Origin of the sequence: Methyloceanibacter superfactus (assembly GCF_001723305.1) — a bacterium.
GTDB lineage: Bacteria > Pseudomonadota > Alphaproteobacteria > Rhizobiales > Methyloligellaceae > Methyloceanibacter > Methyloceanibacter superfactus.
Genome location: NZ_LPWF01000025.1, coordinates 56,500 through 114,170 on the forward strand (window position 1 = coordinate 56,500; position 57,671 = coordinate 114,170).

At 63.5% G+C, this 57,671-nt stretch carries 49 protein-coding genes and 7 pseudogenes (1 of these 56 running past the window's edge); 42 read left to right on the top strand and 14 right to left on the bottom strand.

The annotated features are described in order from the left end of the window. The 7 genes from AUC69_RS08180 to AUC69_RS08205 form a co-directional block, all read left to right on the top strand. On the top strand, window positions 1–113 hold the 3' portion of the coding sequence (locus AUC69_RS08180; RefSeq protein WP_069441721.1) for a PAS domain S-box protein. It extends 1,441 nt beyond the left edge of the window; only the last 113 of its 1,554 coding nucleotides appear in the window; its start codon lies beyond the left edge, outside the window; the stop codon is at window positions 111–113. After that, window positions 113–736: a response regulator FixJ gene (gene fixJ, locus AUC69_RS08185; RefSeq protein WP_069441722.1), complete on the top strand. Its 624-nt coding sequence runs from the start codon at window positions 113–115 to the stop codon at window positions 734–736. Before AUC69_RS08180 ends, fixJ begins: the two co-directional genes overlap by 1 nt. A gap of 97 nt (window positions 737–833) precedes the next feature. Then, window positions 834–1,280, top strand: a complete 447-nt coding sequence (locus AUC69_RS08190) for a hypothetical protein (protein WP_069441723.1) — start codon at window positions 834–836, stop codon at window positions 1,278–1,280. 78 nt (window positions 1,281–1,358) lie between these two features. Further along, entirely contained in the window at window positions 1,359–1,706 is a 348-nt protein-coding gene (locus AUC69_RS17660) for a cyclic nucleotide-binding domain-containing protein (RefSeq protein ID WP_083239231.1), read from the top strand. Next, window positions 1,703–2,038 carry a helix-turn-helix domain-containing protein gene (locus AUC69_RS17665; RefSeq protein ID WP_083239232.1) on the top strand — a complete coding sequence of 112 codons (336 nt, stop codon included), beginning with the start codon at window positions 1,703–1,705 and terminating at the stop codon, window positions 2,036–2,038. The genes AUC69_RS17660 and AUC69_RS17665 overlap by 4 nt, the downstream gene beginning before the upstream one ends. 114 nt (window positions 2,039–2,152) lie before the next feature. Next, window positions 2,153–2,512: a c-type cytochrome gene (locus AUC69_RS08200; protein ID WP_141700674.1), complete on the top strand. Its 360-nt coding sequence runs from the start codon at window positions 2,153–2,155 to the stop codon at window positions 2,510–2,512. 11 nt (window positions 2,513–2,523) lie between these two features. Further along, window positions 2,524–2,937, top strand: a complete 414-nt coding sequence (locus tag AUC69_RS08205; protein WP_069441725.1) for a host attachment protein — start codon at window positions 2,524–2,526, stop codon at window positions 2,935–2,937. Window positions 2,938–2,963: 26 nt separating this feature from the next. Here the strand turns inward: AUC69_RS08205 and AUC69_RS08210 are convergent, their stop codons facing one another. Next, window positions 2,964–5,669: a bifunctional acetate--CoA ligase family protein/GNAT family N-acetyltransferase gene (locus AUC69_RS08210; RefSeq protein ID WP_069441726.1), complete on the bottom strand. Its 2,706-nt coding sequence runs from the start codon at window positions 5,667–5,669 to the stop codon at window positions 2,964–2,966. A 67-nt stretch (window positions 5,670–5,736) separates the two neighbouring features. Then, entirely contained in the window at window positions 5,737–6,111 is a 375-nt protein-coding gene (locus tag AUC69_RS08215; RefSeq protein WP_069441727.1) for a hypothetical protein, read from the bottom strand. 180 nt (window positions 6,112–6,291) lie between these two features. Here AUC69_RS08215 and AUC69_RS08220 point away from each other — a divergent pair, with 180 nt between their 5' ends. From AUC69_RS08220 to AUC69_RS08315, 19 genes and pseudogenes are all read left to right on the top strand, one after another. Then, the gene (locus AUC69_RS08220; protein WP_069441728.1) at window positions 6,292–7,545 is read left to right on the top strand and encodes an MFS transporter; all 1,254 of its coding nucleotides are present in this window, start codon (window positions 6,292–6,294) and stop codon (window positions 7,543–7,545) included. Continuing rightward, window positions 7,542–7,793 carry a hypothetical protein gene (locus tag AUC69_RS08225; protein ID WP_069441729.1) on the top strand — a complete coding sequence of 84 codons (252 nt, stop codon included), beginning with the start codon at window positions 7,542–7,544 and terminating at the stop codon, window positions 7,791–7,793. The genes AUC69_RS08220 and AUC69_RS08225 overlap by 4 nt, the downstream gene beginning before the upstream one ends. Window positions 7,794–8,574: 781 nt before the next feature. Beyond that, window positions 8,575–8,955, top strand: a complete 381-nt coding sequence (locus tag AUC69_RS08235) for a hypothetical protein (protein WP_069441731.1) — start codon at window positions 8,575–8,577, stop codon at window positions 8,953–8,955. Window positions 8,956–9,287: 332 nt separating this feature from the next. Next, window positions 9,288–10,049: pseudogene (locus AUC69_RS18465) on the top strand (efflux RND transporter periplasmic adaptor subunit); the annotation flags it as partial. Between the two features lie 277 nt (window positions 10,050–10,326). Beyond that, window positions 10,327–13,491: an efflux RND transporter permease subunit gene (locus AUC69_RS08250; RefSeq protein ID WP_069441734.1), complete on the top strand. Its 3,165-nt coding sequence runs from the start codon at window positions 10,327–10,329 to the stop codon at window positions 13,489–13,491. Between the two features lie 411 nt (window positions 13,492–13,902). Further along, the gene (locus AUC69_RS08255) at window positions 13,903–15,336 is read left to right on the top strand and encodes an ATP-binding protein (RefSeq protein WP_069441735.1); all 1,434 of its coding nucleotides are present in this window, start codon (window positions 13,903–13,905) and stop codon (window positions 15,334–15,336) included. After that, window positions 15,333–15,983, top strand: coding sequence for a response regulator transcription factor (locus AUC69_RS08260; protein ID WP_069441736.1), 651 nt, complete (start codon window positions 15,333–15,335; stop codon window positions 15,981–15,983). The genes AUC69_RS08255 and AUC69_RS08260 overlap by 4 nt, the downstream gene beginning before the upstream one ends. 410 nt (window positions 15,984–16,393) lie before the next feature. Then, window positions 16,394–18,259: a PQQ-dependent dehydrogenase, methanol/ethanol family gene (locus tag AUC69_RS08265; RefSeq protein WP_244500167.1), complete on the top strand. Its 1,866-nt coding sequence runs from the start codon at window positions 16,394–16,396 to the stop codon at window positions 18,257–18,259. A gap of 698 nt (window positions 18,260–18,957) precedes the next feature. Beyond that, entirely contained in the window at window positions 18,958–20,844 is a 1,887-nt protein-coding gene (locus AUC69_RS08270; protein WP_069441737.1) for a PQQ-dependent dehydrogenase, methanol/ethanol family, read from the top strand. Between the two features lie 158 nt (window positions 20,845–21,002). Next, window positions 21,003–21,344: a hypothetical protein gene (locus AUC69_RS08275; RefSeq protein WP_141700675.1), complete on the top strand. Its 342-nt coding sequence runs from the start codon at window positions 21,003–21,005 to the stop codon at window positions 21,342–21,344. Between the two features lie 8 nt (window positions 21,345–21,352). Beyond that, entirely contained in the window at window positions 21,353–21,709 is a 357-nt protein-coding gene (locus AUC69_RS08280) for a type 2 periplasmic-binding domain-containing protein (RefSeq protein ID WP_069441739.1), read from the top strand. Continuing rightward, entirely contained in the window at window positions 21,652–22,071 is a 420-nt protein-coding gene (locus AUC69_RS08285) for a type 2 periplasmic-binding domain-containing protein (protein ID WP_069441740.1), read from the top strand. Before AUC69_RS08280 ends, AUC69_RS08285 begins: the two co-directional genes overlap by 58 nt. Before the next feature lie 11 nt (window positions 22,072–22,082). Continuing rightward, entirely contained in the window at window positions 22,083–22,823 is a 741-nt protein-coding gene (locus tag AUC69_RS08290) for an ankyrin repeat domain-containing protein (RefSeq protein ID WP_280136633.1), read from the top strand. Continuing rightward, a complete protein-coding gene (locus AUC69_RS08295) occupies window positions 22,820–23,236 on the top strand; it encodes a hypothetical protein (protein ID WP_141700676.1) in 417 nt (138 codons plus the stop codon). The genes AUC69_RS08290 and AUC69_RS08295 overlap by 4 nt, the downstream gene beginning before the upstream one ends. Further along, window positions 23,233–23,661 (top strand): hypothetical protein, encoded by a 429-nt coding sequence (locus AUC69_RS08300; RefSeq protein WP_069441743.1) that lies wholly within the window; start codon window positions 23,233–23,235, stop codon window positions 23,659–23,661. Before AUC69_RS08295 ends, AUC69_RS08300 begins: the two co-directional genes overlap by 4 nt. A 483-nt stretch (window positions 23,662–24,144) precedes the next feature. After that, on the top strand, window positions 24,145–24,714 hold the full coding sequence (locus AUC69_RS08305; protein ID WP_244500168.1) for a c-type cytochrome: 570 nt from the start codon (window positions 24,145–24,147) through the stop codon (window positions 24,712–24,714). A 389-nt stretch (window positions 24,715–25,103) separates the two neighbouring features. Continuing rightward, entirely contained in the window at window positions 25,104–25,637 is a 534-nt protein-coding gene (locus tag AUC69_RS17415) for a hypothetical protein (RefSeq protein ID WP_083239234.1), read from the top strand. After that, on the top strand, window positions 25,607–26,341 hold the full coding sequence (locus AUC69_RS08310) for an ABC transporter substrate-binding protein (protein WP_244500169.1): 735 nt from the start codon (window positions 25,607–25,609) through the stop codon (window positions 26,339–26,341). The genes AUC69_RS17415 and AUC69_RS08310 overlap by 31 nt, the downstream gene beginning before the upstream one ends. Before the next feature lie 20 nt (window positions 26,342–26,361). Beyond that, a complete protein-coding gene (locus AUC69_RS08315) occupies window positions 26,362–27,333 on the top strand; it encodes a PQQ-dependent catabolism-associated beta-propeller protein (RefSeq protein ID WP_069441744.1) in 972 nt (323 codons plus the stop codon). 7 nt (window positions 27,334–27,340) lie between these two features. Here the strand turns inward: AUC69_RS08315 and modB are convergent, their stop codons facing one another. From modB to AUC69_RS08350, 7 genes are all read right to left on the bottom strand, one after another. Continuing rightward, the gene (gene modB, locus AUC69_RS08320; RefSeq protein ID WP_069441745.1) at window positions 27,341–28,036 is read right to left on the bottom strand and encodes a molybdate ABC transporter permease subunit; all 696 of its coding nucleotides are present in this window, start codon (window positions 28,034–28,036) and stop codon (window positions 27,341–27,343) included. An 87-nt stretch (window positions 28,037–28,123) separates the two neighbouring features. Further along, entirely contained in the window at window positions 28,124–28,408 is a 285-nt protein-coding gene (locus AUC69_RS08325) for a formate dehydrogenase subunit delta (RefSeq protein WP_069441746.1), read from the bottom strand. A 33-nt stretch (window positions 28,409–28,441) separates the two neighbouring features. Continuing rightward, entirely contained in the window at window positions 28,442–31,288 is a 2,847-nt protein-coding gene (gene fdhF / locus AUC69_RS08330) for a formate dehydrogenase subunit alpha (protein WP_069441747.1), read from the bottom strand. Between the two features lie 10 nt (window positions 31,289–31,298). After that, complete coding sequence (locus AUC69_RS08335) at window positions 31,299–32,855, bottom strand: formate dehydrogenase beta subunit (protein WP_069441748.1); 1,557 nt, start codon at window positions 32,853–32,855, stop codon at window positions 31,299–31,301. After that, window positions 32,852–33,325 (bottom strand): formate dehydrogenase subunit gamma, encoded by a 474-nt coding sequence (locus AUC69_RS08340; protein ID WP_069441749.1) that lies wholly within the window; start codon window positions 33,323–33,325, stop codon window positions 32,852–32,854. Before AUC69_RS08340 ends, AUC69_RS08335 begins: the two co-directional genes overlap by 4 nt. Before the next feature lie 125 nt (window positions 33,326–33,450). Beyond that, window positions 33,451–34,404, bottom strand: coding sequence for a LysR family transcriptional regulator (locus AUC69_RS08345; protein ID WP_069441750.1), 954 nt, complete (start codon window positions 34,402–34,404; stop codon window positions 33,451–33,453). 101 nt (window positions 34,405–34,505) lie between these two features. Then, entirely contained in the window at window positions 34,506–35,000 is a 495-nt protein-coding gene (locus AUC69_RS08350) for a c-type cytochrome (RefSeq protein WP_083239250.1), read from the bottom strand. 84 nt (window positions 35,001–35,084) lie between these two features. Here AUC69_RS08350 and glk point away from each other — a divergent pair, with 84 nt between their 5' ends. Then, a complete protein-coding gene (gene glk / locus AUC69_RS08355; protein ID WP_069441752.1) occupies window positions 35,085–36,065 on the top strand; it encodes a glucokinase in 981 nt (326 codons plus the stop codon). Window positions 36,066–36,082: 17 nt separating this feature from the next. On the opposite strand, the pseudogene bla reads toward glk, so the two are convergent. The 3 pseudogenes from bla to carB form a co-directional block, all read right to left on the bottom strand. Then, window positions 36,083–36,935: pseudogene (bla, locus tag AUC69_RS08360) on the bottom strand (class A beta-lactamase). 105 nt (window positions 36,936–37,040) lie between these two features. Further along, window positions 37,041–37,513: pseudogene (gene greA, locus AUC69_RS08365) on the bottom strand (transcription elongation factor GreA). A 91-nt stretch (window positions 37,514–37,604) separates the two neighbouring features. Further along, a pseudogene (carB, locus tag AUC69_RS08370) lies at window positions 37,605–40,962 on the bottom strand (carbamoyl-phosphate synthase large subunit). Window positions 40,963–41,161: 199 nt separating this feature from the next. Between carB and AUC69_RS08375 the strand changes: the two are divergent. Then, entirely contained in the window at window positions 41,162–42,403 is a 1,242-nt protein-coding gene (locus tag AUC69_RS08375) for a YihY/virulence factor BrkB family protein (RefSeq protein ID WP_069441753.1), read from the top strand. A 3-nt stretch (window positions 42,404–42,406) separates the two neighbouring features. Here the strand turns inward: AUC69_RS08375 and carA are convergent, their stop codons facing one another. After that, complete coding sequence (carA, locus tag AUC69_RS08380; protein ID WP_069441840.1) at window positions 42,407–43,582, bottom strand: glutamine-hydrolyzing carbamoyl-phosphate synthase small subunit; 1,176 nt, start codon at window positions 43,580–43,582, stop codon at window positions 42,407–42,409. Between the two features lie 264 nt (window positions 43,583–43,846). Between carA and AUC69_RS08385 the strand changes: the two genes are divergently transcribed. The 4 genes from AUC69_RS08385 to AUC69_RS08400 all read left to right on the top strand — a co-directional run bounded on the left by AUC69_RS08385 (window position 43,847) and on the right by AUC69_RS08400 (window position 46,389). Then, window positions 43,847–44,296: a GatB/YqeY domain-containing protein gene (locus tag AUC69_RS08385; protein WP_069441754.1), complete on the top strand. Its 450-nt coding sequence runs from the start codon at window positions 43,847–43,849 to the stop codon at window positions 44,294–44,296. A gap of 122 nt (window positions 44,297–44,418) precedes the next feature. Further along, window positions 44,419–45,144 (top strand): methanethiol S-methyltransferase, encoded by a 726-nt coding sequence (gene mddA / locus AUC69_RS08390; protein ID WP_069441755.1) that lies wholly within the window; start codon window positions 44,419–44,421, stop codon window positions 45,142–45,144. A 280-nt stretch (window positions 45,145–45,424) separates the two neighbouring features. Further along, window positions 45,425–45,835, top strand: a complete 411-nt coding sequence (locus AUC69_RS08395) for a hypothetical protein (protein WP_069441756.1) — start codon at window positions 45,425–45,427, stop codon at window positions 45,833–45,835. A gap of 158 nt (window positions 45,836–45,993) precedes the next feature. Then, window positions 45,994–46,389, top strand: a complete 396-nt coding sequence (locus tag AUC69_RS08400; protein ID WP_069441757.1) for a hypothetical protein — start codon at window positions 45,994–45,996, stop codon at window positions 46,387–46,389. 66 nt (window positions 46,390–46,455) lie between these two features. Here the strand turns inward: AUC69_RS08400 and AUC69_RS08405 are convergent, their stop codons facing one another. Then, window positions 46,456–46,695, bottom strand: coding sequence for a hypothetical protein (locus AUC69_RS08405; protein WP_069441758.1), 240 nt, complete (start codon window positions 46,693–46,695; stop codon window positions 46,456–46,458). A gap of 487 nt (window positions 46,696–47,182) precedes the next feature. On the opposite strand from AUC69_RS08405, the pseudogene AUC69_RS08410 reads away from it, so the two are divergent. From AUC69_RS08410 to AUC69_RS08450, 10 genes and pseudogenes are all read left to right on the top strand, one after another. Next, a pseudogene (locus tag AUC69_RS08410) lies at window positions 47,183–47,958 on the top strand (DNA primase). Then, window positions 47,904–48,395, top strand: a complete 492-nt coding sequence (locus tag AUC69_RS08415) for a toprim domain-containing protein (protein ID WP_069441760.1) — start codon at window positions 47,904–47,906, stop codon at window positions 48,393–48,395. Before AUC69_RS08410 ends, AUC69_RS08415 begins: the two are co-directional and overlap by 55 nt. A gap of 140 nt (window positions 48,396–48,535) precedes the next feature. Then, window positions 48,536–48,766: a hypothetical protein gene (locus AUC69_RS17005; RefSeq protein WP_141700678.1), complete on the top strand. Its 231-nt coding sequence runs from the start codon at window positions 48,536–48,538 to the stop codon at window positions 48,764–48,766. Continuing rightward, complete coding sequence (locus AUC69_RS17420; RefSeq protein WP_069441762.1) at window positions 48,763–49,131, top strand: hypothetical protein; 369 nt, start codon at window positions 48,763–48,765, stop codon at window positions 49,129–49,131. The genes AUC69_RS17005 and AUC69_RS17420 overlap by 4 nt, the downstream gene beginning before the upstream one ends. Before the next feature lie 225 nt (window positions 49,132–49,356). Continuing rightward, a pseudogene (locus AUC69_RS18470) lies at window positions 49,357–49,778 on the top strand (L,D-transpeptidase). A gap of 528 nt (window positions 49,779–50,306) precedes the next feature. Further along, window positions 50,307–52,322 carry an RNA polymerase sigma factor RpoD gene (rpoD, locus tag AUC69_RS08435; RefSeq protein WP_069441764.1) on the top strand — a complete coding sequence of 672 codons (2,016 nt, stop codon included), beginning with the start codon at window positions 50,307–50,309 and terminating at the stop codon, window positions 52,320–52,322. Window positions 52,323–52,615: 293 nt separating this feature from the next. Then, complete coding sequence (locus AUC69_RS17015) at window positions 52,616–53,209, top strand: class I SAM-dependent methyltransferase (protein ID WP_141700680.1); 594 nt, start codon at window positions 52,616–52,618, stop codon at window positions 53,207–53,209. Window positions 53,210–53,222: 13 nt separating this feature from the next. Continuing rightward, a pseudogene (locus AUC69_RS18475) lies at window positions 53,223–53,923 on the top strand (zinc metallopeptidase). Between the two features lie 184 nt (window positions 53,924–54,107). Further along, complete coding sequence (locus AUC69_RS16240; RefSeq protein ID WP_244500171.1) at window positions 54,108–54,977, top strand: AAA family ATPase; 870 nt, start codon at window positions 54,108–54,110, stop codon at window positions 54,975–54,977. A 153-nt stretch (window positions 54,978–55,130) separates the two neighbouring features. Continuing rightward, window positions 55,131–57,323 (top strand): S8 family peptidase, encoded by a 2,193-nt coding sequence (locus AUC69_RS08450; protein WP_244500172.1) that lies wholly within the window; start codon window positions 55,131–55,133, stop codon window positions 57,321–57,323. Window positions 57,324–57,671: the final 348 nt, after the last annotated feature.

Below are 57,671 nucleotides of genomic sequence, written 5' to 3' on the forward strand. Positions count from 1 at the left end.
CCAAGCGTATCATCGAGGCGCATGGGGGACGTCTCTGGGCCGAGCCGAATCCGGGCGGCGGCACCGTGTTCCGCTTCACCTTGGAACCGGCAACGGACGAGAGCGAGGTTTGATGATCGCCAATCCGATCGTTCACATCGTCGACGACGACGAAGCGGTGCGCCGCTCGCTGGCCTTCATGCTCGGCTCGGCGGGACTCGCGGTGCGCGTTTATGACTCGGCGACGGCGTTTCTCGATGGCATCGACACTCTGCAAACCGGTTGCCTGATCACCGACGTGCGCATGCCGGAGATGTCGGGGATCGAGCTCCTGCAGCGGATCCGGGAACGTCTGCCCAGCCTGCCCGCCATCGTCATCACCGGGCATGGCGACGTGCCTCTTGCCGTCGAGGCGATGAAAGCAGGGGCCATCGACTTCATCGAGAAGCCATTCGATGAGGAGGCCATCCTCAACGCGGTGAAAGCCGCCCTCGAGCAGACGGGCGACGAGGTGGACGGCGATCTCGCTGCCGTCAACGCGCGGCTCGCGAGCCTGTCGGAGCGCGAGCGCCAGGTGCTCGAAGGGCTGGTGGCCGGCCATCCGAACAAGGCCATCGCCAACGGGCTCGGCATCAGTCCGCGCACGGTCGAGGTCTATCGCGCCAATCTCATGACCAAGATGGAAGCCAACAGCCTGTCGGAACTGATCCGCATGGCGATCCTCGCTCATGTCCCCGGCTCGCACCGCGCGCGGTAGGCGCCGGACCCCGAGTGTCATTTGACCTAGCTCAAGGCGTTCCCCGGCTCCCGGAATAGTTTCTGCCCACAAGGAAAGGTTGAGACGCGGGCACGACATGCGTGTGGGGGACATCGATTTGGTCCAGGCCGAGACCATATTCATTGCCGTCGCCGACGGCGTGCTCGCCGATTCGCTGCGATTCTCGCTGGAGCTTGAGGGCTTCGAGACGCATTTCTGCGATGAGTCCTCGCTCCTTCCGGCCATGAGCGCCCCCCGGACCAAAGCCAGTTGCCTCGTGCTCGACCAGGATGTGTTCGCGCGCGTGGTCGATGGCGAGGAGGCGGGACTCTTCGCCGATCGGGGCGTGCCGGTGGTGTTGATGGTGTCCCATACCACCAAGCGGGTTTTGGCCCGCGCCGCGCGGCCGGCGTCACCGAAGTCGTCGAAAAACCCCTGCTTGGCGGCATCTTGTTCGATGCGATCCGCCAGGCCATCGGCGGTTCCCGCCATCCCGGCGCCGGCCGCCATAGGCCCTCGATCTCTCCTACGTAGTTTCCCTTAGGTGCCCGTCACGAATTTTGTGGGCCCCCGGCATCGCGTAACAATGACTTAGGTCAACGTATCGCCGGGAGGATCACCCATGCTGACGCCGACGCCTGTTGCGGAACTTCGTCAGACGACCCGCCACCCGCCATTCGGTCTCCCCGCTGAGAACGGCGGGCCGGAGGCCTTTCTCCCCGCCAGCGTTCCCATGAATTTCGGCCGCAATTCAGAGATTTTCGCCGAGGGTGAGACTGCCGGATATGTGTACAAGCTCGTTTCGGGCGCCGTGCGCGTGTCCCAACTGCTCCCCGACGGCCGCCGCCAGATCAGCGCCTTTCATCTTCCCGGCGACATGTTTGGCTTCGAGATCGACGACGTCCACCACGTTTCCGCCGAGGCCATCGTTCCCGTCAAGGTCATCGCCTTCAAGTGCACAGCCTCTTGAGCGCGACCGCTTCGAGCAGCCTGGTGCATGAGTTGCTCAACCGCACGATGATCACGTTGCGGCAGACCCAGGATCATCTCCTTCTCCTGGGCCGCAAAAACGCCTTGGAGCGCTTGGCCGCCTTCCTCTTGGAGATGGTCAAGCGCTCCGGCAACCAGCGCGTGCTCGATCTCGCCATGCCCCGCCACGACATCGCCGACTATCTCGGGCTGACGCTCGAAACCGTCTCGCGGATGTTCGCCGAATTGAAAGAGGACGGTATTATCCGGCTCGAATCGGCGCGGCGCGTCCACCTGGTCGACATGACCAGGCTGAAGGCGATGGCCGCCTGAGGTTGGTGGCTCGCGAGTTCCGATAAGGACTCCTTAAGGCCGAATGCTGGATGCCTCGACGGCGCTCGCCGGGGGCGGTTAGATGCGCGTGAACGGATTGAGGGCGAATTTCCCATGATTGCTTCCAACACACGACATGCGGCGGCACGGATTGCTTTATCGGTTCTATGGCTCGCGCTACTTGGCGCTGGAGCGAGCATCGCCGGTCCGGTGACCAGCCTGCCCGACCCAGAGCGCGGCAAAGAGCTGGCGCAGCGCCTGTGCTCGAACTGTCACCTTGTCACGGGCGAGCAGGAACACGCCGTCGCCGACGTGCCGAGCTTTCACGAGATCGCCAACATGGAAGGTCAGACGGCGGGCGCAATCATGGGCAAGATCGTCATCCCCAAGCACCCCATGCCGGTGATACCGATCACCAAGAGCGAGCTCAACGACCTGGCCGCGTATATAATGACGCTTAAGGACCCCCAATAGCGGGTGAGGCCATGAAGAAAGCCAAACTTTGGTATGCCATCGCCGATGGCGGGCGGGCCCGTTTCGTCGAGCGCGATGAGAATGGATTTTTCCACACCGTCGCCAGCTTCGAGTCTACGGATCTCCATGCGCGCGCCGCCGATCTCGGCACGGAGCGTCCGGCCAAGGTCCACGACCGCGCCGGAACGGGACGCCACGCGGTCGAGCCGCGGCAGGATCTCAAGCAGCAGGCCAAGCAGGATTTCGTCAAGCTCGTCGCCGACGAGCTTGCCGCCGAGCATGGACGCGGGGCCTTCGATCAGTTGATGCTGGTGGCTCCGCCCGGCGTTCTCACCGAGCTTAAGCAGAGCCTGGCCAAGCCGATTGCCGACCTCGTCGTGCGCGACCTCCAGAAAGACCTGACCAAGGTGCCGACCACGATCTGACCGGGCATTTGGCGCCGCGCTAGGATCTAGGCCGCGTCCTGGATCGGGGTGGGGAGCCTCAGTCTCACCTTGCGCAGCGACATGTCTTCCGGGTCGGCGCGGATTTCGAAGCCGAGCGCCCGGCACATATCGAGCATGCGCGTATTTTGCTCCAGCACCTCGCCGTTCAGTTCCTGCAATCCCTCCCGCTCGGCGTAGCGGATCAAGTGCCGCATCAGGATCCAGCCGATGCCGGTGCCCTTCAGGTCGCTGCGCACGATGATGGCATATTCGCCATTCGCGTAATCAGGATCGGCCGCCAGCCGCGCGACGCCATAGAGCTCGGTCTCGTCCTTGTCGACGGCGACGAAAGCCATGGCGCGCGCATAGTCGATCTGCGTGAACCGCGCGATGAACTTGTGGGAGAACTCCTTGCGCGGGGCAAGGAAGCGGAAGCGGATATCCTCGGGCGAGAGCTTGTCGACGAACGCGCCATAGAGATGCTCGTCGGCCGGCCGGATCGGCCTGATCAGGATGCGCTCCCCGTCGGCCGTCTCGGTCCAACGCTCCCATTGGTTGGGGTAGGGCCGGATGGCGAGGCGCGGATTGGGACCGTCCTTCTCCACTTCCTTCGGGTCGATGCGGATGCGGGCATCGACAGCGATGACGCCCGTCTCGTCGGCGATCAGCGGATTGATGTCGAGTTCCTTCACCGCTGGGCAGTCCACCACGAGCTGGGACAGGCGCACCAAGCGTCGGCGATCCCCGCCGAGATCGGCCGCCGGCGGCTCGCGATAGCCTTCCAAGAGTTTATAGATACGGGTCTGGGCCATGAGTTCGCGCGCCAGCACGGTGTCGAGCGGCGGCAGCGCCACGGCGGTGTCGCGGATGATCTCCGTCGCGGTGCCGCCCGCGCCGAACAGGATCATGGGACCGAACAACTGGTCCTCGTAAACACCCATCAGGAGTTCGTGCGCTTGCTTGCGCATGACCATCGGCTGCACCGTGAAGCCCTGCACATTGGCATTCGGGCAGACCTCGCGGGTGCGTAAGTGCATGCGCTCCGCCGCGTGACGCGCCTCGGCCGGCGTCCGCAAGCCGAGGCGGACGCCGCCCACGTCCGATTTATGGGAGATATCGTCGGAGAGGATCTTCACCACGACCGATTCGGCCTGCTGCAGAAGCGCGTGCGCGATCGTCTCGACCTCTTCCGGCGTGGCCGCCACGCGCGTCGCCACGGTGGGAATGCCGAAGGCCGACAGCACCGCCTTGGCTTCCGGCTCGGTGAGCACCGTGCGGCCGGCTTTGACCGCCGTGCGCATGATCGCGCGGGCCGCTTCGTCGGCGATATTGGTGTGGCTCGTGGTCTTGGGCGGCGTGCGCATCAACGCCTCTTGGGCCTTGGTGTACTGCCACAGATAGAAGAAGCCCTTGATCGCGTCGTTGGGCGATTCATACGAGGGGATGCCGGCGTCGTGGAATTTCTTGCGCCCGCCGGCGGCCGCCTCCGCGCCGAGCCAGTTGGTGAGCAGGGGCGGCAAGGATTTGGGATGGGGTGCCTCATGCACCGCATCGAGCACCGCTTGCGCCGCCTCGGTCGACGAGGCGAGGGCCGTGGGGCAATTCATCACCAGGATGCCGTCGGCCGTGACGTCGTTGAGCACCGCCTTGAGGGTCGCCTTGTAGCGGTCCGGGGTCGCGTCGCCGATAATGTCGATGGGATTGGCCCGCGACCAGTTGGCGGGCAGCACCGCGTCCAGCGCCGTCACCAGCCCGTCGCTCAGGGGGGCGAGCTTGCCGTCGAGGCGCATCAGATCGTCCACCGCCAGCACGCCCGCGCCGCCCCCATTGGTGACGATCAGCAGCTTGTTGCCTTGGACCGGCTTCACGGTCGAGAGGGTTTCGGCGGCGGTGAACAGCTCCTCCAACTCCTCGACACGCACCAGACCGGCGCGGCGGAACGCGGCGCTCACGGCTGCGTCGCTGCCGGCCAGCGCGCCCGTATGGGTCGCCGCGGCGCGCGCGGCTTCCGCGTTGCGGCCGGACTTGATCACGATCACGGGCTTGGCGCGCGCGGCGGAGCGCGCCGCCGACATGAACTTGCGCGCCGCGGGGATCGTCTCAAGATAAAGCAGGATGGAGCTTGTCGACACGTCGGCGGCGAGAAAGTCGAGCAGATCGCCGACGTCGACATCGGTCATGTCGCCCATGGAGACGACATAGGAAAAGCCGATGTCGCGGGCAGCGGCCCAATCGAGAATGCCGGTCATCAGCGCGCCGGACTGCGACAGAAACGCGAGCTTGCCGGCCCGCGGATGGTTCAGGCCGAAATTGGCGCTCAGGCCCAGCTCCGGCACGGAGATGCCGAGACAGTTGGGGCCGATAAGGCGCAGGCAATAGGGGCGCGCGGCATCGAGCATGGCCTGCTTGAGGGCAGCGCTGAGGCCGGCGGTGATGACCACCGCGGCGCGGGTGCCCTTCTTGCCGAGCTCCTCGATGATCGGCGGCACGGTGTCGGGCGGTGTGGCAATGACGGCAAGTTCGGGCGCCGCGGGGAGCGACGTCACCGACTTGAAGCATTCGTGCCCGGCGACCGCGGCGTGATGGGGGTTGACGAGATAGACCTCGCCCTGAAAGCCGCCCGACAGGATGTTCTCGGTGAGCGTGGCACCCACCGATCCCGGCTCGTCGCTCGCGCCGATCACCACGACCGAGCGCGGGCGGAGCACATGTTCGAGATTACGGACTGTCATGCAGTGCGCACGGACCTCGTGGCTAGAGTGGACGTCATGACCAAAGTCTCAAGTCTCATTGCAAATCTCATTGCAAGGGTTGGACCATGACGACCTTGAAGGTACGCATTTGGTCGTCATGCTCCTTGATGGAGACATACTCGCCCTGCCTGAACACATGATCGCCGAAACGGTAGCCGGACTCATCGTCGTCGGCATCGCCGAGCAGGTCGTAATGCAGTGCCCATGAACCGCCGGGCTTGCGAATGAGATGGCCGACCTCGTCGTCATCGCCTTCCCAAAAACGGCGCACCCGGCAGCGATCGCGCAAGCCCTTCCACGCTTCGTGGTCGATATGCCCGTCGTCGCTAAGCGGCGCGGTGAACTCGTAGCCGTGCGCGCTGCTGCCATCCGGAAAATCATGGTCGCGGGCCAGCTCCAGGCGAATCTTATAAAGGCTCATAATGATCCTCACTCAATTAAGAAGTGTCTTTAGAGATTTCATGACGAAACGGAGACCAGAAGCGATTTGCCGCAGCCTTGAGAAAGGTCAATTGCCCAGCAATAGGGCAGGGGGGCGTCACCGAGGGGTCAATGCAAAGGATAAGAGGCGGCGGATTGGCGTGACTGCTATGCAACGGCCATGACGTCCGCGTCTCCCAGCCCGAGCGCCACCGAGGCGCCTGCTCTTCTCGGTAAGCTTAAGGCCGCGTTGATCACGCCGATCCGCGCCATGCGGCTGCGCTATCTGCCGCTGCTGATGATCTACTACGCCTATGGCGCGCTCGGCCTCGTGGCCATCGCCGAGGCTTTCTGGGTTAAGGACGCCCTGAGCTTCACCCCGGCGGAGCTCGCCGCCATCGGCGTCTGGCTGACTCTGCCCTGGACCATCAAGATGGTGTTCGGCCAGCTTGCCGACTCCGTGCCGATTCTCGGCTCCCAGCGCCGTGTCTATGTGGTGATCGGCGCGAGCCTCGTGGCGTCGGGGCTGGTGCTGATGGCCGGGGCCGCCGGCGGTTGGATCGACTTCGCCGGCAAGAACGCCCTCTACGTCACCGCGCAACTCCTCATCGTGGTCGGCGTGGTGCTGCAAGACGTCATCGCCGACGCTATGACCACCGAGGTGGTCGAGCGCGTTCTGCCCGACGGCACGCCGAAGCCCAAAGCCGAATTGGAGCGCGAGCTCGGTCTCGTCCAGGTGCTCGGGCGCCTGGCGCTGTGGTCCGGCATCTTGTCGGTCTCCGGCCTCTCCGGCTGGCTCGCGCAGATCTATTCCTACGAGACCGTGTTTCTCCTCGGACTTGCCATTCCCGCCATCTCGCTCACCGGCGCCATGCTCGTCCGTCTCGACGGCGCCGAGCGCAAGCCTATCGACTGGCGCATTCTCGGTGGCGGTCTCGTCTTCGGCGCGGTGGTGCTTGCCATCGGTCTCGGCGGTTTGCCGCTGGGCCAGGAGCTTGTGTTTCTCATCTCGCTGACGGTGATCGCAGCCATGCTCTACCGCATCGCCGAGGATCTCGACGAGGCCCATCGCAAGCGCATCTTCTACGCGGCGCTCGTGATCTTCCTCTTCCGCTCCGCGCCCGGCGTCGGCGAAGGCTATCGCTGGTTCACCATCGACATGCTCGGCTTCGACGAGGCGTTTTACGGCACGCTCGCCCAGATCGGCGCCGGGCTGGCCTTGGCTGGCGCCTGGCTCTTCTCCGATGTCATCACCCGCAAGCCCATCGCCAAGGTGCTGCTGTGGCTCACTGTCATCGGCACGGTGCTGGCGCTACCCAATATCGCGCTGACGCTTCGCTTCGATGAGTGGACCCAGGAGCATCTCGGCTTTGGCGCGCGCGCCATCGCCTCATCGACACCACCACGGAATCGCCCTTCGCCGAGCTCAGCATGATTCCGGCGCTGACCCTCGTGGCCATCAATGCGCCCGCCGGCCATCGCGCCACCTGGTTCGCCCTCATGGCTTCGCTGATGAACGTGGCCCTGGTCGCGGCGCAGCTTCAGACCAAATATCTCAATCTCTGGTTCGCGGTCGGCCGCGACGCCTATGCCGATCTGCCCGCGCTCACCATCGTCGCGGTGCTCATCGGCTTCGTGGTGCCGGTGGCCGGCATTATCGCCTTCGGCAAACGGGCCACATGATATGCTGACATTAGACGGTAGCTTGCTGCTCGGTGTCGGTGACCACGAAGATGCATGCGCGGCACGCTTGCCATCCCTCCTGAGCAAACCATCGGCACGACGGCCTAATGGCACAATCCTCATAAAGGGGCGCTTTGTCGGGCGTATCCACACCAGCTAGCTTTGTGGCGACACCGCATCGGCCGTCGGACCAGTGAGCGCACCTCGACAAGTAGCAAGGTCGGGCAACTCTGAAACGCCTGGCCGGATTTCGCCCCTCATGCGCTTGATTAGCGAAGCGCGCATCCACCGAGACCGGCTCGGGCAATAGAGCAACACGCCCGACCCGGTTACAACGCCGATGACCTGGGCGCCTGGCGCTAGGCTTGAACTCGGACACAACGTGCTCGAGCGTCCGGCCCTGTCAGTCACGGATGAGCCAACCTATCGTGGGACCCACGCCTAATTCGTTCCCGGTAAGGGGTGTCACTTTGAGATCGCGGCTAGCGTCCAGTCTTGCGAGTTCTGACAAGGTTGCGAACCTGAGCACCTCCTTGATCCGATCGATCTCCGACTGCGCCAATTCCAAATCGAGCTGGTAGACGAGCTTGGGGCCTTCAGTGTTTGCCATGACACTCTCATAGGTTGTATTATAACCAGAATACAGCCTAAACGAGATGTGTGCTGGCTTGCAAGGGCGCCACCGGGTCCCATGCTGGAACGACTAAAATCGGCCGAAACCGGCGCTCTCACGGCTCTGTCACTTGACCTTAAGAGTCGCGACCACATACTGATAGGCACCATGAGCCGCCTCCGGACCGCCATTGTCGCCGTCGTGACCCTCGCCGTCGCCGCCTTCCCGCTGGCGGGAGCGAGCGCGCAAGGCGTCGCGTCCGAAGCGTCGCCCGTGTCGGTCCATGCAGGCTGCGAGAAGCACATGCAGATGGACCAGGCTGGTGACCAGGTCATGTCTCATCAAGCGCATGCCGACCATGGTCAAGGGCAAGGGCATTGCGGCAAGCTCGGCGGTTGCGGCAAGTGCATGTGCTTTGGTCTGTCCGCGGTGCTGGCTACGGCGCAAAACACGCTGACCGCTCATGTGCCGCTGGTGAAGGCGATCCGGGTCGCCGACAGCGCCACATCGCTCGCCTACATTCCCCCGTCGCCACCTCCACGCGTCTGACTCCTCAAAACTGAAGCCGTGCCGTCCGGTGTGAGCAATCGCTCGCACTGACGATGCACGCATCGATCCTCTGCCGCTCGCCGGCCGGGGTCCGCCAACGAGGAATCGGAGACGCGATCATGAAGCGTCTGAGCAATGTGGCCGTTCTGGCCGCCGGCATCTTGGCCGGCGCCGCGGCCAGCTATTGGTATGCGCACCGGCCGGAGCCGATAGCGACGCCGGCCGCCGCGGAGGAGATGTCGTCCGCCAAAGACGGCCGCGAGATCCTTTACTACCGCAATCCCATGGGGCTTCCCGACACCTCGAAGGTGCCGAAGAAGGATTCCATGGGTATGGACTACATCCCGGTCTACGCCGACGAAGCCGGCGATGACGAGGGCACCGTCAAGGTCAGCCTCGACAAGATCCAGCGCAGCGGGGTCAGAACCGAGAAGGTCGCGGCCAAGCCTATCGCCAGCACCGTTCGCGGTGTTGGTCTGGTGGAGCACGATGAGTCCCGGCTGTGGATCGTCACGGTCCGCTCCGACGGCTATATCGAGGATCTCTTCGTCAACAAAACCGGGCAACGGGTCGAGAAGGGCCAGCCGCTCTTCCGCTTCTACAGCCCGCAGATCCAATTGGCGCAGGTCGACCTCCTGGTCGCCAAGCGCGGGCAGGGGCGCCGCGACGCGGCCCGCGACATCGACGGGGCCATGCAGCGGCTGCGCAATCTCGATGTGCCCGAAGCCCGCATCGACGAGGTGCTCAAGACCGAGACCAACCCGCGCACGATCGACTGGGCCTCGCCCGCGACCGGCCATGTGATCCAAAAGAACGTCATCGAAGGGCAGCGGGTCATGGCGGGTGACGAGCTGTTCCGCATCGGCAACCACGAGCGCGTCTGGGTGATCGCCCAGCTCGCCGAGTCCGACATCGGCGACATCGCGGTCGGCACGCCCGCAACCGTGACCCTGCGTGCTTTTCCCGACGAGCCGCATGAAGGCGAGGTGACCTTCATTTATCCGGAAATGATGAAGCCGGAGACGCGCACCTTGTCGGTACGCATCGAGCTGCCCAATCCGGACGGCCGCATGAAGCCGGGCATGTATGCCGATGTGGTGCTGCATCCCGGCATCGGCGCGGCCCCGGTCACCGCCGTACCGGCCAGTGCCGTGATCGACAGCGGTACGCGCCAGGTCGTTCTCATCGCCAAGGGCGAGGGCCGCTTCGCGCCGCGCGCCGTCAAGCTCGCCGCCGCGGCGACGGCTATGTCGAGGTGCTCGACGGCGTCGAGAGCGGCGAGGAGGTGGTCACCTCGGCCACGTTCCTCATCGACTCCGAGAGCAATCTCAAGGCCGCGTTGCAAGCCTTCAACCAGCAGGAAGACCGGTAATGATCGCGGGCATCATTCGCTGGTCGGCGCGCAACCTTTTCCTGGTCGGCTTGGCCACGGTGTTCATCTCCGTGATTGGCATCTACGCGGTATCGAAGGTGCCGCTCGACGCCATCCCCGATCTCTCGGACGTCCAGGTCATCGTCTACACCGAGTATTCGGGCCAGGCGCCGCAAGTGGTCGAGGACCAGGTCACCTATCCGTTGACCACGGCCATGCTCACCGTGCCGAAGGCGCGCGTCGTGCGCGGCTTCTCGTTCTTCGGCGTGTCTTTCGTCTATGTGATCTTCGACGACGGCACCGACATCTATTGGGCACGCTCGCGCGTGCTTGAGTATCTGAGCGCCGCGGCGAAAGACCTGCCCGCCGGTATCACGCCGGAGCTCGGGCCCGACGCGACCGGTGTCGGCTGGGTCTATCAATATGTCTTGCGCGGCGCGCAAAAGAATCTCGCCGAACTCCGCACGCTTCAGGATTGGTATGTGCGCTTTGGCCTCTCCAAGGCGCAAGGCGTCGCCGAGGTGGCGAGCGTCGGCGGCTTCGTCAAGCAATACAGCGTGATCGTGGATCCGCGTCGCTTGCAGGCGCTGGGCATCCCGCTCGCCAAGATCAAGGACGTCATCCGCGGCAGCAACATGGACGTGGGTGGCCGCACGGTCGAACTCTCGGAACACGAATACATGGTGCGCGGCCGGGGCTACATCACGAGCCTCGACGATCTCGCGCAGATCGTCGTCAAGAGCGAGGGCGGCGTGCCGGTGCTGCTCAAGGACGTCGCTCGGATCGAGCTGGCGCCGGACGAGCGCCGCGGCATCACCGAGTTGAACGGCGAGGGGGAAGTGGTCTCCGGCATCGCGCTCCAGCGCTTCGGCGAGAATGCGCTGTCGGTCATTCAGCACACCAAGGACCGCCTCGCCGAGATCGCCCCCAGTCTCCCCGAGGGCGTCAGCATCGAGGCGGTCTATGACCGCTCCGACCTGATCTATCGCGCCATCGACACCTTGAAGCGCACGCTCATCGAGGAAAGCCTCATCGTCGCCCTGGTCTGCGTGATCTTCCTGATGCATGCGCGGAGCGCCCTCGTCGCCATCGTCACGCTGCCGCTCGGCATCCTGATGGCCTATATCTGCATGTGGGCGCTCGGGCTCTCATCCAACATCATGAGTCTCGGCGGCATCGCCATCGCCATCGGCGCCATGGTCGACGCCGCCATCGTCATGATCGAGAACGCGCATAAGCGGCTCGAGCGGGCGCCGCCCGGCAAGCCCCGCACCGAGACCATCATCGAGGCCGCCGTCGAGGTCGGGCCGGCGTTGTTTTTCAGCCTGCTCATCATCACCGTGTCTTTCCTGCCGATCTTCGCGCTCGAGGCACAGGAAGGGCGGCTATTCAGGCCGCTCGCCTATACCAAGACCTTCGCTATGGGCGCCGCGGCGCTGCTCTCCGTGCTGGTGGTGCCGGCGCTGATGGTGATCTTCGTGCGCGGGCGCATCATGCCGGAGCATAAGAATCCGGTGAACCGCTTCCTGACCTGGATCTACCGCCCGGCGATCGAGTGCGCGTTGAAGTTCAAGGCCGTTACGATCGTGGTTGCGCTGGTTGTGCTCGGCGCGACCCTGTGGCCCGCGTCCAAGATCGGCAGCGAGTTCATGCCCAACCTCAACGAGGGCACGCTGCTCTATATGCCGACCACGTTGCCGGGCCTGTCCGTGACCAAGGCGGCGGAGCTGATGCAGACCCAGAACAAGATCATCAAGAGCTTTCCCGAGGTGGAGTCGGTCTGGGGCAAAGCCGGACGCGCCTCCACGGCCACCGACCCGGCGCCCATGGAGATGTTCGAGACGGTCATCAATCTGAAGCCGGAAAGCGAATGGCGGGACGGCGCCACCATCGACACGCTGATCGCCGAGATGGACAAGTCGCTGCAGTTTCCCGGCGTCTCCAACGCCTGGACCATGCCCATCAAGGCGCGCATCGACATGCTGTCGACCGGCATCCGCACGCCGGTCGGCATCAAGGTCTTCGGCAAGGATCTCGGCGAGATGGAGACGCTCGCCCGCGAGATCGAGGCCGCCGTCCGCACCGTGCCCGGCACCACGAGCGCGTACGCCGAGCGCGCCACCGGCGGCTACTACGTCAATATCGATCCGGACCGCGAGCAACTCGCCCGCTATGGGCTCATGGTCAGCGACGTTCAGAACGTCATCGCCATGGCGCTCGGCGCCGAAGCGGTGACGACCACGGTGGAGGGGAGGGAGCGGTACAACGTCGCCGTCCGCTATCCGCGCGACTACCGCAACGACCCGCAAGCCATCGCCAGCCAGGTGCTGATCCCGACGCCGAGCGGCGGCACGGTTCCCTTGAGCGAGGTCGCCGAGGTGAGCCTCGCTCAAGGGCCGTCCATGATCCGCACCGAGGACGCGCAGCTTGCGCTCTATATCTTCGTCGACTTCCGCGACCGGGATATCGGCGGCTATGTCGCCGACGCGCAAGACGCGGTGGCGAGCCAAGTGGACTTTCCGCCCGGCTACTACGTGACCTGGAGCGGCCAGTTCGAATATCTCGAGCGCGCCAAGCACCGGCTCGCCGTCGTGGTACCGCTGACCCTGCTGATCATCTTCCTGCTGCTCTATTTGAATTTCCGGCGCGTCACCGAGGTGCTGATCGTCATGCTGTCGGTGCCCTTCGCGGCAGTCGGCGGTCTCTGGCTGATGTGGTGGCTCGGCTTCAACTTCTCGGTCGCCGTCGTTGTCGGCTTCATCGCGCTGGCTGGCGTCGCCGCGGAGACTGGCGTGATCATGCTGATCTATCTCGACGGCGCGTTGAAAGAGCGGCAGGCGCAATGCAAACGCGAGAAACGCTCCTTCGGCCCCGGCGATCTCCACGCCGCGATCATGGCCGGCGCGGTCGAGCGCGTGCGCCCCAAGATGATGACGGTGGCGGCCATCATGGCCGGGCTATTGCCGATCATGTGGAGCCACGGCGCCGGCGCGGAGGTGATGCAGCGCATCGCCGTGCCGATGATCGGCGGCATGGTGTCGTCGACCTTGCTGACATTGATCGTGATCCCGGCAATCTACGCGGTGGTAAAGGGCGCGTCGTTGCTGCGCGGGGGTCAGAGCAGAGCCGAGCCGGGCCGCTTGAACCCGAGCGGCGCGGACTGAACCAGGATCCGCCAGACGGCGCGGCGCGTTGTGAGGGGACGCTCAGAGAGATTCAGAGCCCCCGGGCGCAAAGTCCTTCTCAAGCCTTCGATGACGCGGTCAACCGGCTGTGTCCCGAAAAGCCCCGCGCTATAAAGAAGCAGAGCGACGCCACGAGCCCTGTCCGCGGATGGTTCTACCAATAGTGACCGGGAACTTCTTGCAACGCTATTTCCACGCTTGCCATTGCTATTTCGCCACTTCCGGCCTGCACTGCATTTTTTGGCGACTCCCAATGCCAAAGCTTGCAATAAGTTGAGTATGGAGCGGGAGGCGGAGGGGCGGTCCGCGTTAAAGCATAACGGGAACAGCCCTTGCATTGTGCCTCCACCGATGGTGTGAGGCACCTCTCGTAGTGGAGACTTTCGAGGCGTGCTGCAAAAGCTTTGGTATGACCGCCCGGTTCGCACCCAACTTCTCGTTGCGGTAGGAGCGATTAACCTTCTCGCCGCTCTCGTTGCCGGCGCGGTCTCGATCTTCAATACCAGGACGGCCACGCAAGTGGAGATGGAGGCGTCGCTCGAAGTGGCGCAGCGCTTCGTCGCCGCGACCCTCAAGGATATCGCCGCGGAAGGCGATCTCGACCGGCTCGATCAGGAGCTGCCCCTCCAACTCAAGCATCTCCGCCACGTCCGCATCATGTACATGGACGAAACCGGCAATCTTACCATCGTGTCGCCGCAAGGGCCCTTGAACGGCTCCGCCACGCCCTACGTGCCGACCTGGTTCGCGGCGCTGGTGCGCCCGCAAGTGGCCGGCCGTACGGTGCGTGTCGTGACCGGCGAAACCGCCCCGATCATCATTGTCGGCGAGCCGGCCGACGAGATTGCCGAGGCCTGGCAGGATTTCTCTTCGCTCGCCGTCGTCTGGCTGGCGCTCAATGCGCTGGTGTTGGCCATTCTCTATGTGGTGCTCGGCCGCGTGCTCGATCCGCTCGCGCATCTTTCCAAGGGCATGTTGCGCCTCGAGGACGGCGAGTACGCGACGCGCCTGAAGCCGTCCAAGGTGAAAGAGCTCGGCGTCATCACCAATCGTTTCAACACGCTGGCGAGCGCGCTTGATACGGCGCGCGACGAGAATAGCCGGCTCTATCGCCAGCTCATCACCGTGCAGGAAGAAGAGCGGCGCGAGATCGCCAACGAGCTGCACGACGAGGCAGGGCCGTGCCTGTTCGGCATTGCCGCCAACGCTTCGTCCATCCAGACCATCGCCAACCGGTTGCCCGAGGGACGGACCGTGGAGATCTCCCGGCGCGTTGGCGAGATTCTGGCAATCGCCGAACGGTTGAAGGCGATGAATCGGGCGCTCATCAAGAAACTGCGTCCCGGCCCGCTCGGGCGCGTCAAGCTCGGCGAGTTGATCGCCGAGCTCACCGCCGGGCTCCAAGGGCGTCATCCCGATACGCAGATTCGCACCGATATCGGCAAGCTCGCCAAGTCCTATGGCGAGCCGGTCGACCTTACGGTCTATCGCTGCATTCAGGAGGCGATCACCAACGCCATCCGCCATGGCGAGGCGCCCAACATCGTTGTCGATCTGGCCGAGGCGCCAGGTACCGGCGGCAACGGCGGCAGCGCCTCGGGCGAGCTTCATTTGACCATCAGCGACGACGGCAAGGGAATCGCGCCGTCGACGCCAAAGGGCTTTGGGCTAACGACCATGACCGAGCGCGTGCGCTCGCTCGGCGGGTCTTGTGTGGTTAAGAGCGCACCGTCCGAGGGAACCACCATTCGCGTGGAGATACCGGTGCACAGGGAACGCAAAGAGCGCAAGCGAGCGCCAGAACTTGTTGGGGAGATGTCATGAGCCGGGTTCTCGTCATCGACGATCATCCGATTGTCTTGCAGGGGTGCCGTCAGCTTTTGGAGGATGTGGGGGTAGAAGATATCGTGCAGGCGCAAAGCCTCGCCGACGGCTTTCGCATTTATCGCACGCAAAAGCCGGACGTGATCATCGTCGATCTCGCCATGCGCACGGGGGCGCTCGGCGGCCTATCCTTCATCCGCCGGCTTCGCCTGCACGATCAGCAGACGCCGATCCTGGTCTTCACCATGCATTCCGATCCGGTCATCGTCTCGCGCGCGCTCGAGGTCGGCGCGACCGGATACGTGCTTAAGGACACTCCGCCGGAAGAGGTGCAGAAGGCGTTCCAACGGGTACGCGACAACCGGCCCTATCTCAGTCACGACCTCGCCTCGGAAGTTGCCTTCATGGAGGCGCGTGGCACCACCAATCCGCTGCGCCGCATGACGGTGCGCGAGCTACAGACGCTGGCGCTCGTGGCCGAGGGGAAGCCCTACGGCGTCATCGCCGAGCATCTGCATGTGAGCTACAAGACGGTGGCGAACACCTGCACGCAGTTGAAGGCCAAGCTCGGCGTCCGCACGCTGCCGGAGTTGATGCGAATCGCCATCCAGCATTTGCCGTCCGCCTCCGGCAAGCCCCAGCGCTAGGCTCCCGCATGCGTGCCGTCGGCGCGGGCCTATCGACGCTGCTTAATCATCCAGCTGTGACCAGCAGATTTGACTCCCGCGAGTCGGCGGCTTGGCAAACACGCGGGCGTGACTCGGCAATGATTTGGATGCCATTTTCCAATCAGAATGGCGAAAAGCAAAAGCAACTCCTGCGTTAGGTTTCAAGCCTCGGATGTCACGGCGTGTCATCGGAGGACTCGCGAACGCGGGGCAAAACCTCGCCGAGAATAGACCTCCCATTTCACCGTGACGACCGAGAAGCTTGCCCGGGCGAGGGAGGCTTTCTTGGCGCCACGCCGAGAACGCCGTCTCCCCGGCAATGAAAGCTCGGCCTTCGGTGACTGAGTCGCTAGGGAGAGGAGAAGGACTATGAAAATTAGTTCGGTGTTTTGGCCGGGACCGTCGTCGCCGTGACGATGGGTCTTTCCGGTCAGGCGATGGCTGGCTCGGACGAGGAGCAGCTGAAACGCATGGCGGATCCCGATCAGTGGCCTGCCCCTGGTCGCGACTTCGCGCTCACGCGCCATAGCAAGCTCGCCGACATCAACACGAAGAACGTCAACAAGCTCCAGGTTGCTTGGCTGCAAGGCACGAACGCCCTTCGCGGTCATGAGGGTCAGCCGCTTGTGATCAAGGATGTCGGTGGCAAGACCATGCTGTTCATGGTTTCTGGTTGCCCGTCCATGTCCAACTGTAACGTGGTTCAGGCTCTCGATCTGACGGATCCTGACAACCCGAAGCAGGTTTGGTCCTACGTGAAGAAGACCGATCGTGACGAGTCGGCTGTGCCGCGCGCTTGCTGCGACACCGTCAACCGCGGCGGCTCCTATGCCGACGGCAAGTTCGTGTATGGCACGCTCGACGGTTTCGTGATCGCCCTCGATGGTCAGACCGGCAAGGAAGTCTGGGTCGTCAAGCATGCCTATCCTGAGAAGGGCGAGACCATCACCCCCGCGCCTTTGATCGCCGACGACAAGGTGTTCATCGGCTTCGGCGGCAGCGAGTTCGCCGCGCGCGGCCGCGTGGTGGCTTACAACCTCAAGGACGGTTCGGTGGATTGGACGTGCCACACGACCGGTTCCGACAAGGATGTGTGCCTGACGCCTGAGACCAATAAGGCCAATCCGCATTACGGCACGGCTGGACAGAATCTCGGCATCAAGACCTTCCCGGGCGAGGACTGGAAGATCGGTGGCGGCACGGCGTGGGGCTGGTACTCCTACGACCCCGACACCAAGCTGGTCTACTACACGACGGCCAACCCCGGTCTGTGGAGCCCGGCCTATCGCTGCCCCAACAAGACCCACGAAGAGTGCAATGCCGGCGAGTTCGACAACAAGTGGACGCTCAGCATGTTCGCCCGCAAGATCGAAACCGGCGAGGCGGTCTGGGTCTATCAGCTGACTCCGTTCGATCAGTGGGACTATGACGGCATCAACGAGAACATCATCACCGAGATGGAAGTCGACGGTAAGAAGCGGAAGGTTCTCTCCCACTTTGACCGCAACGGCTTCGCCTATGTGATGGATGCCGCCGACGGCACGCTGCTCCGCGCCACGAAATACGTGACCACGGACTGGGCCGAGAAGATCGACATGAAGACGGGCCGTCCGGTGAAGGTGCGCGAGCATTCGCCGCTGGAAGTCGGCCGCAACGTCTCTGCCTGCCCGTCGGCGATGGGCGGCAAGGACCAGCAGCCCGCCTCGGTCGATCCCAAGGAGCCGAACCTGTTCTATGTGCCCACCAACAACTGGTGCATGGAGCTGGAGCCCCAGGAGCGCACGCACACGAACCAGGGCACCGTCTACGTGTTCGCCAACGTGTACATGTATCCTGAGAAGCCCGGCATCACCGGCAAGATTAAGAAGTACGATGTCTTGTCCGGCAAGACGGTGTGGGAGATTCCGGATCCGTTCCCGAACTGGGGCGGAACCATGGTCACCGATGGCGGCCTAATGTTCTACGGCAGCCTCGGCGGTGACTTCCGCGCGGTCGACCGGAACTCCGGCAAGATCCTGTGGAGCCGCAAGCTGGGTTCCGGCATCATCGGCAACCCGATTACTTACAAAGTCGGCGACAAGCAGTATATCGGCGTCTACTCGGGCATTGGCGGCTGGATCGGTCTTCCGGTCACTGCTGGCCTGGACCTGAACGACAAGTTCGGTGCTATCGGCGCCACGGCGATGACGAAGGCTGCTGGCCTAAATCACATCCCGCAGGGCGGTGAGCTGAACGTCTTCCGCATCTACGAGTAGAGTGGACGCGAATACCAGGCGATCAGACGCCCGATGCCAACTGGCATCGGGCGTTTTTTCTTGCCGTGATTTTGGGGCAGGGGGAGCCCGCCGAGGCGCCAGCCGCGCCCGCACGCATGCCTGCCCCGGCGCCGCCGTGAATCGTTCAGTATTCACATGTTCGCTGTTTCGTCCCGATGCGATGAGTTGAGACACTGGATCAACTTAACGGTGCGCTGCACACAAACTACCTGCGAAACTGCCTTGACACTTTGATTGAACACGCCGCGCTATTGATGCAGTGCAGCGAAGCGCAATGGCATTTGGCAGATTTCATTGCCGCGAGCACTTTTCACTTGCAAAGCCATTACATTTGGCAATTATGAGCGGGCAGCTTGGCAATGTGTGGGACGCACGTTTCCATAAACAAAGCGGAACGACCGTGTCGCGCTCTACGCTAGGCTGAGTTTCCTCGTGAGGTGTCACCGCGTGATGTGTTCATCGGAGAACCCGCCGCCAGGAGCGGGCGCGAGGCGTACCAAATTGCTTCGGCGCATTCGGGCAGCCTCCAATTTCCACACCTACAGTGACAGCTTGAAAACTTGCAAGGGCACGGTGCTCTCTTGGCATTTCGCCCAAGGGTGAAACGTTTCTAAGCAAAAACAGAATAGCTCAGTTTTCGTTCGGTGAATTGAGTAGCTAGGGAGAGGAGAAAGACTATGAAAATGAAGTTTGGTGTTCTGGCTGGAACCCTCGTCGCAGTGACGATGGGTCTTTCCGGCCAGGCGATGGCAAACTCCGACGACGAGCAGCTGAAGCGTATGGCTGATCCTGACCAGTGGCCTGCCCCTGGTCGTGATTTCGCCCTGACGCGCCACAGCTCGCTCGCCGACATCACCACGAAGAATGTGAACAAGCTGCAGATGGCTTGGCTGCAGGGCACGAACGCCCTTCGCGGTCATGAGGGTCAGCCGCTTGTGATCAAGGACGTCGGTGGCAAGACCATGCTGTTCATGGTTTCTGGTTGCCCGTCCATGTCCAACTGTAACGTGGTTCAGGCTCTTGATCTGACGGATCCTGACAACCCGAAGCAGGTTTGGTCCTACGTGAAGAAGACCGACCGTGACGAGTCGGCTGTGCCGCGCGCTTGCTGCGACACCGTCAACCGTGGCGGCTCCTATGCCGACGGCAAGTTCGTGTATGGCACTCTCGACGGTTTCGTGATTGCCCTCGATGGCCAGACCGGCAAGGAAGTCTGGGTCGTCAAGTACGCTTACCCTGAGAAGGGCGAGACCATCACCCCCGCTCCGTTGATCGCCGACGACAAGGTGTTCATGGGCTTCGGTGGCGATGAGTTCGCCGCTCGCGGTCGCGTTGCTGCCTTCAATCTGAAGGACGGCTCCGAGGCTTGGGTTTGCCATTCGACGGGTACTGACGCCGACGTTTGCCTCACCTCTGAGACGAACAAGGCCAACCCGCAGTTCGGCAAGGCCGGCGAAGATCTTGGTGTCAAGACCTTCCCGGGCGAGGACTGGAAGATCGGTGGCGGTGCTGCTTGGGGTTGGTATTCTTATGATCCCGAGCTGAAGCTGGTGTACTACTCGACCGGTAACCCCGGTCTGTGGAGCCCCTCCTATCGTTGCCCCGACAAGACCCATGAGGAATGCAACACTGGTGCATTCGACAACAAGTGGTCGATGACCATCTTCGCTCGCAAGATCGAGAATGGTGAGGCTGTCTTCGCTTATCAGATGACGCCTTTCGATCAGTGGGACTATGACGGCATCAACGAGAACATTCTTTCCGACATGGATATTGACGGTAAGAAGGTGAAGGCCCTCACCCACTTCGACCGTAACGGCTTTGCCTATGTCATGGATCGTACCGACGGTACCCTTCTCCGCGCCACGAAATACGTGACGACGGACTGGGCCGAGAAGGTCGACATGAAGACTGGCCGCCCGGTTAAGGTGCGTGATCATTCTCCGCTCGAAGTTGGCCGCAACGTCTCTGCCTGCCCGTCTGCGATGGGTGGCAAGGACCAGCAGCCTGGTGCGGTTGATCCCAAGGAGCCGAACCTGTTCTACATGCCCACCAACAACTGGTGCATGGAACTGGAGCCCCAGGAGCGCACGCACACGAACCAGGGCACGGTTTACGTGTTCGCGAACGTGTACATGTATCCTGAGAAGCCTGGCACGACCGGCAAGATCAAGAAGTACGACGTCTTGTCTGGTAAGACCCTCTGGGAGATCCCGGATCCGTACCCGAACTGGGGCGGCACCATGGTCACCGACGGTGGTCTGATGTTCTATGGCTCGCTTGGTGGTGACTTCCGCGCGGTCGACCGGAATTCCGGTAAGGTCCTGTGGAGCCGCAAGCTTGGTTCGGGCATCATCGGCAACCCGATCACCTACAAGGTCGGTGGCAAGCAGTATGTTGGTGTCTACTCGGGCATCGGCGGCTGGATCGGTCTTCCGGTCACTGCTGGTCTGGACCTGAACGACAAGTTCGGTGCTATCGGCGCCACGGCTATGACGAAGGCTGCTGGCCTGAATCATATCCCGCAGGGCGGTGAGCTGAACGTCTTCCGCATCTACGAGTAATCGTCGCGGAAACGTGAGATTAACGGCGTCCGATGCCCTTGCGGCATCGGGCGCCTTTTCCTTATATAACGCTAGAAGATTAGGCACCCAGGCGGGTTTTGGCCGGTAGATCTAGTTTCTAGCGTTCGTGCCCGCCGCTAGCAAAGCGATGTAGGCCCGTGTCCTCCCCCCATCAGATGATCCTCACGGCCTTGGCCGTCTGCCTTCTTGCTGTCGGCAGCTCGGCCGGATTGGCCGCCGAAAAGAAGTCCATTCAGCGCGACCTCAACAAGACATATGAGGAGCTGACCCCCAGCGAGCACATTGCCGTCCGGGCCGCCGCCAAGGCGGCCTATAAGGGCAAGAAGCTCAAAGTGCTCAATGTCTGTGCCGATCCCGGCAACATGCCGCTCTCGAGCATCCAGAGAGAGGGCTTTCAGAACAAGCTCGCCGAGCTTCTCGCCAAGGCCACGGCGCCCGCATCAACTTCCATTGGCAGCCCTTTATCGAGCGCGGCCTGACCCGCTCGGTGTTCGACGAGCATATGTGCGACGTGATGTTCGACATCCCCGCCGGCTACGAGCGCCTGCTGACCACCGTGCCGGTCTACAAGACCCCCTATGTGATGGTGTATCGCAACGACAAGGGGCTCGAGCTCACCGGCCTCGACGATCCCAAGCTGAAGGATCTCAAGATCGGCGTGTTCCAGACCTCGGGCGTGCGCGCGGCGCTCGCCAAGCGTGGCATCGTCGACAATGTCGAACTTCAGTTGCAGACCCATGACGGCGATCTCGTGCCGGAGAATCAGCCTGGTATGTCATCCAGCGCATGCTCGACGGCGAGCTCGACGTGGCCGCCGTGTTCGGCCCCTTCGCCGGCTGGGTGAAGACCATGAAGAACGAGCCCGTCACCATCCAGCCGATCAATCTCGACGACGATACCGTGCCGCTCGAGTTCGAGCTCGCGGTCGGCGTGCGCCAGACGGACGCCTTCCTCAAATATCTTCTCGACTTCGCGCTCGAGGATCATGCCGAGGATGTCGAGAAGATCCTGAGGGATTACGGTGTGCCGCTCGTCCAGTGCAGCCGCTGCGTGGTCGCCGGTGACCTGCCGGCCCATGGCAGCTACATCAAGCTCGCCGACCAGAAGTTCGAGGCGCGTCCCGACCTTGCGTCTCCCGACCAGGTGGTCACGCAAGAGAAGCTCGAAGCATGGCTCGCTGACGGCGCGATCCGCAGCAGGAGCTGAGCAACGCGCTGATCGGCAACGACCCGGAGCGCATCAAGTTTCTCGTCAGCAAGGGCGCGGACGCCAACAAGCCCGACCTGCAGGGCTGGACGCCGTTGACCAGCGCCGCGCGCCAGCGTCACGACAAGACGGTCAAGCTGCTCATCGATCTGGGCGCCGATCCGAACAAGGCCGACGGCAACGGCATGACGCCGCTCGCCGCCGCGCTGATGCGCGATCATGTGCCGACGCTCGAGGTGCTCATCGCCAATGACGCCGATCTCGAAGTGCCGGGCCAGCAAGGCTTCCGGCCCCTGGCGCTGGCCATCGCCGAGAAGAAATACGAGGCGGCCAGGGCGCTGATGAAGGGCGGGGCCGATGTCAGCATCTCCTCCGGCACCGAGGGCCTGACGCCGCTGATGGTCGTCGCCGCGCAGACCGGTCCGGCGGAGGGTTCGATCTTTCTGCCCGGCAGCACGCGCCCGACCGACATCGCCAAGGACCTCATCGCCGGCGGCGCCGACATCGACGCCCAGGCCCATAACGGCATGACGGCGCTGATGATCGCGGCGGCCAACAACAGCGCGCCGATGATCGGTCTGCTGATGGACGCTGGCGCCGACCCGGGGGTCAAGAACGCGCAAGGTCAGACCGCCGAGGATGTCGCCAACCTCAACGACAATCAGGAAGCGTCCCAGGCGATCCGCGTGTTGTCTCTGTCCCGCGCGCCGCAAGCCGCGGACGGTGACAGCGGAGGCACCGCAAAACAGTGATCAAATTGATTTCGCAAGGGCTGAAACATGCGGGGGCCACGGCGATAGCCGTGGCTTTCTGTCTCTTGGCGGTCGTTTCTGCCGACGCGGCGGACTATCCCGACTTTGACGACGCTTCGGTGACGAAGCGGACCGAGCAGGTGATCGCCGAGCGCTCGAAGGATGGCGTGTTCGTCTTTCACGATCCCAAGCTCAACGCCGATCTCAATCTGGTCTACGAGAAGATCAGGGTCATCCGCGGCATGAAGGGCTATGGCTGGTTCGCCAACGCCATCTTCCACGATAAGGACGAGCCGAAGAAGCAATACGCCATCGATTTCTGGTTCAAGCCCCAGCGCGACGGCGACAGCCTCGATCTCATCGACATCCGCGTGCAGAAGGGCCGAAGCGCGAAGGCGACGGCTACATCATGATCACGCGGCTGCCGGTCGCATGGTGGTGGCTGCCGGTGCAGGAGCATCCCGGCGACATGGAGGTCGTCCGCGCCTGGCATGTGATGAGCGCGATCCACAACTACATCGCCGAGCACAAGAACAAGGACGGCGCGCTTGAGCTGAAAGACGACAAGACCGGCGAGACCATCCCACTCGAGTTTGTCGAGATGCACCAGCCGATCCGCTACATCAAGAAGGACGGCGAGTATTTCGCCTGCACGGATTTCCGCAAGGCCGGCACCGAGAACGAATATTACGACATCGATTTCTGGGTCGATGAGAAGACCGGAAAGCTGACAGTCAGCGACGTGAAGATCCACAAGGTCCCCGTCCTGGAGGACGGGATCTGGACCCAGGAGGACCGCTATACCTTCGAGGGCATGGATTTCGAGGTGACCCAATGACCCCGGTCCGCGGGCTTCTGGGGGCAGCAAAATGACGCATTTTTCTCGCCCCGCCCTTGCGCTGCCCGGGATTTGCACTAAGACAACCCTCAAGCTATGGCCCTAAGGCCCAAGAGAGCGCTTCCTTTTTTCCCAAGGGGGAGGCAAAGCTCCACAAAGCATGGGTTCACGGAGGACAACGCCATCGCGACCGTGAGGCACAATACGGCGAGCCGTTCTGACGGCGGCACAGGCGGGCTGAGCGACCCTACGCCGGGGTCCAGGCCGGCCGAATTGGCCGTGGGCCCTGCGCCGCAAGGGCGCGCCGAGGGGCGCTTCTTCCCGTGGATATTCAAGGCCAGACCCCGGCCGGAAGGCTCTTCGCCGCCCAGCGCCCGCCCCATGATTGGGCCGGATTCGTGGGCTCCCGAGGCCGGGGCGCCACCGACTTTTCTGTTCGATAAGGCTTAACCAAAACAGCAACTAGGGTAAGGAAACGTAACCGTGCGCAAGATCATCACTGGAGTATTCGCGTTCGCAATTGTCCTCGGCATGAGTGCGGTCGTGTGGGAAGCCCGCGCCGCCGATGAGCCGGCGCAGAGCGAGGAAACGGCTGCCGACGCGGCGGCCGATGCCACCGCCGGCGGCGAGTGCTGCGAGAAGGGCGACACCACGCCGCCGCTCGAGCTCATCGCCAAGACGCCCAAAGGCGGCCTGCACAATCCTTATAACGACGACGTTGCCGCCATGGAGGAAGAGGGACACAAGAAGTATCTCTCCTATAGCTGCAACGGCTGCCATGGCGGCGGCGGTGGCGGTGGCATGTGCCCGCCGCTGACCAACGACGCCTGGGTCTATGGCGCCGATGACGACACCATCTTCCGCCTGATCGCGCTGGGCTCCGACGAGCTTCAGAAGCAGGGCTATAAGCGGGTCCGCAAAGAGGTTGTGGTCGGCCCGATGCCGCCCTTCGGCGGGATCGCCAAGACCTCGGACGAGCTGTGGAAGGTCATCGCCTTCATCCGGGCGAAGAACCCCGACTCCATGAAGCGGGTCAACACGCCGTCCCAGTAGCGGCGACGGACGACCGCGTACACATTGTGAGAGCCGCCGGGCCGCAAGGCTTGGCGGCTTTTGCATGTCGCGGTCCAGGGTCCCAAACCCGCGCCTTAAATTCTGGCAATGTTTCTGCCACGCCCTGGTAGGTGGACCGCGAAGTGTCTATATTTTCAGGAGAAATCGGCTTCGCCGCGCTAGGAATTCGGTTGCCGTATTGTGCAGTGCGCATTGCTAATCGCTGGCATCTTTGAGACACAGAGCGCAGCCTCGACCCACGCGACAAGAGCCCTCGACCTTGGGCGCCAATGAGTTTTCAAGACCCGATCCCATGCAGCTGTTGAGTTCGTTCGTTTCAGGTCCCCAGCACGCCCGCGGGCTCGTGGCGGTCATCGCCGCCTTCCTTTTTGCGACGGCGGTCGCGACCGGTCCCGGCTCTCGCCGCGCCGGACACGCCGGCCGCCGAGGCGCCTGCCGCCGCTGAAGCCGCGCCCGCGCCCGCCGCCGAGACGAAGACCAAGACCAAGACCATGCGTGTGGTTTATCTCGGCAAGAAATATGACGAGCCGCTGCCGCTCTCCTATGCCGAGAAGGTCGTCACCGACAAAGGCATCCAGGGCGCGCGGCTGATGCTCAAGGAAGCGAACCAGGCGGGCAACTTCGTTGGATTTTCCTTCGAGCTGATCGAGGAGATCCTGCCGAAGGACGGCGATATCGTCGCCGTCGCCAAGGAAGCGCTGGCTAACGGCGATCGCTTCTTCATTGCCGATTTGGAGCCGGACGATCTGCTCGCCGTGGCCGATCTGCCCGCGGCCAAGGACGCGGTGATCATGAACATCCGTTCCAGCGCCACCAAGCTCCGCCAGGCGAGTGCCGCAACAACGTCTTCCACGTCATTCCCGACTACGCCATGCGCGCCGACGCTATCGCGCAGTATATGATCTGGAAGAAATGGCCGCGGTGGTACGTCGTTCGCCGCGACACGCCGGAGGATCAGGACTACGCGGCGCAGGTCAAGCGCTCGGCCGCGCGCTATGGCGGCAAGGTCGTCGAGGACCACATCTATCGGCTGCCGCCCGGCGCCCGCAATCTCGACTCCGGTCATCAGCAGGTGCAACAGCAGATCCCCATGGAGACGGAAAGCGCGCCCGATCACGACGTCGTCTGGGTCATCAACAGCGAAGACGATTTCGGCGATTATCTGATGTACCGCACCGCGCTGCCCCGTCCGGTGGTCGGCACCCAAGGCTTGCAGGCCACCGCCTGGGACAAGTCCTATACCGAATCCGGCGGCATGCATTTCCAGAACGCCATCCCGCGCCTGGCCGACCGGCCGCCGGTCGAGCGCGATTACACCGCCTGGCTGGCCTTTCGCGCGCTGGCCGACGCGGCCATGAAGTCGGGCAAGGTCACCCCCAAGGCGGTGAAGAGATATATGCTCTCCGACGACTTCAAGCTCGAGGCCTTCAAGGGACAGGCGCTGTCCTTCCGCACATGGGACCATCAGATGCGGCAGCCGATCATCCTCGGCGGCGGCACGCGCGTGCCGGTGACGACCTCGCCGCAAGAGGGTTTCCTCCATCAGTATTATCTCACCGACACGCTCGGCTTCGACAAGCCCGAGTCCAAGTGCAAGTTCAAATGACCCGCGATAAAGGTACTCAAATGACCAGCAACAGCCTTGCTGCGGCCTGCGCGACGGCACTTCTTCTGATCGCCGTGCCCGCCTCTGCCGCGACCATCTACGTCTCCAACGAGAAGGACAACACGGTCACGGTCATCGACAGCGAGACGCTGAAGCCGATCAATACGATCAAGACCGCGCGGCGTCCGCGCGGCATCGTGCTGAGCCCCGACTTCAAGGAGCTGTTCGTGGCGGCCGGCGACGGCGACATCATCGACGTCATCGATACCGAGACCATGGAAGTCACCCGCACGCTCGAAAGCGGTCCCGATCCCGAGCTCATGGCCATCGATCCCGCCGGCGAGATCATCTACATCGCCAACGAGGACGACAGCCTCGTCACCATCATGGATATCAAGAGCGGCGACGTGCTTGCTCAGGTGCCGGTCGGCGTCGAGCCGGAAGGCATGGCGGTGAGCCCGGACAGCAAGTACACCGTTGCCACGTCCGAGAGCACGAGCATGGCGCATGTCATCGACAACGCCACCAACAAGCTCATTGCCAACGTGCTGGTCGACTCCCGTCCGCGCGAGGCGAAGTTCACCGCCGACGGCAAGGAGCTCTGGGTCTCCTCGGAGGTGGGCGGTACCATCTCCGTGATCGATCCCAAGACGTGGAAGGTGATCAAGAAGATTTCCTTCGAGGTTCCCGGCGTGCGGCCCGAGCAGCTTCAGCCCGTGGGCATGGACTTCGCGCGCGACGGCAAGATCCTGTTCTCGCCGTTGGGCCCCTCCAATCGCGTGGCCGTCATCGACACCGCCAAGAAGGAAGTCATCGATTACATCTTGGTCGGCCAGCGTCCCTGGCACGGCGAGCTCGGGCCCGAGGGCAAGAAATATTACGTCGCCAACGGCCTCACCAACGATGTGACGGTGATCGACGTCGACAGCCTGAAAGCGGAGAAGTCGGTGCCGGTAGGACGGCTGCCCTGGGGCGTCGCCATCAAGCCGTAGCGGCTTGCTAGCTTGCGCGTACGCGGCGGCCGATGAACTGCGCCGCTGCTTCCGCCCCCAGCACCGCGCTCAATGAGATGCCGATCGAGATCAGCGTGAGCCTGAGCGCGCCCGCATCGCCGCCGGGAACTTGCGTGAAAGTGTAGATCAGGCTCGGCAGCGTCTGCGTCTCTCCCGGGATATTCGACACGAAAGTGATCGTCGCGCCGAACTCGCCCATGGAGCGGGCAAAGGCGAGGATGGCGCCGGCGATGATGCCCGGCGCGATCAGCGGCAAGGTCACCGTGAGAAACACCCAGGCCCGGCTGGCGCCGAGCGTGCTCGCCGCTTGCTCGAGCCGGTGATCGACCGCCTCCACCGAGATCTGGATGGCCCGCACCATGAGCGGGAACCCCATGATGGCGCAGGCGAGCGCCGCCCCGGTCCAGCGGAAGGCGAGCACGATGCCGAACGTCTCCGCCAGGAAATGCCCGATCGGACCTTGCCGGCCGAACAGGAGCAGCAGCACATAGCCCGTCACCACCGGCGGCAGCACGAGCGGCAGAAGAATAAAGGCGTTGAGGAGAGGGCGGCCGAGAAAGCGGCAGCGCCCGATCAGCATCGCGGCGGCAATGCCCAGCGGCAAGCTCACCAGGGTGGCCACGGCGGCCACGCGCAAGGAGAGCTTGATGGCGGTCAGTTCCTCTGGGGTCAGAGCAAGCACGGGACGGTTTTACCACTCGCGCGTGCGGCGCGTAAGGCGAGGAGAGGCCGCAGAGGCAAAAGCCCGCCGCGGGCGGGAGACCGTCGCCTAGCCCGGATCTTCACGTCCGCCGCTCGCGTCGCATTTCGCGGTGCTCGGCAGAGACTCCGGTTTCTTCTTGTCGTCCCGCAGCAGCTCCACGGCGCGCAAGCAGGGTCCTTCGAGGCCCGCGCCGCCGGTCTCGTTCAGATGCGCCACAATGGCCTTGCGCATGCGCGGGTCCCAGAACAGGCGGAGATGATTGGCGATCTCCTCGGCGACGTCCTCCTGCTTCTGATACTTGAAATAATCGCCGATCTGATTGGCCATATAGACAAGGCGGTCGGGCTGCATAACTTGGGGCTCTCCGTGACCTGAGGCGAGGGGCTACTCGGCCGCGACCAGAGGCTCGGCGATACGCCGCGCGGCCTTCGACAACTCCTCGTATTCCTCCTGCCACTCCGATGGGCCGTTGGACGGCGCCACCTGCACGGCTGTCACCTTGTATTCGGGGCAGTTAGTGGCCCAGTCGGAGAACTCGGTGGTCACCACGTTCACCTGCGTGGTCGGGTGATGGAAGGTGGTGTAGACCACGCCTGGCGCCACGCGCTCGGTGATCAGAGCCCGCAACGTGGTCTCGCCGGCGCGGCTTGCAATCTTCACCCAATCGCCGTCGCGCACGCCGCGATTCTCCGCGTCGTGGGGATGGATTTCCAGGCGGTCCTCCTCGTGCCACACCACGTTGGCGGTGCGGCGCGTCTGCGCGCCCACATTATACTGGGACAGGATGCGGCCCGTGGTGAGCAGCAGCGGGAAGCGCGGTCCGGTCTTCTCGTCCGTCGCCACATATTCGGTGATGACGAACTTGCCCTTGCCGCGCACGAAGTGATCCATGTGCATGACCGGCGTGCCGTCCGGCGCCGCCTCGTTGCACGGCCACTGCACCGAGCCGAGTTCGTCGAGCTTCTCGTAGGAGACGCCTTCGAAGGTCGGCGTCAGCCGCGCGATCTCATCCATGATCTGCGACGGGTGGTCGTAATGCATGGGGAAGCCCAGGGCGTTCGACAGAAGCTGGGTAATCTCCCAATCCTCATAGCCGTTGATCGGCGCCATGACCTTGCGCACCCGCTGGATGCGGCGCTCGGCATTGGTGAAGGTGCCGTTCTTCTCCAGGAAGGTGGAGCCGGGCAGGAACACATGGGCGTAGTTCGCCGTCTCCACCAGGAACAGGTCCTGCACCACCACGCACTCCATGGCGGCGAGACCCGCGGCCATGTGCTGGGTGTTCGGGTCGGACTGGAGAATGTCCTCGCCCTGGATGTAGAGGCCCTTGAATGAGCCGTCGAGGGCGGCGTCGATCATGTTGGGAATACGCAAGCCGGGCTCATGGTCGAGCGGACGGCCCCAGGCCTTCTCGAATTCCTCGCGCGCATGGGTGTTCGACACATGGCGATAGCCCGGCAGCTCGTGCGGGAAGGAGCCCATGTCGCAGGAGCCTTGCACGTTGTTCTGGCCGCGCAAGGGATTCACGCCCACGCCCTCGCGGCCGATATTGCCGGTGAGCATGGCGAGATTGGCGATCGCCATGACCGTGGTCGAGCCCTGGCTGTGCTCGGTGACGCCGAGGCCGTAATAGATGGCGCCGTTGCCGCCTGTGGCGTAGAGGCGGGCCGCGCCGCGGACCTGCTCGGCCGGAACGCCGGTGACCTTCTCCACCGCCTCAGGGCTGTGGCGCGGATCGGCGACGAAGGCGGCCCAATCCTGGAACTCGTCCCAGTCGCAGCGCTCGCGGATGAATTGCTCATCGGCCAGGCCCTCGGTGACGATGACATGGGCCAGCGAGGTGACCAGGGCGACATTGGTGCCGGGCTTGAGCGGCAGATGGAAGTCCGCCTCGATATGCGGCGAGCGCACGAGATCGATGCGGCGCGGATCGGCGATGATCAGCTTGGCGCCTTCGCGCAGGCGCTTCTTCATGCGCGAACCGAACACCGGATGACCGTCGGTCGGGTTGGCGCCGATGATCAGGATCACGTCGGACTGCTCGACCGAGTCGAAGTCCTGCGTGCCGGCACTCGTGCCGTAGGTCGTCTTCAGGCCGTAGCCGGTCGGCGAGTGGCAGACGCGCGCGCAGGTATCGACGTTGTTGTTGCCGAAGCCGGCGCGGATCAGCTTCTGCACGAGGAAGGTCTCCTCGTTGGTACAGCGCGACGAGGTGATGCCGCCGACCGAGTCCTTGCCGTATTTCGCCTGGATGCGCTTGAACTCCGACGCCGTGTGCTGAATGGCCTCCTCCCAGGAGACCTCCCGCCACGGATCGGTGATCTTCTCGCGGATCATCGGCTTGGTGATGCGGTCCTTGTGATGGGCATAGCCGTAAGCGAAGCGGCCCTTGATGCAGGAATGGCCGCGATTGGCCTTGCCGTCCTTATAGGGAAGCATGCGCACCAGCTCGTCGCCGCGCATCTCCGCCTTGAAGGTGCAGCCGACGCCGCAATAGGCGCAGGTGGTGACCACCGAATGCTCCGGTGTGCCGATATCGATGATCGACTTCTCGTTGAGCGTCGCGGTGGGGCAGGCCTGCACGCAGGCGCCGCACGACACGCATTCTGAGTCGATGAAGGGCTGCTCCATGGACGGCGACACCACCGACTTGAAACCGCGGCCGGCGATGGTCAGCGCGAAGGTGCCTTGCACTTCCTCGCAGGCCCGCACGCAGCGCGAGCAGACGATGCACTTGGAGGGCTCATAGGTGAAATAGGGATTGGACGCGTCGATGCCCGGGTTCGGGTGGCGCGCGCCGTCATAGCCGTAACGCACGTCGCGCAAGCCCACCGCGCCGGCCATGTCCTGCAGCTCGCAGTCGCCATTGGCCGAGCAGGTGAGGCAGTCGAGCGGATGCTCGGAGATGTAGAGCTCCATTACGCCCTTGCGCAGGCGCTTCAGGCGGTCGGTCTGGGTCTTGACCGCCATGCCCTCGGCCACCGGGGTGGTGCAGGAGGCCGGCGTGCCGTTGCGGCCTTCGATCTCGATCAGGCAGAGGCGGCAGGAGCCGAAGGATTCCACCATGTCCGTGGCGCAGAGCTTGGGAATCTGCGTGCCCATCTCCATGGCCGCGCGCATCACCGAAGTTCCCTCGGGCACCGTGACCGGGGTTCCGTCGATGGTCAGGGTGACCATCTTCTCGGATTTCGATTCTGGCGTGCCGTAGTCGATTTCCTGGATCAAAGACATCTGGGCTTCCTCATTCAGCAGCTTCGAGGCGCTTCTTGGCGGCGCCGAAATCTTCAGGGAAATGGTGCAGGGCGCTCATGACTGGATATGGGGTGAACCCCCCCAAAGCGCAAAGCGATCCAAATTTCATCGTGTCGCAAAGGTCTTCGAGCACCACGAGATTGGCTTCGCGGTCCTCGCCGGCCACGATCTTGTCCATCAGCTCCATGCCGCGGGCAGAGCCGATGCGGCAGGGCGTGCACTTGCCGCAAGATTCGATGGCGCAGAACTCCATGGCGAAGCGGGCCTGCTGTGCCATGTCGACCGTGTCGTCGAACACCACGATGCCGCCATGGCCGATGAGGCCGTCGGCGGCGGTAAAGGCTTCGTAGTCGAACGGCGTGTCGAACAGGGCGCGCGGGAAATAGGCGCCGAGCGGGCCGCCAACCTGGACCGCGCGCACCGGCCGGCCCGAGTAGGTGCCGCCGCCGATATCGTCCACGAGCTCGCCAAGCGTGATGCCGAAGGCGGTCTCGTACAGGCCGCCATGCTTGATGTTGCCGGCGAGCTGGATGGGCATGGTGCCGCGCGACTTGCCCATGCCGAAATCGCGGTAATACTCGCCACCCTTGTCCAAGATGAGCGGCACGGCGGCGAGCGACAGCACGTTGTTGATGATGGTGGGCTGGCCGAACAGACCGATATGGGCGGGGAGCGGCGGCTTGGCGCGCACCTCGCCACGCTTGCCTTCGAGGCTGTCCAGCAGGGAGGTCTCCTCGCCGCACACATAGGCGCCGGCGCCGAGCCGGACTTCCATGTCGTAGGCGTGGCCCGAGCCCATGACGTTGTCGCCGAGATAGCCCGCTTTGCGCGCTTCCTCGATGGCGATCTTCAGGGTCTCGAAAGCGTGGGGATATTCCGAGCGGAGATAAATATAGCCGTAGGTGGCGCCCACCGCGATGCCGGCGATGGTCATGCCCTCGATGAGCTCGAAGGGATCGCCTTCCATGACCATGCGGTCGGCGAAGGTGCCGCTGTCGCCTTCGTCGGCGTTGCAGACGATGTATTTCTGCTGGGGCGGCGTCTCGGCCACCGTGCGCCACTTGATGCCGGTGGGGAAGCCGGCGCCGCCGCGGCCGCGAAGGCCGGAGGTGAGCACTTCCTCGACGATCGCCTTCGGCCCGGCCGCGATGGCCTTCTTCAGGCCTTCATAGCCGCCATGAGCCCGGTAATCCTCGATGGAACGGGGATCGATGATGCCGCAGCGGGCGAAGGTGAGGCGGGTCTGGTTCTTGAACCAGGGAAACTCGTCCACCACGCCGATGCATTTCTCGTGCGCCTTGCCTTCGAGCATCCCGGCGTCGATGAGCTCGCCGACCTTGGCGGCCTTCACCGGCCCGTAGCCGACACGGCCTTGCGGCGTCTCGACCTCGACCAGCGGCTCCAGCCAATACATGCCGCGCGAGCCGGTGCGGACGATCTCGACATCGAGACCGCGGCTCTTGGCTTCGTCGCGGAATTTCTTGGCGACCGCTTCGGCGCCCACGCACAGCGCGCCGGAATCGCGGGAGATGTAAATGCGGGTCACGACTGCGCCTCCTTGAGCAGCTCGTCGAGCCGCTCCTCATCCAGCGCGCCGTAAACGTCGTGATCGAGCATGGCGGCAGGCGACGAGTGGCACAGGCCCAAGCAATAGACAGGCTCCAGCGTCACACGGCGGTCGGCGGTGGTGCCGCCCATCTCAACGCCCAGTTTCTCCTTGGCCCGCTTCTCGAGCGCGCGGCCGCCGGATGCCTGACACGACTCGGCGAGACACAGCTTCAGCGTCCGCCGGCCGCCCGGCTCACGCTTGAAATCGTGGTAAAACGTGACGCAGCCATGCACCTCGGCGCGGGAAATATTCAGAGCCTCGGCGATGATCGGCTCGGCGTCCAAGGGCACGCAGCCGAACACCTCCTGCAGCGCGTGCAGGATGGGGAGCGTTGCGCCCTTCTGATTCTGATGCTGCGCGATGATCTCGCTCGCGCGCTCAGGCGTCCATGGTTCAAATCGTGACATTGCCCAGCCGCGTTTTGAGGAGTTCTCAAAATGGGCAATTAAGGCTCCGAAATCAATAAAGCAGGACCATCACCCGATCGGGATTCCTGATCGTATGACAATGGGTTAGGCCCACATTGGGCGGCTCAGCCGTCGGCTCGGGCCTTCGGTTTCAGCAGCTCCGCCACCACCGGCCCGGAGGGCACCGCGGCGTTCAGGATCGGGGCCAGCTGCTTGGCCTCGTTGACCAGCGCATTGATGAGCGGAGTCAGGGGGTTGCGTTGTGGCACCACCAGGCCGATCGAATGGCTGACCTCCGGCTCGACAATGGGGATGGCCCGCACCTTCTCCGTGAGGCCGAGGGCTTCAGCCAGTTTTGCGGGCATGACGCTCGCCCATTTGCCGGTACGCACATGGGCAAATAAAACGATGATGGAGTCCGACTCCAGGGTCGGCGCCACCTCGGACCCTGCCTGTCGAAGCAGGCCCTCGATGATTCTCCGATTCTGCATGTCCGGGGTGAGCAAGCAGAGCGGCACCTGACCCACCTCCGCCCAGGTGACCGTATCGCGGTCGCCGAGTGGGCTGTCGGACGACGCCAGCAACCGATACTGCTCGCTATAGAGCGGCACGGTCTGCACCCGGCCCAGCGGCTCGTTGTCGAGATAGGTGAGTCCGGCATCGATCTCCAGATTCTCCAGCATGCCGAGAACCTCGATGGAGTTCCGCGACCAGATGGTGAAGCGGACATCCGGATGCTGCGCCCGGTAAGGCGTTGTAATCATGGACATCATGGCCAGCGCCGTGGGGATGGCGGCAAGGCGGATATGGCCCGAGAGGCCGTGCTTCAGCGCGTCGATCTCCTGGCGCATGGCCCTCGTGTCGCCGACGATCCGCCGGGCCCAGTCAAGCACCCGCTCGCCCTCGGGCGTGAAGCCGCGGAAGCGGGAGCCCCGCTCCACCAGCAGCACGCCCATGGTGTCCTCGAGCTGCTTGATGCCGGCCGAGAAGGTGGGCTGGCTCACGCCGCAAGCCTCGGCCGCATGGCCGAAATGCCGCTCGCGGGCGAGCGCGATGATGAATTCGAGCTTATCGATCATGCCTTAGCGGCGCCGGGTCCAAACGAAGCAGGAAAACGATTGTGGGGCCGCGGGCCGGCTTCATCAACCAAAGAAGGGGCGCTGCTCACGCCAAATGCGGCCTAGTCCTTCTCGGCCCGGAAGCTCTTGTGGCAGGTCTTGCAGGCGTCGATCACCGCCTGAAAGTCCGTCTTCCAGTCCGGCGCGTTGGCGTCGAGCGCCGCGGCAAGCGCCCCGGCTTGGGTGCGCAGCGTGTCCGCATCGCCCGTGAACGTGTCCCATTTGCGCCAGATCTCCGGCTTGGCGTCGCTATGGCCGCCATCGGTGCCTTCCGGAAAGAGGTCGGGGATCTTCGCCGCGGTTTCCTCGATATCCCGGGCGGCGGCGGCGGCCTTGGCCGGGTCGAATTTCGTTTTGCCCTTGGCCATCAGGCCGATGATCTTCATGTCGTCCTTCTGGCGCGTCATCAGGTCCATGCGCTCCTTGACCACGCCGGTCGCCCCCTCATGGGCGAGCGCGAGCGGCATGGCGGCGAGAACGGCGAGAAACGTGAAGGCGGCAAATCGGGAGTTCATGCGGCGGTCCTCGATGGTGCTTGTGGCGGTCCGGAATCTCATGATCTTTATCACGCCGACGCCTTTGGCAAGGCTCGCGAGCCATCACAAAATGGTTTACCACCGCCCTATGCGCCGGTGTCACACATGAGCGAAACGAGCGGCATCCCGTCCCGCGCCCTGGTCGCCGACGTCGGCGGCACCAATGCGCGCTTCGCCATCGCCGATCTCGAAACCCTCGAGATCAGTGCGGTGCGCCGCTTAGCCGTCGCCGAGCACAAGACGCTCGCCGAGGCGATCCGCTTTTACCTGAAGGATGTGCCCGAGCCGATCGGTCACGCGGCCATTGCCGTCGCCGCACCGGTCACGGGCGATGCGGTCAAGCTCACCAATTCGCCCTGGTCCTTCGCCAAGGAAGAGCTCTGCGCCGCCGCCGGGCTGAAGCACGTCCATGTGCTCAACGATTTCGAGGCGCTGTCGCTGTCGCTGCCTTATCTCGGCGCGGACGCGCTGCATCAGATCGGCGGTGCAGCGCCACTGCAGCGCGGCACCAAGGCCGTGCTCGGCCCCGGCACCGGGCTCGGCGTGGCCGGCCTCGTATGGTCGCCCGCGGGCTGGGTCGCCGTGCCCGGGGAGGGTGGGCATGTGACCCTCGGGGCCGTGGATGAGCGCGAGCTCCAATTGGTGGAGCGGCTACGCGCCGGGCGCGAGCATCTGTCGGCGGAGCGGGCGTTGTCCGGTCCGGGCTTGAGCGATCTCTATCAGGCCATCGCCGCCGCCCAAGGCCATAGCGAAGACGCGCTCACGCCTGCCGAGGTGGAGACGCGCGCGCTTAGCGGCGAGGACCCGCTTGCGGAGGAAGCGCTCGATCTCTTCGTCACCTGGCTCGGCCGCTTTGCCGGCGACGTAGCGCTGGTGATGGGCGCCCGCGGCGGCGTCTATCTCGGCGGCGGCATCGCGCCCAAGCTGCTGAAGCGCCTGGAGCAGGGCGATTTCCGCCAGGCGTTCGAGCATAAGGGCCGCATGCAGGCCTTCCTGGCGCCGGTGCCGATCTATGTGATCCTCGCCGAATATCCCGCGCTCACCGGCGCGGCCGTGGGCTTGCGCGCGGTCCTCGCCGAAGCCTGACAACACCCTGAAACGATTCAGCCAATGGCGGTGGCGACGGCGCGTCCGACATCGGCCAGCGCCGCGTTCTGCGCCTCCCGGCTCGCGGTGGTCTCGGCGAGATAAGCGGCGATGAGGATCGGCGCGCGGTCCGGCGGCCAGACAATGCCCACGTCGTTCGCCGTGTTGGCGTTGCAAGTGCCCGTCTTGTCACCTACGCGCCAAGTCGATGGCAGCCCCGCCCGCAAGCGCGTCTCCCCCGTGGTGTTGGCGAGGAGCCAGGCGATGAGCTGCGCGCGCGAGGCCTCGCTCAGCGCCTCGCCGACGAGCACCGCTTGAAGATCGCCGAGCATGCAAAGCGGCGTGGTCGTGTCGCGTGGATCGCCCGGCGGCACGTCGTTCAGCGTTGGCTCGGTGCGGTCCAGGCGGGTCGTTTGATCGCCCAGCGACCGCGCATAGGCGGTGACGGCCTCGGGGCCGCCGAGTGCGCCGAGCATGAGATTGCCGGCCGTGTTGTCACTGAGCGTGATCGCCGCGGCGCAGATCTCGCCAAGCGTCATGGTGCCGCCCACATGCTTCTCGGTCGCCGGCGAATAGGTGACGATGTCTTGCGCGCGGATCCCGATGGGGCGGCCGAGGGACTCCGTGCCCGCATCGACCCGCGACAGGAGTGCGGCGGCCGCAAGCCACTTAAACGTGCTGCACAAGGGAAAGCGCTCGTCGCCCCGGAGATCGGCGCTGAGCCCAGAGCCGGTGTCGAGCACGGCGACGCCGAGCCGTCCGCCGACATGTCCTTCGATCTCGGCAAAGGCGCGGGCAAGGGCTTCGGCGGGCTGGGGGTCGGCCGGCTGGGGGGCGGCATGCGCGGATCGGGCTCCAGGCAGCAGCCAAGAGGCCAGGGCAGCGGACAGACCCGTGACGAGCGCGCGCCGTGTGATCATGACGACGGCCTACAAACCGGGATGGGCGGAATTGGGGCTCGGACCGAGCAGAGGCCTATTTGAACTCGACCTTCATGATCTCATAGGACTTGCCGCCGCCGGGCGTCGACACCTCGACCACATCCTTCTTCTTCTTCCCGAGCAGCGCCCGGGCGATGGGGGAGGTGATGGAGATCTTGCCCTGCTTCACGTCGGCCTCGACCTCGCCGACGATACGGTACTTGACCTTCTCGTCGGTGTCCTCGTCGACCAGGGTCACGGTCGCCCCGAACATCACCTGGTCGCCTTTGAGCTTGGACACGTCGATGATGTCGGCGCGGCTCAGCTTATCCTCGAGGTCGGCCATGCGCGCCTCGGTGATGCCTTGCAGGTCCTTGGCGGCGTGATACTCGGCGTTCTCCGAGAGATCCCCGTGAGCGCGCGCCTCGGCGATGAGCTTGATGATCCGGGGCCGTTCTACGGACTTGAGATGCTTGATCTCAGCTTCAAGCGCAGTAAAGCCTCCGCGGTCATCGGCACTTTATCCATGTCAATCGAAGCTCCTCAGGAGGTCCCCCTTGAGTAGTCTCAAGGAAGTGCCCAGTCTAAGTCAAGAATCTGTTGATTTTGACCGATTTTCCTAGGCCGTCTCGGCCAGCTTTCGCGGGCCTTTGCCGACATAGCTCTGCAGGGGGGCGACGGTCAGGCTGCCTTCCCGGAGGGCTTTGATAGCCTCGGTGACAGCCAGGGCGCCAGCGAGGGTTGTATAATAAGGAATGTGGTTGATCAAGGCCGACCGGCGGATCGACATGGAGTCGGCCAGCGCCTTGGCCCCTTCCGTGGTGTTGAACACGATATCGATCTCGCCGTTGGTGATGGCGTCGACGATATGGGGCCGGCCCTCCAGTACCTTGTTGACCTTCTCACAGGCGATGCCGTGCTGATCCAGATGCCGCTTGGTGCCGCGGGTGGCGATGATGCGGAAGCCCATCTCGGTGAGCTTGCGGATCGGCGCCACGACCCGGTCCTTGTCGGAGTCCTTCACCGACACGAACACCGCGCCTGACAGCGGCAGCTTGGAGCCGCCGCCGAGCTGGCTCTTGGCGAAGGCGACCGCAAAGTCGCGGTCGATGCCCATGACCTCGCCGGTCGAACGCATCTCAGGACCCAGCACCGGATCGACACCGGGGAAGCGGGCGAACGGGAACACCGCTTCCTTTACCGCGATATGGTCGAGCTTCGGCCGCTTGAGGCCGAACGCCGCCAGCGGCTTGCCCGCCATGACCTCAGCCGCGATGCCGGCGATGGGCAGGCCGATGACCTTGGCCACGAACGGCACGGTGCGCGAAGCGCGCGGGTTGACCTCGAGAATGTAGATATCGTCGTTCTGGATGGCGAACTGGACGTTCATGAGCCCCACAACGCCAAGGGCGCGGGCGAGTTCCACGGTCTGCCGCTCCATGTCGGCGATGATGGCCTCGCTCAGCGAATGGGGCGGCAGCGAGCAGGCGCTGTCGCCCGAATGGACACCCGCCTCCTCGATATGCTCCATCACGCCGCACACGAACACGTCGGTGCCGTCGGCGATGGCGTCGACGTCCACCTCGATGGCGTCGCGCAAATAAGAGTCGATCAGCACCGGGCTCTTGCCCGACACCACCACGGCCTCTGTCATGTAACGGGTGAGCTGCGCCTCGTCGTGCACGATCTCCATGGCGCGGCCGCCCAGCACATAGGACGGGCGGATGACCACGGGGAAGCCGACTGACGTGGCGATGGCGACGGCCTCCTCGGCCGAGCGCGCGATGCCGTTATTCGGCTGCCGCAAGCCCAGCCGCTCGATCAGCGCTTTGAACCGGTCGCGGTCCTCGGCCAGGTCGATGGCGTCGGGCGAGGTGCCGAGGATCGGCACGTTGGCCTTCTCCAGGGCTGCCGCGAGCTTGAGCGGCGTCTGGCCGCCGAACTGCACGATGACGCCCTTGAGCGTGCCGTTGGCGGTTTCCGTGCGCACGATCTCCAGTACGTCCTCCTCCGTCAGCGGCTCGAAATAGAGCCGGTCGGACGTGTCGTAGTCGGTGGAGACGGTCTCGGGGTTGCAGTTGACCATGATGGTCTCGAAGCCGGCAGCCGACAACGAGAAGGCTGCGTGACAGCAGCAATAGTCGAACTCGATGCCTTGGCCGATCCGGTTCGGGCCGCCGCCGAGAATGACGACCTTGCTGGCGCCCGAGGGCCGCGCCTCGCAAGCTTCGCCGCCGGGGAAGCCCGTCTCGTAGGTCGAGTACATATAGGCCGTGGGCGAGGCGAACTCCGCCGCGCAGGTGTCGATGCGCTTGTAGACCGGGTGCACGTCGAGTGCCCGGCGCAAGTCCGCCACCTCTTGCGGGGTCTTGCCGGACAGCGTGGCCAGCCGTTCGTCGGCGAAGCCCATGGCCTTCAGCATGCGGAATTGGCCGGCGCTCTGAGGCAGGCCGTGCTGGCGCACCCGCTCCTCGGCGTCGACGATGTCCTGGAGCTGGCGAATGAACCAGGGATCGAACCGGCAGGAGTCATAAATCTGCTCGTGGTCGATGCCGAGACGCAGAGCTTGCGCGACTTTCAGCAACCGGTCGGGTGTCGGCGTGCCGAGCGCGGCGCGGATGACGTTCTTGTCGTCGCCTTCGCCCAGGCCTTCGAACGTGTAGTCGTCGAGCCCGGTGAGCCCGGTCTCCATGGAGCGCAGCGCCTTTTGCAGCGACTCCTTGAAGGTGCGGCCGATGGCCATGGCCTCGCCCACCGACTTCATCGACGTGGTCAGCGTCGGCGCGCTGCCGGCAAATTTCTCGAAGGCGAAGCGCGGGATCTTGGTGACCACATAGTCGATCGTCGGCTCGAAGCTTGCCGGCGTCGCCTCGCCAGTGATGTCGTTGGCGAGTTCGTCGAGCGTGTAGCCGACCGCGAGCTTGGCGGCGATCTTGGCGATGGGAAAGCCGGTCGCCTTCGAAGCAAGCGCCGATGAACGCGACACGCGCGGGTTCATCTCGATGATGACGAGACGGCCGTCCGCCGGATTGACCGCGAACTGCACGTTGGAGCCGCCGGTCTCCACCCCGATCTCGCGCAGCACCGCGATCGAGGCGTTGCGCATGATCTGATATTCCTTGTCCGTGAGCGTCAGCGCCGGCGCCACGGTGATCGAGTCGCCGGTATGCACGCCCATCGGGTCGATATTCTCGATGGAGCAGATGATGATGCAGTTGTCGTCCTTGTCGCGGACGACCTCCATCTCGTATTCCTTCCAACCGAGCACCGATTGCTCGATCAGCACTTCGTTGGTGGGGGAGGCGTCGATGCCGCGCTCGACGATCTCCAGGAACTCTTCGCGGTTATAGGCGATGCCGCCGCCGGTGCCGCCGAGGGTGAAGGACGGCCGGATGACCGTGGGCAGACCGCAATGGTCGAGCGCCTCGAGCGCCCGGGCGAAGGCTTCCGGCGACAGCTCCATGATCGGATTGTTTTGGCCGTCATAGAGCGGCTTGCCGTCCGTATCCTTCTTCTGGCGGAGATTGCCTTTCAGGGTTGTGCCGCGCGCACGTCCAGGCCGATGCGGATCATCGCCTGACGGAACAGCTCCCGGTCCTCGGCCATGTCGATCGCCTCGGCGCAGGCGCCGATCATCTCCACGCCGAATTTGTCGAGCACGCCCATCTTACGCAGCGACAGCGCCGTGTTGAGCGCCGTCTGCCCGCCCATGGTGGGCAGCAGCGCGTCGGGGCGCTCCTTCTCGATGATCTTGGCGACCACCTCGGGCGTGATCGGCTCGATATAGGTGGCGTCGGCCAGTTCCGGGTCGGTCATGATCGTGGCCGGATTCGAGTTCACCAGCACGATCCGGTAGCCCTCTTCTTTCAGGCTTTACAGGCTTGCGTGCCGGAATAATCGAACTCGCAGGCCTGGCCGATCACGATCGGTCCGGCCCCGACGATCAGGATGGACTTTATGTCTGTGCGTTTGGGCATTTTCGGCTGACATCAGGCCCTGGCTGCGGACGCGGACCGGTTGAAATTGCGCGGTGCAGGAGCCGGGGAGGTCTTAGACCAGATTCTGGCGTGAGGGAAGCCAAGCGAAGCGGTGGAGGGCGCAAAAGTGGCGTTTTCGTGCAACTTTCGAAAGCTTCGCCACGTTACACTCTCAACTTCCGCACCGCCTGGGACCTCCATGCCAACCAAACCCCGCGCCAATACGCCGCTTTGGCTAGACCTGCTGCTCGCCTCGGGACTGATCGGGGCGGCCTACGGCGTGGATCGGCTGATCCGGCCCACGCGTCGGGCCAAGCCGGGTACCGGCGCCCATGAGACCGGCATCAGCCAGGCCCGAGAGCACCCGCAAGAGACCGTGACGCGGCGGCAGGACGCCTCATCCGCGTCCGGCCCGGTCACGGACAATGACGGCGGCGCCATGGGCGTCAGACCGTCCCAGGAGCCCGAGAGCGTGCAACGTGAACGCGCCTGGGACCCGGGCCGCGGCCGCGAGGCCAAGCATCCGCATCAAATTCCCGGCAAGGGCTGGCTGGACATCGGCTGGCGGGTGTTCAACCAGATTCAGAACGACCGCCTGCTGGCCGTGGCCGCCGGCGCGTCTTCTTATATGTTGCTGGCGCTGTTCCCCGCGATCACGGCCCTCGTGTCGCTCTACGGCCTGTTCACCGACCCCTCGACCATCACCGCGCAACTGTCTCTCCTCGACGACGTCTTTCCCACGAGCACCATCGCCATCATCGAGGAGCAGGTGACCCAACTCGCCGGCACGAGCAGCAATGCGCTCAGCTTCGGCTTTCTGTTTGGTGTCGGCCTTGCCTTGTGGAGCGCCAATGCCGGCATGAAGGCGATCATCGACGCGCTCAACGTCGTCTATGACGAGCGCGAGAAGCGGAGCTTCGTGCGCCTGACCCTCGTCGCCTTCGCCTTCACCATTGGCGGCCTCGTCTTCATCATCCTGGCGCTCGCCGCGGTGGTGGTGCTGCCGTTGGTGCTGGCCTGGTTTGGGTTGGAGTCCCGCGCCACGCAGATCATCTCGCTGCTGCGCTGGCCGGCGCTGCTCGTCGTCGTCCTGGTCTGGCTCACCGTGCTCTACCGCTACGGTCCGAGCCGTACGCGCGCGCGCTGGCAATGGCTGGGCGCCGGCAGCGTGTTCGCCACCATCGCCTGGCTTGCCGGCTCCGTGCTGTTCTCGTGGTATCTGTCGAACTTCGCCAACTACGACGCGACCTACGGCTCGCTCGGCGCCGGCATCGGTCTCATGATGTGGCTGTGGCTGTCGGTGATCGTGATTCTGGTGGGCGGGGAGCTGAACGCCGAGATGGAGCATCAGACCGCCCGCGACACCACCGTGCGGCCGGATAAGCCGATGGGTGAGCGCGGCGCGGTGGTCGCCGACACCGTCGGCGAGGCCTGGCGCTAGCGCTTAAGCCTTCTTCTTGGTCTCTTCCATCAGCTCGACGAAGCGCGTGAACAGATAGTGGCTGTCCTGCGGGCCGGGCGAGGCCTCGGGGTGGTACTGCACCGAGAACACCGGCTCGCCTTTCAGCTTGAGCCCTGCATTCGAGCCGTCGAACAGCGACACATGGGTCTCTTCCACCGTGTCCGGCAGGCTGTCGCGGTCGACGGCGAAGCCGTGATTCATCGAGGTGATCTCGACCTTATGTGTCGTGAAGTCCTTCACCGGATGGTTCGCGCCGTGATGGCCCTGATGCATCTTCGAGGTCTCGGCGCCGAGCGCGAGCCCGAGCATCTGATGACCGAGGCAAATGCCGAATAGCGGCACGCCGGACTCCACCAGCTTCTTGATCTCCGGCACCGCATAGACGCCCGTCGCCGCCGGATCGCCCGGACCGTTCGACACGAACACCCCGTCGGGCTTCCGCTCGAGGATCTCTTGCGCCGTCGTCGTCGCCGGCACCACCGTCAAGCGGCACCCCACCGTGGCGAGCTCGCGCAGGATATTGCGCTTCAGCCCGAAATCGATGGCGACCACATGGAAGCGCGGCGCCTCCTGCCGGCCATAGCCTTTGCCCCACTGCCACGCGGTCTCGTCCCAGGTGTAGCTCTGGCCGCAGGTCACGTCCTTGGCGAGGTCGAGGCCGAGCATGCCGGACCAGGCCGCCGCTTCGCGCTTCAACGCATCGCGGTCGAACGTGCCGTCCGCCGCGTGCGCGATGACGGCGTTGGGCATGCCCTTCTCGCGGATCAGCGCCGTGAGCGCGCGCGTATCGACACCGGTGATGGCGATGATGCCGCGCGCCTTGAGCCATGCGTCGAAGTCTTGGCCCGCCCGCCAATTCGACGGGGCGGTGATTGGCGCGCGCATCACGCAGCCGCGCACGCCGGATGCGGCGGCGAGGTTCGAGGTCTCGATGTCCTCGGTATTGGCGCCGACATTGCCGATATGGGGGAAGGTGAAGGTGATGATCTGGCCGGAATAGGAGGGATCGGTGAGGATCTCCTGATAGCCGGTCATCGCCGTGTTGAAGCACACCTCGCCGACCGCCACCCCCGTCGCCCCGGCGCCATAGCCCTCGATCACCGTGCCGTCGGCGAGAACCAAGAGCGCGGTCGGCACCGCGTCGGCCCAGCCGGGCATGGTTTTCGCGCGCGAGGATGAGGCCTCCGCGGCCAGAGTTTTCGTTTGGTCGGTCATGGGCGCAAAACTTGGGGCGGCTGCGTCATGGCATGCCGCGCTTGCATTCTCTTTGCGCTCTTTACGTGACGCAGGGGTCCGGGTCAATCCACAGCGCGAAATATTTTGCTGTGAAAACAATAGCTTAGATCGGCAAATTCGCTTGCGTGCGCGACCCCCCTCAATTACTTTGGGAACTTCCTTCCCTGAACACCCGTGACGACATCCATGCGCGAGACCATCACCGCCGCCTTGCACGCTGCGACCAAGGCGCGCGACGCCCGCCGCCTCTCCACGCTCCGGCTGATGAGCGCCGCCATCAAGGATCGCGACATCGCCGCGCGCACGGCCGGGTCGGAGAAGGCCACCGACGCCGAGTTGCTCGAGCTGCTCGCCAAGATGATCAAGCAGCGCGAAGAGTCGCAGAAGATCTACGCCGATGCCGGCCGCGCCGAGCTCGCCGCCCAAGAGGGCGAGGAGGTTGCGATCATCCGCGAGTTTCTTCCCAAGCAATTGTCCGAAGCGGATATGGCGAAGGCCATCGACGAGGCGATCGCCGAAGCCGGTGCGACGAGCATCAAGGACATGGGCAAGGTCATGGCGGCGCTGAAAAGCCGTTACGCCGGCCAGATGGACTTCGGCAAAGCGAGCGGCGCGGTGAAAGCCAAGCTCGGCTAACGAGGCAGCCGTTTTCAGGGCGCAGAGCCATCTGGCCTTGCGTGCCGTATCCTCTAATATTTCTCGAGGTACATAGCAGAACTAGGAAGTGACCGGGCCAGGCACCCAATAGGGAGGCGGCAATGTTGACACTTCTATATGGGGTCTTCTGTTACACTCTCTTTTTCCTGACGTTCCTCTATGCGATCGGCTTCGTTGGCAACATTGTCGTGCCGAAATCGATCGATAGCGGTGTCCCAGGCCCAGTTGCAACAGCGCTTGTGGTGAACGTCATTCTGCTCGGCCTTTTCGCCGTTCAGCACAGCGTCATGGCGCGTCCTGGGTTCAAACGCTGGTGGACGCGGTTCCTGCCGGCTCCGATCGAGCGAAGCACTTATGTGCTCTTATCGAGCCTCGTTTTGATCCTGTTGTACTGGCAATGGCGGCCGCTGCCGGATGTGATCTGGGCGGTGAGCAATCCAATTGGCGCGGGCATTCTCACGGCGTTGTTCTGGCTCGGTTGGGCCATCGTGTTGGTCAGCACGTTCTTGCTCAGCCACTTCGACCTGTTCGGATTGAAGCAGGTATACGCGCATTGGCGGGGAACCAAAGCCGAGCCGCCGCCCTTCAGCACGCCACTATTCTATCGGTACGTTCGCCACCCGATCTATTTCGGCTTTCTGCTCGCGTTTTGGGCCACGCCCGTCATGACGGTCGGCCATTTGCTGTTCGCGGCGGCGACGACCGGCTACATAATCATCGGCATCTTCCTGGAAGAACGCGATCTCGTTGCCGTCCATGGCGAGACCTACGTTAATTACCGGCGTCGTGTGTCCATGATTGTGCCGATGCCGCCCAAGAAACACTGATACTGACAAGGCGCTTGAGGGCGAGAGCCTGAGTCCAATCCCGTGGAGTCCTCGCGCGGATGAAGCGCGTTGAATCGCGGCTCTTGCCGCGCGCGCATCTGCACATTGTCAGTGCACGATCTAAAAAACCAATCGACTCTTCGGAAAAGTCCTGCGGCAGCGGGCCACGCGGCAGTATGTCTTGCACTGCAACATAGATTTGTCGCGATGCAGCACTACATATGGTGCAGCGCAGCACGGAGTGATTCTGTGCTGAACACGTCGATTTGGAGGCCTACCGATGAAGCTGCGAACCCTGAAACGTCTTCCCATCGCCACCGCGAACTTGCTGGCTGCTCTCGCCTTGGTGGCCATCTCGGCGACCATCGTGTCCGCCGCCGACGACCGGGCCAATCTCGGCCCTGTCGGTCCGCACGAGCCGATCCTCGCCACGATCGGCGGCAAGCGTCTGATCGCCTATTACGAACAGAGCGGCGAAGGCTGCGCGGTGAGCGCCGTCGTCTTCGACACCGCGGCGACCGGTGGCGGTCACGAGTCGACGCGGGTGCGCGTGATTCTGCGTCCCGGCGAGCTCTTCCAGCTCGAAGCCGTCGAGAACGAGCAGGTCGTGCTCACCTGCGGCCCCAAGGCGCGCATCCTCACCGTGCTCAATCGCGGTGAGCTGCTGACCAAGGCTGCCAGCGTCAACTAACTCCGAGCTGCGAGCGCGGGGAGGCCGATGAGCCGGGCGGTGCGAAAGCGCCGCCCGGCGCTTTTTATCTACTATTGCGGCGAGCCATTTTTCTTGTGGCGAAGCGGTGAGCGCGGCAGCATGGGCTCCGGGTTTCAACCATCCTAGGGAGTCATGGAATGCGATTCTTGAAGTTCACCGCGTTGGCGCCGCTCGCGGCTCTTTGCTTGTTGTCGACCGAGGCTCCGGCTGCCCCAATCGCTTGTCAGCTCGCCGAGGTCTATGCATGCACGGCCGCCGGCTGCCAAAAGTCTTCGCCGCAGGCGAATAATCTTCCTGCCGCCGTCGAGCTCAACGTCAAGCAGAAGAATCTGTTCTCGGGCCTGTTCGGCGGAGAGGGGATATTGCATTCCGGCGACGTTTACGAAGACGAGAAGGTTCTCATACTCCACGGCCGCAGAGCCCTTCAGACCTGGACCGCGGTCGTGGACAAGACCACGGGCTCCTATTCGGGATCGGTTTCTCAGATCGGTCAGAGCTTCACGCAGTTCGGCACCTGCACGGGTATCGAATAGCTCGTTCCGAGCTTGCGCCGCAGGCGATTTGAGCCGGGTGGAGCGGAATCACTTCGCCCGGCTTTTCTATGCGGGCGGCTTGGTGCGGCGCTTGAGCAGGTAATAGAGCGCGAAGCCGCCGATCGCGAGTAGCAGCAGTCCCCCGGCCCAGGCCAGCGGCGTGCCGTACCAAGAGATGAGGGCGATGCCCGCGGCGGGCGCGGTGACGATGGCCACGATGTCGGCGATGTCGATATCGAGCATCCACCACACTACGATCGCCACAAGCGCGAACAGGGCAAGTGCTACGACGAGGATCGTTTCCATCGGGCTCCGTCGAACCTTCCTCTAAAGCTCACTCCGTGGGCGCGGCAGGGTCTTCGCCCGTCTCGCCGCGCCACACGCGATACCAGGCGATGCCGCCGACGGCGATCAGCGCGACCCCGAACACCACGGCGGACATGTTGTCGGAGAAGAGATAGAGAAGCCGGCGCCGGCAGCGGCGCGGCGATCCCGACCACCTGGTTCGGGACGTCCTTGCCGCGCATCGCCCAGACCGCGAAAGCCGCAAACACGGCGATGACCAGGAACGGCACATAGATGATGATGTCGGACATCGGCATTCCCCTCTTAGGAACTATCTCATGTCATAGCGCAGCCGTCCCGGCCACCCGCCATTTCGCCGCCGTCGGAGCCATGGTCGGGGCCAAGTGAAGCGCTTTCGTTCCCAATTTGTTCGCAAACCGGTGGATAATGGGTATGACCGCGAATCGCGGCGCGCACCGCCAGCCATTTAGGGCCCACTGTCCAACCGATGAAGTTCTCCGATTCGTTTCTCGATGAGATCCGCGCCCGGCTCCCCGTGAGCCAGGTGGTGTCGCGCCGCGTCCCGCTGAAGCGGGCAGGGCGCGAGTGGAAGGGCCTGTCGCCTTTCAACAAGGAGAAGACGCCGTCCTTCACGGTCAACGACCAGAAGGGCTTCTATCACTGCTTCTCCTCGAGCAAGCACGGCGACATCTTCACCTTCCTCATGGAGACGGAGGGCTTGAGCTTCCCCGAGGCCGTCGAGCGGCTGGCGGGCGAGGCGGGCGTGCCCATGCCCGCGCCGGATCCGCAATATGAGCACACGGTGAAGGAGCGGCTCGGCCTGCGCGATGCGCTGGAGGCGGCGGCCAAGCTGTTCGAGGAGGCGCTGCGCGCACCCTCCGGCCGCGAGGCCTTGGCCTATGCGGAGAACCGCGGCATCTCCCGCGACACCATCAAGGAATTCCGCATCGGCTATGCGCCGGGTTCGCGCGAGACGCTGAAGGCCGCGCTCATCAAGCAGGGCTTCACCGAGGCGCAACTGCTCGACACCGGCTGATCATCAAGCCGGACGACGGCCGCCCGACCTATGACCGCTTCCGCAACCGGCTGACCATTCCCATTCTCGACGCCAAGTCGCGGGTCATCGCCTTCGGCGCCCGGGCGCTCGACCCCGACGCCCAGCCCAAATATCTGACTCGCCGGAGACCAGGCTCTTCGACAAAGGCTCGATGGTGTTCAACTTCGCCCGCGCGAGGGTCTCCGCCTTCGACAAGGGCGAGTTGATCGTGGTCGAGGGCTATATGGACGTGATCGCGCTGCATCAGGCGGGCTTCAAGAACGTGGTCGCCACGCTCGGCACCGCCTTCACCGAGCGCCAGATGGAGGTGCTGTGGCTGCTGGCCCCGGAGCCGGTCATCTGCTTCGATGGCGACAAGGCGGGCGAGGCCGCCGCCGCCCGCGCCGTCGACCGCATGTTGCCCCATTTGCGCGAAGGTCATTCCTTCCGCTTCGCCTTCCTGCCCCATGGCCAGGACCCCGACGACCTCGTGCGCGGTTCGGGGCCCGCCGCCTTCGCCGGGTGCGTCTCGGGCGCGCGGCCGCTCATCGACATGCTGTGGACGCGCGAGACCTCCGCGGCGAGCCTCGACACGCCCGAGCGCGCGCCGCCTTCGAGGCGCGGCTCGAGACCCTGCTCGGCCAGATCGGTAATGCCCGGGTGAAGGACCATTACGCGCGCGAGGTGAAGAACCGGCTGTTCGCCCTGTGGCGGCCGGGCCCAGCGCGCGACCGGGGGTCCGCGCCGCGCCAAGGTACATGGCAAGGAGCGCGGCAAGGAACACGGCAAGGGACGCGTCCCGGGATGCGCCGGGTCGAGCAGCGCGAGATGACGCCGCTCTCCTCGGCTTACGGCTTTGCCACCATCGTCACCCTGGCGCTGGTCAATCACCCCTGGCTGCTCGATCAGTTTGCTGAGGAGGTGGCGAGCGTCGAGGTGCAGGATAGTCGCTCGCGGCCCTGCTCGGCGACCTCACCCGAGCCATCTTCGACGATCCCGCCATCGACCGGGCCCATCTCGTCGACAAATTGTTGAAGGGGCCCCATGCCAAGCTTCTGGAGCGGCTGTTCTGGGAGAGCCCGTTCAAACGCATCGCGTTCCTCCAGCCGGAAACCAAGCCCGCCGACGTCACCGAGCAGTTCGCCGACGTGATCTATCGCTGGCGGGCGCTGCCGACGCTCAACCGAGAGCTTGACGAGAGCGCCACCGACCTGGCCGACATGTCGGAGGCTGAGTTCGAGCGTTTCGCCGCCCTCCAGCAGCAGGTGGCGGGCATCGGGCAGCACCACGAGGCCGACGACGCCGGCGAGCGGGACGCCAATAAGCGCTTCCAGGACATGCTGGCCCGCCTCAAGCGCGAGCCTCTATCCAAGGGCCGCCGCTCCGAAAAGCGCCATTAGAGCAAGGCTCGTGAAACCCTTCGCAAGGGAGTAGAGTTAATGCCTCGCGCTTGGCCAAGTCCACGGCGGGCCCTTGCTTGGCTTGGCCCTCCCGCATGGAGGGAAGAGGGGATGCAGCACCTTCCGCGTCTTGCCGCAGTCTTGCTCACGGCTGCTGTCCTTTGCGCCGCGGTTGCGCCGGCGCGGGCCGGTGTGCTCATCCAAATCGACAAGCCGACCCAGACCATGACCGTGACGGTCAACGGCGCGGTGCGCTATCGCTGGCCCGTGTCCACCGGCGCCACCAAATATTCGACGCCGGCCGCGCTTACACGGCCTTCCGCATGGAGCGCATGCACTACTCCGAAGAGTGGGACAATGCCGGCATGCCCCACTCGATCTTCTTCACCACGCGCGGCCACGCCATTCACGGCTCGAACCATCCCGGGATGGGCACCCCGGCGTCCCATGGCTGCGTCCGCCTCTCGCTGCCGAACGCCGCCACGCTTTACCAGCTGGTCGAGGCGCAAGGGATGACCACCACGAAAGTCGTCGTGCGCGGCCCCGATCCGCCCGGCTACCACGCCCCGACCGACATCCCGACGGCGGCATCGCCGCGCCGGAGGCGGGGCGGGGGCTGGCCCTTTGGCGGCCTGTTCGGACGCTGACAATCCGGCCTCGAACTTGCGCCTCTCCGGCCCGGTGTTTCACACGGGCTCCAGGAGAGCGAAAAAACCTTACTGGCACGGAGTTTGCGGCCTTGACAGGGAGGGTGCTCCTCGCCAAGTCATGCCTGATGGCGCGAGGGTCCCCCGCGCGAACACCGCATTGGCGGAAATGCGCGGATATAACCCCCGCGTCCAAAGGCCCTAATTTCAAAGGTGCCGACGATTTCTGGCGTTGCCGAAAAGGCAGAAGAGCGAAAGTAACGGTGTGTCAAAGCCCGTATCTCTTGTTTTCTAAGCTGGATTTTCTGGGAGAATTGCAGACGACCCGAGGTTGGCGCCAGTAGACGAAATCGAGAAAAGCGCCCAATCGGCGGCTCATGCTTAATTGACGATTAAGGGACAGCCCGTTAATCGCTTCTCGGACGTGCCGTTATCGGGCGTCCCCGACCACAAGTTGCGAGAGGCCCCTGTCTCTCTCTGGGATTTGACCGGCGCCCCATCATGGGTGAGCGCATCGGAGTGACATGAATGGCAACCAAGACCGCTGAAGCCGAAGAGCAAGTCGAGACCCCGGCCGAGACTCACGACGGCCCCGTGCTCGATATGTCTGACGCGGCAGTCAAGAAGCTGATCAAGACCGCGAAGGCGCGCGGCTTTGTCACCTATGACGAGCTGAACGAGGTCCTGCCCTCGGAGGAGGTGTCTTCCGAGCAGATCGAGGACACCATGTCCATGCTCTCCGACATGGGCATCAACGTGGTCGACAGCGACGAGGCCGAGGAGGCGGAGAACGCCGCCGACGGGCCCGAGGGCAAGGCCGTGGCCGCGCCCACGCCGATCGCCAAGGCCGAGACCACCACCAAAGAGCCCACCGACCGCACCGACGATCCCGTGCGCATGTATCTGCGCGAGATGGGCACCGTCGAGCTTTTGTCGCGCGAGGGCGAGATCGCCATCGCCAAGCGCATCGAGGCCGGCCGCGAGGCGATGATCGCCGGCCTGTGCGAAAGCCCGCTGACCTTCCAAGCCATCATCATTTGGCGCGACGAGCTGAACGAAGGCAAGATTCTGCTCCGCGACATCATCGATCTCGAGGCCACCTATCAGGGCCCCGACGCCAAGCAGGTGGCCTCCCAGCCGCTGCCCGGCGAGGAGCCTAAAGAGGAAGAGGGCAAAGCCAACGGCGACGCCACCGAGGCCAAGACCGAGGACGGCGAAGAGGGCGAGAAGAAGGAAGGCGAGGAGGACGATTACGACGACGACGATATGGAGAACTCGTTGTCGCTGGCCGCCATGGAGGCCGAGCTCAAGCCGCAAGTGCTGGAGACCTTCGACCTCGTCGCCACCAACTACAAGAAGCTTCGCCGGCTCCAGGACCAGCTCGTCGAGAAGGCCCTCAAGAATGACAGCCTGTCGACCTCTCAGGAGAAGCGCTACAAGGCGCTGAAGGACGAGATCGTCGCCGAGATCAAGTCGCTGTCGCTCAACAACAACCGCATCGAGTCCCTGGTCGAGACGCTCTACGACATCAACAAGAAGCTGCTCGGCTACGAGGGCCGCCTGCTGCGCCTCGCCGAAGGCTATGGCGTCAAGCGCGACGACTTCCTCGGCGAGTATCAGGGCAATGAGCTCGACCCCAACTGGCTGCGCCGCGTCGGCCGCCTGAAGAAGAAGGGCTGGGCCGACTTCATCCATGACGAGCGAGGCATGGTGAAGGAGCTGCGCTCCGAGATCCACAGCCTCGCCACCGAGACGGGCCTCGAGATCTCCGAGTTCCGCCGCATCGTGCATATCGTGCAGAAGGGCGAGCGCGAGGCGCGCATCGCCAAGAAGGAAATGGTGGAGGCGAATTTGCGCCTCGTCATCTCCATCGCCAAGAAATACACCAACCGCGGCCTGCAATTCCTCGATCTCATCCAGGAAGGCAATATCGGCCTGATGAAGGCCGTCGATAAGTTCGAGTATCGCCGCGGCTACAAATTCTCGACCTATGCCACGTGGTGGATCAGGCAGGCGATCACCCGCTCGATTGCCGACCAGGCGCGCACCATCCGCATCCCCGTGCACATGATCGAGACCATCAACAAGATCGTGCGCACCAGCCGCCAGATGCTGCACGAGATCGGCCGCGAGCCGACCCCGGAGGAGCTCGCCGAGAAACTGGCCATGCCGCTGGAGAAGGTGCGCAAGGTGCTCAAGATCGCCAAGGAGCCCATCAGCCTCGAGACGCCCATCGGCGACGAGGAGGATTCCTATCTCGGCGATTTCATCGAGGACAAGAACGCGGTGCTCCCCATCGACGCCGCCATCCAGTCGAACCTGCGCGAGACCACGACGCGGGTGCTTGCCAGCCTCACGCCCCGCGAGGAGCGCGTGCTGCGCATGCGCTTCGGCATCGGCATGAACACCGACCACACCTTGGAAGAGGTGGGCCAGCAGTTCAGCGTCACCCGCGAGCGCATCCGCCAGATCGAGGCGAAGGCGCTGCGCAAGCTGAAGCACCCGAGCCGCTCCCGCAAACTCCGGAGCTTCCTCGACAACTAGCCTCGCGCTCAAGTAGCGAAGCGGTAGCGCATCTTAGAACCCTGCTCAAGTAGCGAAGCGGTAGCGCTTCTTAGAACCCCGCTCAAGTCGCGAAGCGGTAGCGCATCTTAAGAAGCCCGCCGCCCGGTCTCGCGTTAAGCGGCCCAATCGTAGGCAGGCTCAATGTCCGACGGCTGGAACAAGGCGTCGATCGTCAACCGTCTGGCGGCGGTGCATGGCTACCGGACCTATCTGGAGCTCTGCGCCGCCACGACCGGCCACCGCTACGGCGAGATCGACCGCGCGCGTCTGACGTGCCGCAGGCTCTCTTATCTCACCACCGAAGAGCACCGCGACGGCCTCGGCATCGACTACAGCAGTGCCGACCGGGAGATCGGCGCCTGCCTCGCACGGATGGTGCAAGACGCTTCGCCTTCGACATTGCCCTGGTCGATCCCTGGCACGAATACGGCACCTCCTGGCGCGACCTCAACGAGGCCTTCCGCCTGCTGCCCGCCGGCGGCACGCTCGTCGTGCACGACTGTCTCCCGGACCGGGCCGAGATCGCCGGGCCCGACTACCGGCCGGGGGAATGGTGCGGCCGGACCTTCGAGGCCTATGTCGACTTCGTGCATGGCCGCAACGATCTCACCTTCTACACGGTCGACTGCGACTATGGCTGCGGCGTCATCCGCAAGAAGCCGCCCGTCAGCGCGCTTCGCCTGCGCGCACGCACGGCGCGCTCCATGCTGCGCCGGCTGCCCACGCGGGGCCTCCGCCGCCAATGGCGCGAAGCGAAGCAGGGAAGCGGCGGCGAGCTTTTCACCTTCTTCCAGGCGAACCGCGTGGCGCTGCTCCATCTGATCCCGGCGGACGAGTTCGCCGCCCGTGCTATGATCGGTCCCTGATCGGAGCCAAGCGATGTTTGAAGATCCGCTGTTTTGGCTGTTCGTCGGTCCGGGCCTGCTGCTCGGCCTCTACGCGCAGGCGCGCATCAAGGCGAATGTCGCCAAATATGCGCAAGTCCCGACGCAAAGCGGCGTCACCGGCGCGGAAGTCGCCCGCCGCCTGCTCGACGCCCAAGGGCTGCAAGACGTGAAAATCGAATCCACCGAGGCGTGTTGTCGGATCATTCGCCCGCGCGCCAAGTGCTGCGCCTCTCACAGAAGGTCTATTACACGCCGAGCGTCGCCGCCGCCGGCATCGCCGCGCACGAGACGGGCCACGCGCTCCAGGACGCTGAAGACTATTTCCCCATGGAGGCGCGCACCTATATCGTGCCGGTCGTGCAGCTCGCCTCGCAGATCGCGCCCTGGGCCTTCGTCGGCGGGCTGATGCTGCAATGGGACACGCTGACCTGGATCGGCGTCATCCTGTTCGGATCGTCCTTCTTCTTCGCCCTGCTCACGCTGCCGGTGGAGTTCAACGCCAGCTCGCGCGCCAAAGAGCTCCTGGTCAGCCACGGCATCATCGCACCCGACCAGATCGAAGGCGTCGACAAGGTGCTCGACGCCGCCGCCTGGACCTATGTGGCGGCGGCCGTCTCCGCCGTCGGCGTCTGGCTGTTCTATATCTTCATGCTGCTTGGCCGCGGCCGCGGGGGTGCAACGGCGCGCGGGTGAGGGGGCACGCTACGAATTGCGCAGCTCCTGAATGATTCGCGCGCGTCATTGCGGCGGCGTGGAAGTCGACGGTTTGATCGGCGCTCGCTGGGCTGAATCACCCAAGCTTAAGCGGATTGGTACTCGGTGCTTGCTCCGCGCTAGTGTAGAAATGTCGCTCGTAAGCCGCTCACCGGAGCCCTAAATGGCCGCAAATCGACGTTTGGAGTCCAAAGAGCATCGCCTCAACAAGCTAATTCCATTAGGTGTCGATGAGCGACTGTCACACTTTGTCGAGGTGATAGAGCCGCGCCGAACGCTTGAAGATCTGGTACTCAGTCAGCAAAATCAGGAAATACTAGCCGGACTTCTGCACGAGTTCAGACATTCGGATACCCTGCGACGTCACGCGCTGACTGCCCGATCAAAGTTACTCTTCTGTGGGCCGCCCGGTTGCGGAAAGACGATAACAGCCGAAATACTGGCAAAGGATCTCGGACTGCCGTTGTTCGTCGCCCGGCTTGACGGTATAATATCGTCTTTCTTGGGAGAGACGGCAAGTAATCTTCGTAAAACGTTTGATATTGCAAATACGCACCCTTGCGTACTGTTTCTAGATGAATTCGATGCGTTGGCCCGGGCTAGAAGCGATAATTCTGAACACAATGAGCTTAGACGGGTCGTCAATAGCTTGCTAATGATGATCGACCACTTCAGAGGTCGTGGGTTCCTGATTGCTGCATCTAACCTTGAGGAAACCTTGGATAGTGCTGTATGGCGTCGTTTCGATGAGGTGATGCTTTTCGATTTGCCAAAGGATAAGGACATCCGTAGGTTGCTTGTGCTAAAGACACGCAACTTTAAGGCAGATTTCCCTATAGAGAAGAAAACAATGCAGCTACGCGGATTATCCTATGCGGATATCGAACGCATCTGCATGAATTCGATAAAGCGTTCGATTCTGGAAGGATCTCGAACGATTCTGGAATCTGAGTTTGAATCAGCAGTGCGCGAAGAGCGCAGAAGGCAAGCCATCCGAGTTCGAGTGAAGCCGCGTAACCCGAGAGGGCGATAGCTTAGCTGCGAGCTTCTGAATGGCGCGTCATGATCATCTACCGCTACGCCGGCTTGAAGGCGAATTGCCACGCGGAAACGCCCAGGGGGCCGTCCGCCGGAGCGTGATGCAAGGGCGCATGGTGCGGAAATCCAATCCGAAATAGAGACGGTATTGGAGACGTACAAGTCTCAGCCTCGAATTGCTGAAATTGATCCCTCGCTAATTCTGAAGGTTCGCACAACCGGTCCGATCGATGAGGCAGATTGGGCAAGGGCTAGATTGACGGTTCTTGCCACTGATCCCGAAAAGTCCATCATTCTGTTTGCCGACGATGTTGAGCTTCAAGAATTCAGACGGCGTGTAGCCGCATATCAGCGTGACCCCCCTGAGGGCCAAAAGGGCCCCGAATTCGCTGGCTTCGTCGGATCAATAGATGAGGTTGGCGAACTGACGCCTAACGATAAGCTGGGCCCTGCACTCGCGGCGACGGGGATGGACGATGTTGCCCAGTTCACCTCGGATGAGCCGGTTTTGTTGGACTTGGAACTGTGGCAGCCGACCGCAGAGCAGGCTGAATTGTTCACACATCGGGTTGCGCAGCGCCTCGATGAGTTGGGCGGGCGATTGATAAGTCAATATCGCGGCAATGCGGCCCTATTAATGAGAGTCGAGGGGCCGGGCACCATGGTCCGCGAGTTGCTTGAGTTGCCTGAAGTGGCCTTAGCCGACTTGCCACCGGTGCCCGATCTGCCGCCTTTTCGCTTCACCGAAATAAATATCGAGGATGTAGGCACCATTAGAGCGCCAACTGAGGATGCAATTGCTATCGGCATTATAGACAGCGGCGTAATCGCGTCACATCCGTTACTGGAGAATGCGCTCCTTGGCGCGTTCGGCGTTCCGGCTTCATTGGGTGATGATGATCAAAGAGGGCACGGCACCCCGGTCTCAGGCATAGCCATTTATGGAGACCTTAAAGAGCGAGTAGTCCAACAGCAGCTTGACGCACGATTTTGGGTTGCAAGTGCAAAGGTCGTCAACGACGAGGGTAAATTTGACGAAGTAAAATTGGTACCCGCGCAGATGGAGGAGGCAATAAGGCGGCTGCATGACGAGTTTGGCTGCCGTGTAATCAATGTCTCTCTGGCTGATCGTTCTCATATGGCGGGTGCCAAGCGGACTGCCTGGGCGGCTGTCCTAGATGATCTCGCGCGGGAGCTTGATCTCGTTGTCGTAGTATCAGCTGGGAATAGCGATTATTCGCTCGTTCACAGCCTGGGCGACAGAGTGTTGGCTGAGTACCCGCGCTTTCTTTTCGATCCAACCAACCGATTGCTGGAGCCAGCAACCGCGATAAACGCACTGACAGTAGGATCGGTTACCGAAGGAAATGGTCTAGATCAGGATGATCATGAATTGGTCGACGTCCAACCTATAGCTCATGCAGGGCAGCCGTCGCCGTTTACGCGTGTTGGGACAGGCCAAGGCATTAAACCAGATTTGGTCGACTATGGAGGGACTGCTGTTTTTGTTGGGCTCACTCAAACGGTCGTCGACGGTAGCCAACGACCGTCTGCGGGGGTCCTTACGCTCAACAATGCTTATCTTGAGAGGCTGCTCACGACCAGATCGGGCACGTCATTCGCGAGTCCGCGCGTTGCGTACAAGGCGGCGTTGCTTCGTGATGCTTTTTCCGGCGCCACCGCCAATCTCGTCAGGGCTTTGCTCGCGATTAGTGCCGAAATACCCGATGGGGCGCTGGAATGCTTAGCTGAGTTTACAGATGAGGAGGTAAGGAACCTTCTCGGGTACGGCGTCCCGAATGTTGAGATGGCGCTGGCCTCCGACGACAACAGGGTAATCCTGACTGCAGAGGATTCGCTTCCACTCGATAGATTCGCCGTCTACGAGGTCCCCATCCCAGAGTTATTTCAGGTTACGAAGGGGCGGCGTCAGATCAAAGTTGCGCTGGCTTTCGATCCACCTGTACGGCACACACGTCTGCACTACGCTGGTGCATCGATGAGTTTCCGCTTGATCAGGGGAGCCTCTGAAGACGAGGTGTTTCACGCGTTTCGGAAATGGGAGAAAAGGGAAGGTCCTGCGGCCAAGCTTCTCGACAAGTTTAACTGCACACTAAGTCCGGGCCCCCAACGACGTGAGGGTGGCACGCTTCAATGTGGCATCTTCACGGCTCAACGAACGCTCGCGGCGTACGGAAATAGGTATTTCTTGGCGGTGCGCTGTGAAGGTGGCTGGGCTGGCAATCTTCCCGAAGGTCAGCGATTTGCTCTAGCCGTAGAGGTAAGCCACCAGGCTGAAGTTCCGCTATATGAGCGGATGCGACTGCGGATCCGAGCCTAGTCAGCCTCTGGCTTCCGTCTCACCCACTCCCCCGAAGCACCCCCCCAAAAAACTTATCCCCGCCCCAAAATCCGCCCGTAAAATGCGTCCATCCCTGCTCCCGAGGGATGCGGTGCCTAGGACCGTCCTGACATCGTGGGGCTGGGCGCGGCGCCCGAGGTGGCGCGGTACGGATGGGCCGATCTCGGATGCGGAATTCCCGATAGGTCCTGACCCCGCGTCCTGTGTAACGGACCGGCCTCGGGGGTCTCTACTCCGCCCGCCTGCGCTGTAACGCGTGGGCCTTCGGGTGAGGCATGCGATCTCCATGCGCACGCCTGTGCCACTGGCGATAAGCGGCGGTATGAG

What these genes read in the sequence shown, in the direction of transcription:
- fixJ (WP_069441722.1), top strand. Translation starts at nt 113, where the DNA reads ATGATCGCCAATCCGATCGTTCACATCGTCGACGACGACGAAGCGGTG.
- AUC69_RS08190 (WP_069441723.1), top strand. Translation starts at nt 834, where the DNA reads ATGCGTGTGGGGGACATCGATTTGGTCCAGGCCGAGACCATATTCATT.
- AUC69_RS17660 (WP_083239231.1), top strand. Translation starts at nt 1,359, where the DNA reads ATGCTGACGCCGACGCCTGTTGCGGAACTTCGTCAGACGACCCGCCAC.
- AUC69_RS08200 (WP_141700674.1), top strand. Translation starts at nt 2,153, where the DNA reads ATGATTGCTTCCAACACACGACATGCGGCGGCACGGATTGCTTTATCG.
- AUC69_RS08205 (WP_069441725.1), top strand. Translation starts at nt 2,524, where the DNA reads ATGAAGAAAGCCAAACTTTGGTATGCCATCGCCGATGGCGGGCGGGCC.
- AUC69_RS08210 (WP_069441726.1), bottom strand. Translation starts at nt 5,669, where the DNA reads ATGACAGTCCGTAATCTCGAACATGTGCTCCGCCCGCGCTCGGTCGTG.
- AUC69_RS08215 (WP_069441727.1), bottom strand. Translation starts at nt 6,111, where the DNA reads ATGAGCCTTTATAAGATTCGCCTGGAGCTGGCCCGCGACCATGATTTT.
- AUC69_RS08220 (WP_069441728.1), top strand. Translation starts at nt 6,292, where the DNA reads ATGACGTCCGCGTCTCCCAGCCCGAGCGCCACCGAGGCGCCTGCTCTT.
- AUC69_RS08225 (WP_069441729.1), top strand. Translation starts at nt 7,542, where the DNA reads ATGATTCCGGCGCTGACCCTCGTGGCCATCAATGCGCCCGCCGGCCAT.
- AUC69_RS08235 (WP_069441731.1), top strand. Translation starts at nt 8,575, where the DNA reads ATGAGCCGCCTCCGGACCGCCATTGTCGCCGTCGTGACCCTCGCCGTC.
- AUC69_RS08250 (WP_069441734.1), top strand. Translation starts at nt 10,327, where the DNA reads ATGATCGCGGGCATCATTCGCTGGTCGGCGCGCAACCTTTTCCTGGTC.
- AUC69_RS08260 (WP_069441736.1), top strand. Translation starts at nt 15,333, where the DNA reads ATGAGCCGGGTTCTCGTCATCGACGATCATCCGATTGTCTTGCAGGGG.
- AUC69_RS08270 (WP_069441737.1), top strand. Translation starts at nt 18,958, where the DNA reads ATGAAAATGAAGTTTGGTGTTCTGGCTGGAACCCTCGTCGCAGTGACG.
- AUC69_RS08285 (WP_069441740.1), top strand. Translation starts at nt 21,652, where the DNA reads ATGCTCGACGGCGAGCTCGACGTGGCCGCCGTGTTCGGCCCCTTCGCC.
- AUC69_RS08300 (WP_069441743.1), top strand. Translation starts at nt 23,233, where the DNA reads ATGATCACGCGGCTGCCGGTCGCATGGTGGTGGCTGCCGGTGCAGGAG.
- AUC69_RS08310 (WP_244500169.1), top strand. Translation starts at nt 25,607, where the DNA reads ATGCGCGCCGACGCTATCGCGCAGTATATGATCTGGAAGAAATGGCCG.
- AUC69_RS08315 (WP_069441744.1), top strand. Translation starts at nt 26,362, where the DNA reads ATGACCAGCAACAGCCTTGCTGCGGCCTGCGCGACGGCACTTCTTCTG.
- AUC69_RS08325 (WP_069441746.1), bottom strand. Translation starts at nt 28,408, where the DNA reads ATGCAGCCCGACCGCCTTGTCTATATGGCCAATCAGATCGGCGATTAT.
- fdhF (WP_069441747.1), bottom strand. Translation starts at nt 31,288, where the DNA reads ATGTCTTTGATCCAGGAAATCGACTACGGCACGCCAGAATCGAAATCC.
- AUC69_RS08340 (WP_069441749.1), bottom strand. Translation starts at nt 33,325, where the DNA reads ATGTCACGATTTGAACCATGGACGCCTGAGCGCGCGAGCGAGATCATC.
- AUC69_RS08345 (WP_069441750.1), bottom strand. Translation starts at nt 34,404, where the DNA reads ATGATCGATAAGCTCGAATTCATCATCGCGCTCGCCCGCGAGCGGCAT.
- AUC69_RS08350 (WP_083239250.1), bottom strand. Translation starts at nt 35,000, where the DNA reads ATGAGATTCCGGACCGCCACAAGCACCATCGAGGACCGCCGCATGAAC.
- glk (WP_069441752.1), top strand. Translation starts at nt 35,085, where the DNA reads ATGAGCGAAACGAGCGGCATCCCGTCCCGCGCCCTGGTCGCCGACGTC.
- AUC69_RS08375 (WP_069441753.1), top strand. Translation starts at nt 41,162, where the DNA reads ATGCCAACCAAACCCCGCGCCAATACGCCGCTTTGGCTAGACCTGCTG.
- carA (WP_069441840.1), bottom strand. Translation starts at nt 43,582, where the DNA reads ATGCCCGGCTGGGCCGACGCGGTGCCGACCGCGCTCTTGGTTCTCGCC.
- AUC69_RS08385 (WP_069441754.1), top strand. Translation starts at nt 43,847, where the DNA reads ATGCGCGAGACCATCACCGCCGCCTTGCACGCTGCGACCAAGGCGCGC.
- mddA (WP_069441755.1), top strand. Translation starts at nt 44,419, where the DNA reads ATGTTGACACTTCTATATGGGGTCTTCTGTTACACTCTCTTTTTCCTG.
- AUC69_RS08395 (WP_069441756.1), top strand. Translation starts at nt 45,425, where the DNA reads ATGAAGCTGCGAACCCTGAAACGTCTTCCCATCGCCACCGCGAACTTG.
- AUC69_RS08400 (WP_069441757.1), top strand. Translation starts at nt 45,994, where the DNA reads ATGCGATTCTTGAAGTTCACCGCGTTGGCGCCGCTCGCGGCTCTTTGC.
- AUC69_RS08405 (WP_069441758.1), bottom strand. Translation starts at nt 46,695, where the DNA reads ATGGAAACGATCCTCGTCGTAGCACTTGCCCTGTTCGCGCTTGTGGCG.
- AUC69_RS08415 (WP_069441760.1), top strand. Translation starts at nt 47,904, where the DNA reads ATGGTGTTCAACTTCGCCCGCGCGAGGGTCTCCGCCTTCGACAAGGGC.
- AUC69_RS17005 (WP_141700678.1), top strand. Translation starts at nt 48,536, where the DNA reads ATGCGCCGGGTCGAGCAGCGCGAGATGACGCCGCTCTCCTCGGCTTAC.
- rpoD (WP_069441764.1), top strand. Translation starts at nt 50,307, where the DNA reads ATGGCAACCAAGACCGCTGAAGCCGAAGAGCAAGTCGAGACCCCGGCC.
- AUC69_RS16240 (WP_244500171.1), top strand. Translation starts at nt 54,108, where the DNA reads ATGGCCGCAAATCGACGTTTGGAGTCCAAAGAGCATCGCCTCAACAAG.